Source organism: Streptococcus sp. SV2, from assembly GCF_030440175.1.
In the GTDB taxonomy this organism is placed as follows: domain Bacteria; phylum Bacillota; class Bacilli; order Lactobacillales; family Streptococcaceae; genus Streptococcus; species Streptococcus raffinosi.
Genome location: NZ_JAQFJQ010000016.1, coordinates 1 through 42,045, shown reverse-complemented (window position 1 = coordinate 42,045; position 42,045 = coordinate 1). Strand labels below are relative to the sequence as shown.

37 protein-coding genes, 13 tRNA genes and 1 rRNA gene are annotated in these 42,045 nt (G+C 39.4%); 12 read left to right on the top strand and 39 right to left on the bottom strand.

The genetic code is table 11. The annotated features are described in order from the left end of the window. The 3 genes from PCY14_RS08270 to PCY14_RS08260 form a co-directional block, all read right to left on the bottom strand. Positions 1 to 1,516, bottom strand: a 1,516-nt coding sequence (locus PCY14_RS08270) for an ACP S-malonyltransferase (protein WP_301363398.1), incomplete at its 3' end; no start/stop codon positions are given. Between the two features lie 9 nt (positions 1,517 to 1,525). Next, positions 1,526 to 2,737 carry a pyridoxal phosphate-dependent aminotransferase family protein gene (locus tag PCY14_RS08265; protein ID WP_152902827.1) on the bottom strand — a complete coding sequence of 404 codons (1,212 nt, stop codon included), beginning with the start codon at positions 2,735 to 2,737 and terminating at the stop codon, positions 1,526 to 1,528. Then, positions 2,730 to 5,228 carry a beta-ketoacyl synthase N-terminal-like domain-containing protein gene (locus PCY14_RS08260; protein WP_048790644.1) on the bottom strand — a complete coding sequence of 833 codons (2,499 nt, stop codon included), beginning with the start codon at positions 5,226 to 5,228 and terminating at the stop codon, positions 2,730 to 2,732. Before PCY14_RS08260 ends, PCY14_RS08265 begins: the two co-directional genes overlap by 8 nt. A 359-nt stretch (positions 5,229 to 5,587) precedes the next feature. Here PCY14_RS08260 and PCY14_RS08255 point away from each other — a divergent pair, with 359 nt between their 5' ends. Beyond that, complete coding sequence (locus PCY14_RS08255; RefSeq protein WP_227070930.1) at positions 5,588 to 5,965, top strand: Type 1 glutamine amidotransferase-like domain-containing protein; 378 nt, start codon at positions 5,588 to 5,590, stop codon at positions 5,963 to 5,965. A 131-nt stretch (positions 5,966 to 6,096) separates the two neighbouring features. Here the strand turns inward: PCY14_RS08255 and PCY14_RS08250 are convergent, their stop codons facing one another. Continuing rightward, on the bottom strand, positions 6,097 to 6,672 hold the full coding sequence (locus PCY14_RS08250) for a helix-turn-helix transcriptional regulator (protein WP_155213656.1): 576 nt from the start codon (positions 6,670 to 6,672) through the stop codon (positions 6,097 to 6,099). A gap of 158 nt (positions 6,673 to 6,830) precedes the next feature. Here PCY14_RS08250 and PCY14_RS08245 point away from each other — a divergent pair, with 158 nt between their 5' ends. From PCY14_RS08245 to PCY14_RS08225, 5 genes are all read left to right on the top strand, one after another. Next, the gene (locus PCY14_RS08245; protein WP_143920673.1) at positions 6,831 to 7,274 is read left to right on the top strand and encodes a hypothetical protein; all 444 of its coding nucleotides are present in this window, start codon (positions 6,831 to 6,833) and stop codon (positions 7,272 to 7,274) included. 278 nt (positions 7,275 to 7,552) lie between these two features. Next, positions 7,553 to 7,975 carry a hypothetical protein gene (locus PCY14_RS08240; RefSeq protein WP_002888288.1) on the top strand — a complete coding sequence of 141 codons (423 nt, stop codon included), beginning with the start codon at positions 7,553 to 7,555 and terminating at the stop codon, positions 7,973 to 7,975. A 2-nt stretch (positions 7,976 to 7,977) separates the two neighbouring features. Beyond that, a complete protein-coding gene (locus PCY14_RS08235; RefSeq protein ID WP_048790647.1) occupies positions 7,978 to 9,006 on the top strand; it encodes a replication initiation factor domain-containing protein in 1,029 nt (342 codons plus the stop codon). Positions 9,007 to 9,065: 59 nt separating this feature from the next. Further along, positions 9,066 to 9,326: a helix-turn-helix domain-containing protein gene (locus PCY14_RS08230; protein ID WP_037612701.1), complete on the top strand. Its 261-nt coding sequence runs from the start codon at positions 9,066 to 9,068 to the stop codon at positions 9,324 to 9,326. 70 nt (positions 9,327 to 9,396) lie between these two features. Continuing rightward, positions 9,397 to 10,614: a tyrosine-type recombinase/integrase gene (locus PCY14_RS08225; RefSeq protein ID WP_048790648.1), complete on the top strand. Its 1,218-nt coding sequence runs from the start codon at positions 9,397 to 9,399 to the stop codon at positions 10,612 to 10,614. 110 nt (positions 10,615 to 10,724) lie between these two features. Here the strand turns inward: PCY14_RS08225 and rpsI are convergent, their stop codons facing one another. The 14 genes from rpsI to pnp all read right to left on the bottom strand — a co-directional run bounded on the left by rpsI (position 10,725) and on the right by pnp (position 22,628). Beyond that, positions 10,725 to 11,117, bottom strand: coding sequence for a 30S ribosomal protein S9 (rpsI, locus tag PCY14_RS08220; protein WP_002888293.1), 393 nt, complete (start codon positions 11,115 to 11,117; stop codon positions 10,725 to 10,727). Between the two features lie 27 nt (positions 11,118 to 11,144). Next, entirely contained in the window at positions 11,145 to 11,591 is a 447-nt protein-coding gene (gene rplM / locus PCY14_RS08215; protein ID WP_002886374.1) for a 50S ribosomal protein L13, read from the bottom strand. Between the two features lie 242 nt (positions 11,592 to 11,833). After that, positions 11,834 to 12,034: a helix-turn-helix transcriptional regulator gene (locus tag PCY14_RS08210; RefSeq protein ID WP_008536245.1), complete on the bottom strand. Its 201-nt coding sequence runs from the start codon at positions 12,032 to 12,034 to the stop codon at positions 11,834 to 11,836. Between the two features lie 9 nt (positions 12,035 to 12,043). Next, positions 12,044 to 12,514 (bottom strand): hypothetical protein, encoded by a 471-nt coding sequence (locus PCY14_RS08205; protein WP_042771677.1) that lies wholly within the window; start codon positions 12,512 to 12,514, stop codon positions 12,044 to 12,046. A 152-nt stretch (positions 12,515 to 12,666) separates the two neighbouring features. Next, complete coding sequence (locus PCY14_RS08200) at positions 12,667 to 13,527, bottom strand: DegV family protein (RefSeq protein ID WP_164376603.1); 861 nt, start codon at positions 13,525 to 13,527, stop codon at positions 12,667 to 12,669. 8 nt (positions 13,528 to 13,535) lie between these two features. Then, entirely contained in the window at positions 13,536 to 14,051 is a 516-nt protein-coding gene (locus PCY14_RS08195) for an NYN domain-containing protein (protein ID WP_021151339.1), read from the bottom strand. A 2-nt stretch (positions 14,052 to 14,053) separates the two neighbouring features. Beyond that, positions 14,054 to 14,797, bottom strand: a complete 744-nt coding sequence (rlmB, locus tag PCY14_RS08190) for a 23S rRNA (guanosine(2251)-2'-O)-methyltransferase RlmB (protein ID WP_008536241.1) — start codon at positions 14,795 to 14,797, stop codon at positions 14,054 to 14,056. Between the two features lie 47 nt (positions 14,798 to 14,844). Continuing rightward, on the bottom strand, positions 14,845 to 16,524 hold the full coding sequence (locus PCY14_RS08185) for a hypothetical protein (RefSeq protein ID WP_164376604.1): 1,680 nt from the start codon (positions 16,522 to 16,524) through the stop codon (positions 14,845 to 14,847). A gap of 292 nt (positions 16,525 to 16,816) precedes the next feature. Further along, positions 16,817 to 17,218, bottom strand: coding sequence for a Mini-ribonuclease 3 (locus tag PCY14_RS08180; RefSeq protein ID WP_021144836.1), 402 nt, complete (start codon positions 17,216 to 17,218; stop codon positions 16,817 to 16,819). Beyond that, a complete protein-coding gene (cysS, locus tag PCY14_RS08175; protein WP_301363394.1) occupies positions 17,211 to 18,554 on the bottom strand; it encodes a cysteine--tRNA ligase in 1,344 nt (447 codons plus the stop codon). The genes PCY14_RS08180 and cysS overlap by 8 nt, the downstream gene beginning before the upstream one ends. Positions 18,555 to 18,759: 205 nt before the next feature. Further along, the gene (locus PCY14_RS08170; RefSeq protein WP_171968053.1) at positions 18,760 to 18,918 is read right to left on the bottom strand and encodes a hypothetical protein; all 159 of its coding nucleotides are present in this window, start codon (positions 18,916 to 18,918) and stop codon (positions 18,760 to 18,762) included. 12 nt (positions 18,919 to 18,930) lie between these two features. Then, entirely contained in the window at positions 18,931 to 19,551 is a 621-nt protein-coding gene (gene cysE, locus PCY14_RS08165) for a serine O-acetyltransferase (protein WP_060933702.1), read from the bottom strand. Positions 19,552 to 19,623: 72 nt separating this feature from the next. Next, positions 19,624 to 20,394, bottom strand: coding sequence for an SseB family protein (locus PCY14_RS08160; protein WP_021151335.1), 771 nt, complete (start codon positions 20,392 to 20,394; stop codon positions 19,624 to 19,626). Continuing rightward, positions 20,391 to 22,628, bottom strand: a complete 2,238-nt coding sequence (gene pnp, locus PCY14_RS08155) for a polyribonucleotide nucleotidyltransferase (protein ID WP_021151334.1) — start codon at positions 22,626 to 22,628, stop codon at positions 20,391 to 20,393. Before pnp ends, PCY14_RS08160 begins: the two co-directional genes overlap by 4 nt. Positions 22,629 to 22,836: 208 nt before the next feature. On the opposite strand from pnp, the gene pbp3 (PCY14_RS08150) reads away from it, so the two are divergent. Both pbp3 (PCY14_RS08150) and pbp3 (PCY14_RS08145) read left to right on the top strand, forming a co-directional pair. Beyond that, positions 22,837 to 24,084 carry a D-alanyl-D-alanine carboxypeptidase PBP3 gene (pbp3, locus tag PCY14_RS08150; RefSeq protein WP_021144831.1) on the top strand — a complete coding sequence of 416 codons (1,248 nt, stop codon included), beginning with the start codon at positions 22,837 to 22,839 and terminating at the stop codon, positions 24,082 to 24,084. A gap of 143 nt (positions 24,085 to 24,227) precedes the next feature. After that, positions 24,228 to 25,484, top strand: a complete 1,257-nt coding sequence (pbp3, locus tag PCY14_RS08145) for a D-alanyl-D-alanine carboxypeptidase PBP3 (RefSeq protein ID WP_301363393.1) — start codon at positions 24,228 to 24,230, stop codon at positions 25,482 to 25,484. 127 nt (positions 25,485 to 25,611) lie between these two features. Here pbp3 (PCY14_RS08145) and PCY14_RS08140 read toward each other — a convergent pair whose 3' ends face one another. Both PCY14_RS08140 and PCY14_RS08135 read right to left on the bottom strand, forming a co-directional pair. Beyond that, on the bottom strand, positions 25,612 to 28,062 hold the full coding sequence (locus PCY14_RS08140; RefSeq protein ID WP_293929957.1) for an ATP-dependent Clp protease ATP-binding subunit: 2,451 nt from the start codon (positions 28,060 to 28,062) through the stop codon (positions 25,612 to 25,614). After that, the gene (locus PCY14_RS08135; RefSeq protein ID WP_008536227.1) at positions 28,063 to 28,518 is read right to left on the bottom strand and encodes a CtsR family transcriptional regulator; all 456 of its coding nucleotides are present in this window, start codon (positions 28,516 to 28,518) and stop codon (positions 28,063 to 28,065) included. Positions 28,519 to 28,830: 312 nt separating this feature from the next. Here PCY14_RS08135 and PCY14_RS08130 point away from each other — a divergent pair, with 312 nt between their 5' ends. Further along, a complete protein-coding gene (locus tag PCY14_RS08130) occupies positions 28,831 to 29,301 on the top strand; it encodes a small multi-drug export protein (protein WP_021144826.1) in 471 nt (156 codons plus the stop codon). 98 nt (positions 29,302 to 29,399) lie between these two features. Here PCY14_RS08130 and tsf read toward each other — a convergent pair whose 3' ends face one another. Both tsf and rpsB read right to left on the bottom strand, forming a co-directional pair. Further along, positions 29,400 to 30,440: a translation elongation factor Ts gene (gene tsf, locus PCY14_RS08125; protein WP_008536226.1), complete on the bottom strand. Its 1,041-nt coding sequence runs from the start codon at positions 30,438 to 30,440 to the stop codon at positions 29,400 to 29,402. Between the two features lie 111 nt (positions 30,441 to 30,551). Further along, positions 30,552 to 31,319: a 30S ribosomal protein S2 gene (rpsB, locus tag PCY14_RS08120; protein WP_002886342.1), complete on the bottom strand. Its 768-nt coding sequence runs from the start codon at positions 31,317 to 31,319 to the stop codon at positions 30,552 to 30,554. 273 nt (positions 31,320 to 31,592) lie between these two features. Between rpsB and ahpC the strand changes: the two genes are divergently transcribed. The 3 genes from ahpC (at position 31,593) to PCY14_RS08105 (ending at position 33,948) form a co-directional block, all read left to right on the top strand. Further along, positions 31,593 to 32,153: an alkyl hydroperoxide reductase subunit C gene (ahpC, locus tag PCY14_RS08115; protein ID WP_021144823.1), complete on the top strand. Its 561-nt coding sequence runs from the start codon at positions 31,593 to 31,595 to the stop codon at positions 32,151 to 32,153. A 21-nt stretch (positions 32,154 to 32,174) separates the two neighbouring features. Then, positions 32,175 to 33,707 carry an alkyl hydroperoxide reductase subunit F gene (gene ahpF / locus PCY14_RS08110; RefSeq protein ID WP_021144822.1) on the top strand — a complete coding sequence of 511 codons (1,533 nt, stop codon included), beginning with the start codon at positions 32,175 to 32,177 and terminating at the stop codon, positions 33,705 to 33,707. Positions 33,708 to 33,877: 170 nt separating this feature from the next. After that, positions 33,878 to 33,948, top strand: a tRNA-Cys gene (locus PCY14_RS08105). A 188-nt stretch (positions 33,949 to 34,136) separates the two neighbouring features. Here the strand turns inward: PCY14_RS08105 and PCY14_RS08100 are convergent. From PCY14_RS08100 to rrf, 17 genes are all read right to left on the bottom strand, one after another. Next, positions 34,137 to 34,565 (bottom strand): MarR family winged helix-turn-helix transcriptional regulator, encoded by a 429-nt coding sequence (locus PCY14_RS08100; RefSeq protein WP_164376608.1) that lies wholly within the window; start codon positions 34,563 to 34,565, stop codon positions 34,137 to 34,139. 132 nt (positions 34,566 to 34,697) lie between these two features. Continuing rightward, positions 34,698 to 34,928, bottom strand: a complete 231-nt coding sequence (locus PCY14_RS08095) for a GlsB/YeaQ/YmgE family stress response membrane protein (protein ID WP_008536220.1) — start codon at positions 34,926 to 34,928, stop codon at positions 34,698 to 34,700. Between the two features lie 19 nt (positions 34,929 to 34,947). After that, positions 34,948 to 36,189: an aminopeptidase gene (locus PCY14_RS08090; RefSeq protein ID WP_164376609.1), complete on the bottom strand. Its 1,242-nt coding sequence runs from the start codon at positions 36,187 to 36,189 to the stop codon at positions 34,948 to 34,950. A 168-nt stretch (positions 36,190 to 36,357) separates the two neighbouring features. Then, positions 36,358 to 40,752, bottom strand: coding sequence for a PolC-type DNA polymerase III (locus PCY14_RS08085; RefSeq protein WP_008536216.1), 4,395 nt, complete (start codon positions 40,750 to 40,752; stop codon positions 36,358 to 36,360). Positions 40,753 to 40,802: 50 nt separating this feature from the next. Further along, positions 40,803 to 40,886, bottom strand: a tRNA-Leu gene (locus PCY14_RS08080). A 9-nt stretch (positions 40,887 to 40,895) separates the two neighbouring features. Further along, a tRNA-Gln gene (locus tag PCY14_RS08075) sits at positions 40,896 to 40,967 on the bottom strand. Positions 40,968 to 40,974: 7 nt separating this feature from the next. After that, positions 40,975 to 41,047, bottom strand: a tRNA-His gene (locus PCY14_RS08070). Between the two features lie 11 nt (positions 41,048 to 41,058). Next, a tRNA-Trp gene (locus PCY14_RS08065) sits at positions 41,059 to 41,129 on the bottom strand. 5 nt (positions 41,130 to 41,134) lie between these two features. Beyond that, positions 41,135 to 41,215, bottom strand: a tRNA-Tyr gene (locus PCY14_RS08060). A gap of 13 nt (positions 41,216 to 41,228) precedes the next feature. After that, a tRNA-Phe gene (locus PCY14_RS08055) sits at positions 41,229 to 41,301 on the bottom strand. Between the two features lie 3 nt (positions 41,302 to 41,304). Beyond that, positions 41,305 to 41,378, bottom strand: a tRNA-Met gene (locus PCY14_RS08050). 10 nt (positions 41,379 to 41,388) lie between these two features. Next, positions 41,389 to 41,478: transfer RNA gene (locus PCY14_RS08045), tRNA-Ser, on the bottom strand. A gap of 8 nt (positions 41,479 to 41,486) precedes the next feature. Then, positions 41,487 to 41,558, bottom strand: a tRNA-Glu gene (locus PCY14_RS08040). Between the two features lie 6 nt (positions 41,559 to 41,564). Next, positions 41,565 to 41,638 (bottom strand) — tRNA-Ile (locus tag PCY14_RS08035). Between the two features lie 33 nt (positions 41,639 to 41,671). Further along, positions 41,672 to 41,742, bottom strand: a tRNA-Gly gene (locus PCY14_RS08030). Between the two features lie 4 nt (positions 41,743 to 41,746). Next, positions 41,747 to 41,819 (bottom strand) — tRNA-Val (locus tag PCY14_RS08025). A gap of 104 nt (positions 41,820 to 41,923) precedes the next feature. Beyond that, positions 41,924 to 42,039 (bottom strand): 5S ribosomal RNA (gene rrf, locus PCY14_RS08020). Positions 42,040 to 42,045: the final 6 nt, after the last annotated feature.

Below are 42,045 nucleotides of genomic sequence, written 5' to 3'. Positions count from 1 at the left end.
CTACGATATCACTAAGTTTAAACTCAGTTCTTACCTTAGCCATAATTTCCGATTGCTTAACCGAGTCAATACCCAAATCTGCCTCTAAATCGGCTTCATCCTCAAGTAGCTCTTCTGGATAGCCTGTTTTATCAGTAATAAAACTTTTAACAACTTTACTAATCTCCACCTTACTTAATGGTTCATCTGTTGTCGTATCTGTATTTACTTCTACTAAATCATTATTTGGCTCACCATCATGTGATTTTTGCTCCAGTATAAGTGAATTAAATGTTGAATAAGTAGAGCCAGTACCAGTGCTCTCATTAAATTCTTGAACAATTTTCTCCTGCATCTGTTTTGGTAAAGCAAATTCCAAACCATAATCCTCTATTGAGTTCCCTGATTGAATAATTTTATCTATAAGCTCAATTGGATAGCCTGTGAGTTTATTAATTACTTTTGTAACTTTTTTAGTATTCACTTCTGTCTTAATCATATCTAACCTCAATTTTGATTTTTCCAAGGCGACAATATCATTTTCTTTCTTGGAATTCATATTAATACTACAATGTTCTTTATCAGATAAAATCTCATTAATTAAATTTGTCATAATTTGATTAGCACCACACTCTAAGTACAACTTAACATTATAAGTGTTGTATAGAACTTCAATAATTTCTCTGAAATTAAATGGTGTAATAAGCTGTTCACCTAAAATTTCAACCAGATTAGCAATATCTCTATCCTCATATAGACGTGTTAAAATAGTTGAATAAACTGGAATCTTTGGTAAATTAAACTCAATATCTTTAATAACTTTCTCATATTGATGCTTAATTGGCCGTAATAATTTGGAATGAAACGGGTATGGAACTGGTAAAATTTTTGCAACAATGTCAACTTTTTGACAATATTTTTCCAGTCGCAATATTGATTCTTTAGCTCCTGAAACAACTTTTTGAAATTTTGAATTCACAATTGCTAGCTCTAAGTTATTGTGATTTTCAAGATACGTATTAATTAATACTTCGTCTTTATTATTATTTAATTTAAGTGAAAGCATTAACCCTTGAGAAGAAGTGTCTAAATATTCTAAACTTTTCGCTCTACTATACGAAATTTTTATAGCATCTTTAAAACTAATGACACCTGAAGCTAATAAGGCTGATATTTCTCCAAGGCTATGCCCCAACAAAATGTGAGGTTTTACTTTAAATTCTTGAATTGCAATCCTAAAGAACACTTCATTCGCTATGATAATTGCAGGTTGCATAATTTCGGATACAGTATTAATATCTGATGTCATTAAATGTTCTAGAAACGAATCACCAGTAATACCCTTATAATAATTCTCTGCTTCTGCAAGTGTTTCATCAACAATTTTATTTCTACCCCTCAGATCAGATAGCATATTTACGTATTGTGATCCGTGTCCTGGAAAGATTATCGCAGTTTTACCATCATTAGATTTTTTTATATAAATTCCATTGTTTTCTAAGAGATTCACTTGATTAAATCTTATTCTATTTTTCATACTATTCCTCTAATTTATTAAATTATACTTTTTAAAAATATCTTCAATTTTACCTAGAGCAAAATCAATTTCTTCATTACTCAAAGAAGCAGTTATTGTCGCACGTAATCTACTTTCATTATGCGGTACTGATGGAAAAACAGCAGTTGCAATATATACTCCCTCGGACAATAAATCTTTAGTGATTAACATATTAATTTCATCATCACCAACATATATTGGAACAACTGGAGAAGTACTTCCCATAGTATCTAACCCCATCTTTTTAATTCCTCTTCTAAAGCGTAAAGTGTTTTCCCATAATTTATCTCGTCTCCATGTTTCCTGTTGCATAACCTTTAATGCTTCTAGAGTACCAGCAACTGTGGAAGGGGGCATACTGGCATTAAAAATGTACTGATGAGCCTTATGCTTTATATATAGTGCTGTTTTTTTATCCGTTGCAATACAACCACCAACATTAGCTAGAGACTTACTGAAAGTGGTCATTCTCAAATGTATTTTCTCTCCTACTCCTTTTAATTCAGCAACCCCCTGTCCTTTTTCACCAACAAATCCAAAAGAATGAGCTTCATCAACTAGAATACTAGCATTATATTTTTCTGCTAAATCAGTTATCCTCTCTAATGGTGCCATATCTCCTTCCATGGAATAAACACCTTCTACAATAATAAGTTTCTTCTTGAAATTTTTACTATTTTCTAATATATACTCAAGTTTATCCATATCATTATGTTTAAAAATTCTTAGCTGTGCATTTGATAAACTCATTCCATCCACTATACTCATATGATTATATTGGTCAGTAATTATTACTGTATCCTCATCAGCAATTGCTGAAATAGCAGCTAAATTTGCTAAATATCCAGCACTCAAAATTACAGCCGCCTCAGTTCCAAAAAAATCGGCACAAGCTTTCTCTAGCTTTGTATGCAAATCTGTCGTACCATTGTGTAATCTTGCACCACATGTTCCTGTTCCGTATTGAATTAATGCATTCTGAGCTGCCTCAATAATAGCTGGATGAGTAGCTAAATCCAGATAGTTGTTAGATGTCAGCATTACTACTTTTCTATCATCAATTGTAGAAGTCCCCCTTTGAGCAGATGAAAAATTAGGTTCAAACACATAATTTCCAGACTCTTGCCCTTGAATTATTTGCTTTGTCATTTGTTCAATTTCTTTTTCAAATTCTGTATTTTTAATCATTTTATTACTCATTCAACAACACCTTCTTAGCTAATTTTAGTTTCTTTTTTAAATCTTCAACATCATTATATATGATGGATAAGTCAGATTCTTCAAAAGTTAATCCGACTGGGTTATCGCATGACATTGAATTAACATCAATTGTTTTTAATAATTGATATGTTAAATTCAACTTTAAAAGTTTAGACTCTTCAGTATCAACTTTTTCGTCAAATAATTTTTCACAATTATTTTGAAGACGATTTAGTAATTCAAACGCTTCACTAGCTCCTAAATAATCATAACTCTTAGCTTTAATTGAAAATTTGGTGTTAGCACTTTTTGAAAACGTTCCTAAAACAGTATCATCCTCATTAACATCCTCACTTCGTTTAACAACGTAAAAGCAGGCACCCGATTTTATCTCTGTTTCAAAAGATAGAGACTTGCTGTAATTTCGAAATACTTCAACATATTCATCCATTACGTTACCATTAACAGCACCTACGATTATGATGTCGTTTTCTCCATTCTGCAAGCTAAGAATTCCTTGGTTTAAGGCAACTGAAAACGAGTCCATTCCATGATCATAAACAGCATTAGTACCTTGAATATTATGATAATTCGATACTCTACTTGCTACAATATTGTCCATAAAGCCTGGTAAGCTATCTTCCTCAATAGACTCAAATTTACCTTTAAAATTAGACTCAATCTCATTCAATTCTGAATTAGATATAGTAATATTTTCTTTATCTAATATATCTTTTAGGATTTTAGTATATTCCACACTTCTGATTCTAATATCAGAATGGTAAGCATTTGTAAGCCCCATTGTGGAACCTACATATACTCCCACCCTACTCTTATCACTACCATCCAATTTATTACCAATTGCCTCAGTAGCAGCAATTAATGATATTTGTTGAGCATAGTCAATTTTATTCAGAATCTTAGGTGGGATTTTATACTTAATAAACGGAAATTGGAATGGTTGATCATGTTCCGTTTTATTAAGTATATCTTTTAACGTTTTCTTATTTTCATCAAAAACTCCAATTCCAACAATTGAAAAGTCACTATTTCCATTATTACTATGAAAATCAAAAGCTTGTTTATTATGAAAACTTGGAAGATACTCCTCAACAAGAATATTTCCATTGATACCACCAAATCCAAATGCGTTAATTAATGCACGCCTAGGTCCTGAATTTCTCCGTTCCCATGGTGTATTTTTTACATTAACTTCTAGATAATCTTTTACAATATTTTTTGATTTATCTGATAGCTCTGTAAAATTATAGGTTGGTGGATATTGATTATTTTCCATTCCCTTCAACACTTTAATCAAGTTAGCCATTCCAGCAGCAGAAAATGAATGTCCGATTTGTGACTTCAAAGATCCAATTTTTATTTTATGTTTCAGATTTTCTTCAACACATAATTTAACTATTGACTCTAACTCAACATCATCTCCAACTGGAGTACCTGTGGCATGCATTTCTACATAGTCAATATCATTGATAGTTAAGTTTGCTCTGTTTAAAGACTTCTTCATTGCCAAATATTGGCCAGAAGTACTTGGGGCATAGATAGATTGTCCACTACCATCACTGGAGACTCCGCTACCACTTATAATACCAAGTATTTTGTTATTATCTTTAATTGCTTCAGAAATTCTTTTAATAATTATTGTACCTGCTCCTTCACCCGGTGTAAGCCCATCATTCTCTTTGTCCAAAGGCTTCGATTTAGAATGAGACAATCCACCAATTTTAGAAAAGGCTACATTTCCTGTTACACCCATGTTTCCTAAGGCGCCTGTTACTATAGCAAACTTAGAAACTTTATTATGTAATAATTTAATCGCCTCATCTATCGCTATTAAACTTCCTGAACAAGCACCATCAACTACAAAAGAGAGTTGATTAATTCCAAGAAAATCAGTGATATCTGTAACAAGGCTACTAGGAAACATACCATCTATATTTCTATCTTCTAAATCTAATTCTTCATACAGTCTACTACCAAATTTATCTGTTATTTTTTCTAGACTTCCCCTTTGAACTAAAGAACTTTTCTCGACTTCATTTAAATAATTCTTTCCAAATTTATATAACATGTAATCACTTATATCTAAATCGCCGAGCATATTCCCTATAATTAATGATGAATCTCTTAATTCATTTATATTAAGATTAGCTTCATCGATTGCTTGTAAAATAGTGTACAAAACCATTTTTTTAGTTCTATTCAAAGACAATATTTTTCCATCATCTAAATTGAACTTGGAAATATAATCCATTAATGAACCCGTATTATCAAGATATGCACTATTTTTGCAGTAAGTTTTATCAGGAACATTTTCATCTTCATTATAATAATCATTCACATTCCAAACTTCGTTAGTTACTTCTCTAATCCCTTGAACTCCGTTCTTAATGTTTTTCCAAAAGTTTTGTACATTATCTGAATTTGGTGGATATAGAACTCCGTATCCAATGATAGCAATTGGCTCGTACATAATAACTTCCTCCTTAGATAGATCTATTTAATTTAAGGTTAAAAGCAAAAGTTTAAGTTAATCGGATTAACTTGAGTCCAAAAATAAAAGTTAATCGGATTAACTTTTGCTTTCCTATATTTTATCATTACTTAAGAATTTGTCAACAATTTATTAAAAATTACTAATCTTCATTTAAGCTACCATATTTAACTAATTTGGCTCATTACTAGTCAAAATTCTTCTTGTTGCTAAGAATATTTTTTTCTGACTCTATAATTTCAGTAGTGGGTGGATCTCATTCAGATATTGCGGGGCTTTTTGTATGCCCAATTTATAAAATTAAGTTAGATACAAAAAGCCATCTATGTTAGACTCAGATAAACACCACATTTATCCGAAAGGAACTAAAAAAGAAGGGATTAATCAAAATCGTCAAACAAAGGATAACAGAAGAAATGATTTATATAGAGGAATATGCTGGTGCTATTATTACGTCTAAAAACATTGAGTATAGCTCTTTACTTGACAACCCTAATGTTGCAACTGAACTCAAAGATTATACTGGTCTCGGTCTATGGGACAAATACATTCTCCCTCATAGCAATGAATTTCCATTTGAAGAATGTACCGCTGAAACTATTCGAAATTACTTTGAAAAATTGGACTTACTTCCGATTAACAATTATACTGCTGTTGTTATAGAAATGGGCATTTTTCAGTCATTTAAAATGATAAGCAGTCGTGGAGTTAAGTAAGACGACTCAAATAAATCCTATAAAATCAACATTTCTAGGATTTTTGCTTGCTTAAAATATTTTTGTCTGATTAGACGATGTATTATAAATTCTAATTTAAGATTCTATAAATTATTTCAGAATTAGCCCTTTTATAAATCTGTATTTTCAAATCGAATAACATCAAGCTCTTTTTCTGATTGGTCTTTGTAGAGTGCAATCAGATTATCAGTTTTTTTCTGAATGTCCTTTTCATATTTAAGAGTGATAAGCCCTATTTTATCTTCATCAGACATGGTGTTAGTGTTTTCCAGTTCCAATGCTTGATTAAGCTGTTCTGTGGTGTAGGTCTTCTGCTCCACTTCTTTTTGAAATTCTGCATAGTCCAAAAGACTTTGTAAGAGTAATTCTTCCTCCGCTGTGCGAGCATAATGCCAATCGTTGGCTAAACGTTCTAGATGTTCTGCCCACTTTAAATCCCCTTTCTTTTCACCAAGCTCACTATAAGGAAAGAGTTCGTCAACATCTATTTTTAAGGCTTTCGCAATATCTTCTAGGCGCTCCCAACTTGGTTCGGTAGTGCCTTTTTCATAGTTAATAATTGTTTGTTTGGTCACACCCAGAAGTTTTCCCAATTCTTTTTGGGTCATTCCTGCTTTTAACCGGGCAGATTTAATATCAAGCTCCCCCGCTCGTAAGACATTGGCATAGTTATATAAAGCTGGCATTGGATTTCACACTTTCTATTTAGGTAAAATTTGTTTTTACTTTTTAGTTGACTAGTAAAAATATGTTTTGTATAATGAAAATAATCGATAGGTAAAATAATTATTTACCTCTTGATTATATAATATTTTACCTTGAGAGTAAATGGAAGGAGGCTAAAATGACACACTTTTACGATTATCCCCAAACGGTTAAATTGGTTAATGGTTTGAACTCCGTCTCAACCTTAAAGAAATGGCGCTTAAAGATTGAACGCTTAACAGGACATGCCTTTGAAGAAAGCCGAGTACGAACAGGCAAACGTTCTTACAGTAAGGTTACCCTCTTTACTGATAGTGACATTGAGCAGTTGCAACAGGTCGCCCATTTAAAAGGCAGTCTGGGACTAGAGAAAGCCATTCTCAAAGTCTATCCGCTAACCCGTGCCTCACCTGTTCCTTTGACTAAACAAGTACAGGGACTATCTGTTCAAGTGTCTCAACTGAACAATCAGGTTGAGAGACTAACCAGAGATAATCAAGTTCTAACCTTGCGCCAAACCGCACTGGAAAAGCGCATAGAGGTCTTAGAACACCCTAAGAAGCGAACACTCTTTGGCAAGTGAGCACGGTACAGCACCAACGCCGTGGGCGAGTGGTCAACACGGTAGCCCACAAGGCGGTAGGGGCTCGAAACGGGCGAGACTTGCCACTAAAATAAGTGCCCCACTACTAATAGGGGGTACGAACGTACACGAAAGTAGGGCTAACTCCTTGAGACGTCTGGGGTTAAAGCCAATCAGTTGAAGTTTTCGCTGAAATCCCTTGGGAGAGTAGGGTTCAAAGCTAATTCTGCGTACGTTTAGAAAAGATAACTACTTTAAAAAACACAAAGGAGTATACGATGACAAACTTAACACTAACTGACACAACACTTAAACTTGGCGAATTGAACCTTGATAAAAGTCAATTCATGCTTCCTAAAAAAGTAGTGGTACTTTCTGCTCGTATGAGTTATAAGTATCAAGAAGTAAATGGCGAACAAGTCCGAACAGACGAACCATCCAAACTAGTTTGTAGCGTTCAAGATGCGGATAAAATCAAAGTGTTAAAAGAAATGAACATTGCCATTGAGGAACTCAAAGCGATTACGCTTGAAATTCATGACAACCTCGACAAAATCACAAAACTAGCAGAAAATGACGGGTTGCTTGATAAGACCGTTGAACTCGTCAATCCTCAAGTCCGTCTCATGTGGAACATGACTCGTAGTAACTGGTCTGGCGTAAAACTAGTGGCAAACGACCTTAAAATCTTTGGTAATTAAACATGGACAACAGCGTGAGGATTGACTACTTCGCTGTCACTGTTAAAGATGTTCCACCAGAGGAAGTTTTGGAAGAAATACTGCTCATTCCCCAAGATAAGTTTGCGCTTAATGCTTGGGGAATAAACAAGTATCAACGCCATTATGCTTGTTCAGACATCAAGGTTTACTTTAACCAAGTCTTAGATAACATGGGGGTCTATCTGGAACTTAAAGGAAAAGGTTGTCGTCAATATGAGGAATTTATGGCAGGTAACGTTAATAACTGGGTAGCTCTGGTCACACGCCTGTACCGCTATCAGGTCAACTTTACCCGAATAGATATAGCTAATGACATCTACGATAAAGCATTATCCGTTCAAACCCTCTATGCCTATTGTAAACGGGGCTTGTGTATCACGAGAGCACAATATATGGACTATCACGAGCGTTCAATTCTTGAAACGGGCGAACGAGTTGGTGAGACGGTCACCATAGGCGCACGAGGAAGTCAACAATGGTGTGTTTATAACAAACTCATGGAACAAAAAGGAAAAGGTAAAGTCACTGATGAGACCCATTCTTGGGTCAGAGCAGAGCTACGTTGTTGGCAAGGCAAAGCTAATATCATTGCTCAACAAATATACCTTAAAAAACCTTTGACAGCCATTTACTTTGAAGCTATCAACGGACACTACCGCTTTGTCAGACCTAATGACAAGGACACCAATAAGCGCAGAAGACAGCCGGTCAAATGGTGGCTTGATTACCTCCAGACGGAAACCAAAACTCGCTTGAGTATTGAACGTACCAAGCCAACGCTTAGACAGTCAGAACAATGGACGGAAAAACAGGTCTCAAAGACTTTAGCCAAACTCTATGTGGCTAAATATGAGGCAACCACACTTGAAAGAGCAGACCAATTTCTCCAAGACCTCTTAAAGTTGGGATTATCGAAATTTACTAACAGCGATGAAAAGGAGATTGAACAATATGTCCGTGAACACCAGAGCTCCAACACTTGGGGCATACAAAAAGACGACTTGCCGTAAACAAATCGCCTTAGAAATAATAATCGCTAACATTATATCATGAAAGGACAAAAAAGACTATGCAAGTGATTTTACCAGACGAACAAATTCATCAGCTACAACTGTTAATTAGCCAGCTTATAGAAAACGAAATAAAAAATAAATTGGATAGTAACAACATTGAAAGTCCCTTCTTGAACAAACAACAAACTTGTAAGTATCTAGGAATTGCCAATAATACGCTTGATTCTTGGATAAAAAAGGGGTTACCAGTTATTCGAGTTGGAAAAACTGTCCGATTTGATAGAGCCGAACTTAATCACTGGTTACAAAATCAGTAGCATTCTAACCGTGGCCTGATATAATGAAGCCACGGTATTTTTCTAGCTCAATTCAAAAAAGGAGAATACTATGTCAATTACAAAAACTAAAAACGGAACTTATCGCTTACGTATCTATGTCCCAGAAGAAGTCAAATCCTCATTGGGAATTAATAAAAAAGTGATTGAAAAACGTTTCAAATTAAGGAGTGAGGCTAAAAAATACGAACTTGAATTACAAAACAAGATTGATAAAATTTTAAGCGGAGAATCAACCAAATTGGAAACAAATGGCTCAATCCTCTTTTCCGATTTTTATCACAATGTTTGGTGGGAATCCTATAAAGCAGGTCAAACAACATCTACCACAAAACCACCTTCACAAGCTACTATTGACGGTACCGAAATTGTCTTTAGAAAACATATCCTACCCTTGCTTGGTAATTATTCCATTGATTTTCTCAATCAAAATAAACAGGTTATCTTGAACCTTTTGACACAAAAGGCAGAAGAATATGCAAACTTCAAAGTCATTAGAAGTTACGTTAATTCTATTTTTGATTGGGCTGAGGAATTGGAATATATCGAAACTAATCGTCTCTCTAAAACAATTAGCCGTATTAAGGCAACTAAAAAAATTAAACTACAAGAGAGTAAAAATGATGAAGATTTATATCTGTCACAATCAGAACTTCAAGCATGGTTCACCGCTTTTGAAGAAGATTTAGAAAACGACAAGCTCCTATTCAAAGATTATGTGTTATTCTATACAACTTTTTTCTTAGGAGATAGGAAATCCGAAAGTTACGCTTTGCAATGGAAACACATTAACCTAAAGAAACAAGAAATTCAGTTAGTGAAAGCCTTGGACAAGTATAAAAATCCAAAATCAACTAAGGGAAATAAAAGGACAACTTTCCATATTCCTATTGAACTAACTGATTTACTCTGTGCTTGGAAAAAACAACAAAAATTGGAATTGGCAAAATTCAATATTATCCAATCTGATGAACAGTATGTTTTTACTTATATTGATACAAAAGGAAATGTTAATAGTCCCTTACACGCTGATTATCTTAATAATAAGATGAAGTCAGTCGAACGCCGTCATAAGGAACTAACACACGCTACACCTCATAAATTACGTCATACGGGTGCAACTCTTGCCAAACAATTTGGCACATCACTAGAGGACATTTCAGAAGCTCTAACGCATAGCGATACTCTCACAACTAAGACCTATGTCAACACTTCAAATGTCATACCAATGGCTGTTGGTGAAATTGCCTACCGTAACCTTAAAAAGTAATGGTGTGAATTTGGTGTGAAAAGTGGTGTGAATTTTGCCAAAAAAACATCAAAAAACACCCCATGGTGTGAACCATGAAGTGTTGATAAATGCTGTATTGTAGCCGTTTCTTAACGTTTTGAGAACTGGCTAGCTTTACGAGCTTTCTTAAGACCTGGTTTCTTACGTTCAACCATACGTGCATCACGAGTAAGAAGTCCAGCGCGTTTCAATGAATCGCGGAAGTCTGGGTCTACTTGAAGAAGTGCACGAGCGATACCGTGACGGATCGCACCTGATTGACCAGCGTATCCACCACCTACAACGTTAACGTGTACGTCGTATGAACCTTCAGTTGAAGTAACTGCGAAAGGTTGGTTGATAACGAGACGAAGGTCTGCGTGTGGGATGTATTCTTCTACATCTTTTTTGTTAACAGTGATTTTACCAGTACCTGGAACCAAACGTACGCGTGCAACAGCGTTTTTACGGCGTCCTGTACCTGCATATTGTGCTTGTGCCATTATATTAGTGCTCCTTTCCTCTTAGAATTAGATAAGTCCTGAGATATCAAGTACTTCTGGTTGTTGTGCAGCGTGAGTGTGCTCACCGCCAACGAAGACTTTCAATTTCATACCTTGTGCGCGTCCAAGAGTGTTGTGTGGAAGCATACCTTTAACTGATTTTTCAATCAAACGAACAGCGTTTTTAGAACGAAGTTCACCTGCTGAGATTTGTTTCAATCCACCTGGATACATTGAGTGAGTGTAGTAGATCTTATCAGTTGCTTTTTTACCAGTCAATTTAACTTTTTCAGCATTGATAACAATTACGAAATCACCTGTATCAGTGTGTGGTGTGAAAGTTGGTTTGTTTTTTCCGCGAAGTACGCTAGCAACTACTGCAGAAAGACGTCCAAGTGGCACATCAGTTGCGTCAACGACATACCATTTACGTTCAACTTGGCCTGGTTTAGCCATAAATGTTGTTTTGTTCATGATTTCTCCTATATATAGTTCGATTTTTGTTTACGAGTGATGGGTGTTCCTTCCCATCGAAAAGTATTTGGAAGGTTCCGGGGCCTTTCAAATGGGGTAAACAATACCGTTTAACATAATATCAAAAAAACACGTCCAAGGCAAGTCATTTGGAGGTGTTTTTCTTTTATTTTTTTAGCCTCTGTTTTATAAGGTAGGTAATAGAATTAGCCCTCAACACCCCCTCCTCTAAGGGATGCAAACTAGTCCTCAGATTCCCAAAAAAGCTGGTCCAGAGTTTTGTCTAATGTTTTACAGATAGCAATGCACAGATTTATAGTCGGGTTGTAGTCTCCCTTTTCAATAGCAGAGATGGTCTGACGAGAGACCCCTATAGCATCTGCTAAGCCTTGTTGAGTGAGGTCTTTTGCCACACGCGCTGACTTTAATTTTAAATTTTTCATTTAAAAAACCTACTCTTCGTCTTCTAGCTCTTCCAAACGGTTTTTCTTGATTCTTTTAATAATAACCCAGCAGTCACAAATAAGGATCAAACCCAATGTCAAAAATGCTACACTACTCATAAGATTCTTCCCTATCTTAAATGACTGAAATAGACTTAAGAGGCCCATTAGCAATATAAAAATTCCCAAAAAACACATTACCCAGGAAATTATAAGCATCTTCTTCTCAAGTTTTTTGTCTAGTAACCATGGATGCCCATTACGTGATACGCTGTGGACTAAAACCACGCACATAGAACCAAAGAAAGTGATGATTAATAGTGACTGCACTAATTCGACGGAGTGTGTCTTACTAGCAACCATAATCGTTACAAATAGACCAAGCATGGCCACCCAATAACCTCCAGCAGCAGATTCTCCACTGATTAACCGAGCACGTTCATCCATCGTGCTAGCTACTTTTTTCTTTGACTTTTTCATTTTGTTTCCTCCATTTTCTAGATTCATTATATCATTATTTTACACAATGTCAAATATATCATTCATTTTGTATAAGTTATATTTTTATTTGCTATTAACATATCATTTTAGAAAACAAAAAATCAGATAGGAAATCCTATCTGACACTTTTTCTATCTAGCTTCTTTACCAATCGTGAAGACGGCCAAGGTATCTGGTCCGACGTGGGTAGAGATGACTGGACCAAGTGGCATAATAAGAACTTGCTCAATGCCATCAACTGCTAACAAATCTTCTTTGAGCTTTTCTGCCGCTTCGATGTCGTTAGCATAAGCAACAATTGCTGTGCTATGACCAATATCTTGAGTAGCATGCAGAAACATTTCCTTAATAGCTTTTTTACGTCCTCGAATCTTGGCCAAAGGAACCAACTTGCCTGAGGCATCTAACCAAAGGAGAGGCTTGATATTAATCAAACTACCAATAATGGCTGAACTCTTAGAAAGACGCCCCCCACGCATCAAATGGTAGAGATCATCAACCAAGAAGTAAGTGCGTAATCGTGGCAAAATAGCTTCAATCATGGCTTTGGTTTCAGATAAACTCTTACCCTTGTCACGGGCCTCTGCCGCCAAGATAGAGAGATAACCTTCCCCACCTGCTGCCGCTAAAGTATCTACAATCTCAATGACAGCTTCTGGGTATTCATCCAAAATCATGTCACGCGCCATAACAGCACTTTGATAAGTACCTGAAAGCACTGATGAAAAGGCAATATAAAGAAGGGCATCACCATTTTTGGCGTGACGACGAAAAACCTCTTCAAATTGACCAACATTCACTTGGCTAGTAGTCGGCTGACTGCCTTCCTGCATACGTTCCAAGAGACGGTCACTCGTTAAACGGTTAGGTCCTACGGTCTCATAGGTAGTATCATCCAGAGTAATGGTCAAACCAACGAGTTCTACCTCATTTTCCTGAGCCCATTTTTCATCTAAATCTGCTGTTGAATCTGTCAAAATTTTGAATGTCATATGTCCCTCTATTCTATTTCATTTAAAAGATCCTGTAATTGACCTAATTGTGTATCATCCCATGGACCTAACTTGGGTGTTTTTAAGTCAATATGTGCCGACATCTTGTCTAAGTCCGATTTAACGGTATTGACACGTTCTTCCAACTCTCGTGCTGAAACACGTAAAGCCCCCTGAGAAAATATAGCCCACTGTTCATTTAGGTCACTGGTTGCTACCTCAACTAGATGTTGAACGGTATTCATCTCAGCTGCTGCTCGCTCAATGTAGCTATCTGCTGTCTCGTCTTCCTCAGTAAAAATAACACTGATACGATATTGGTCATAGCGCTGACGGGCTCCTGGAACGAACTGAGCATCAAATACACAGATGACATCAATATGTTCAAAGTTGGCATAATGATTAAGTTTACGAAGCAGTGTTTCACGAGCTTCATCAAGCTGATTAGTCTTAAAGAGTTGACGGGTTTCTTGCCAAAAGGCAATCATGTTATAACCATCAACCAAAAGTATTCTTTTTTTCATCGTTACAATCGGTTTCGATAAACTTCATACATGAGTACTGCAGCTGCCACGCTAGCATTAAGGCTCTGTACATGGCCACTCATAGGGATAGTAATCATTTCATCTACTTGTTTTTTGATGTTAGCAGAGATACCTTTTCCTTCATTACCGATAATCAGAGCAAGTCTCCCAGCGGTGTTCCATTTATGAGATGGTGTACCATCCATGTCTGTTCCAAATATCCAGAAGCCTGCTTCTTTAAGCTTATCAAGAGTTTGACTAAGATTAGTCACTCGAGCAATGGGAATATGCTCCACTGCTCCTGTTGAGGTTTTGGCAACGACAGGTGTTACCCCCACAGCACGGTGCTTAGGAATAATAACACCTGTTACCTGAGTAGCATCAGCCGTACGCAAGATGGACCCAAAGTTATGAGGATCGTTGAGTCCATCTAAAATAAGAATGAGAGGATTTTCCTCTTGCTCAACCTTGTCCATAATATCTGAGAGCTCAGAATAAGCAAACTCCGACACACGAAGAACAAAACCTTGATGGACAGCTCCACCTGTCATATCAGACAAGGTTTTCTTAGGTGTCCAAGAAATAGAGACCTTCTTTTCAGCTGCCAAAGCCTTGATAGCATCAACATTTTTCCCTCGAAGATCATCTTGAATATAGAGTTTATTACCAGTATTAGCCTCGAGACTTTCTGTTACAGCGTGCACGCCATAAACAATGTCTAGACTTGATTCTTTAGTTGTTTTCATAAGCCCATTCTATCATAAAAAAGGCCCTCTTACGAGGGCAAAGCATATTAAATAAACGTAATTGCTGCTAGGTAAAGCACGAGAAGAACAAGAACAACAGTTGCAGCAGCCAAAGCTTGCTTACCAATTGTATCTGGATCTGAGATTGATTCTGCAATCTTTCTCGCAGCTTGAGTAATGGTTTTACCTGCTGCTTGGAAGATATCAATTGAACCTGTGCTTGTTGAACTATTTCCAGAAATCGCTGAAGACCAACCACTCAAAACCTCAGCAATTTGATCTGCCAATTGCTGTGTCAAGGCTCTAGTTGTCTCAGCCAACTCATTAACTGCTGTAGCCTGAATGTGATTAGCTGCTTCAGTATAGTTGTTTACACTAGTATTATAGGTTACCGGTATAGTCATTGTTGTCGTGGTCGATGGGTACTGGGTCCTTTGATAACCACCAGGAGTCACCGGCAGATCTCCATCATTGAAGACGCTAAATGTTTGTGTCAGATAATGGATATTATTATCTGTATCGATCAACTCAAAGGTCATCTTATGGATACCAGTCGTTTGCTCTGCCAAGTGGTAGGCACTCAAACCAGCATTTACTTCATCCAAAGTTCCTTCAACAAAGTAGCTATGGTGAATTTGTTTCCCATCAAGAACAAGATTAAGACCCTTAATCTTCTTACCGTCCATCTTGTTAACATCGAAGTTGACGTTAAAGATTTCACCACGTGCCAAATAGAGAATATCTGTATTTCCTGTAACAGCTGGGTGATCTTCAAGAAGAGAACCGGTACTATCACGTTTAGGAACTACAGTGTAAACTTCGGAGGTGATTGGAGTCGCTAGAATCTCTGAGATAAGCCCATCCGTAAAGGTTACTTCTGACGAATAAGTCAAACTCTCGCTCTGCAACATTGAAACCACTACAGAAGTTTCAAAAACTTCAGAAGTTGATGTTGAATCTTTCCATCCAACTGTGAGGACAGTCAGACTCTCCTCTGTATTTTTATTTGACTGACTTGCTTCTGCGTTCGTTGACGCAAGAGAGCTGGCAGTGCTTGCAGCTTCTGAAGCAAGTTCGGAAGTTGCAACGGCTTGGCTAAAATTAGTAGCACTTACAGATGTCGTATGAGAATTTAGGGAAGAAAATTCCGATTTTTCAACAGCATGTGTATTCCCAGCAAGTTCAGATGTATAAAGTGTGCTTTCACTTTTATACATGGATGTCACCGCTTGAGATTCAGCTGTCGCTGTAGCCTCACGAGACTTATCATAAGTAAGCACAATGTTTGGCTTGGTTTGCTCAGAATCAGATGCCGGCTTTGCATCACCTCGCTCAGATGTCGCTGTTGAACTACCTGCACTAAAAGCTTGTACTTGAGCCCCTTCTGAATGAGGTGTAGCCTTAGAAACTCTTGTCTCTACGATATCAACTTGAGAGTGCACTTCAAGAAGTCCCTCATCCGTTTCACTCGAAGAAACGACCATTAGTGATGTTGATGTCACTACTGAAGTTACTTGACTCGCTGGCTCTGCCTTTGCTTCCACTGCTGAAAAATCAACTTGCGGAGCAAGAGGAGCTGGAGCCGGAGTCTCACTCTTAACATAATCTATATTAGCTTTGTCAGGACTTGCCTGAACTTCATCTGCTTTACCTGTTTGTAGCGTAAAACTAGATAAAATCAAAGCAGCAAACGTTGTATATAAAACTTTTTTCTTAGCTATTTCCATTCACCTCCTCATTTTTTATATGGCTTTATTTATTAATATTATAGACTTTTTTTTTACTTTCTGTCAAATTAGTTTTATTAAAAAACGTTATAATATCAGGGTTTTACACGTGTCAGACCCTCCTTAATTTTCTCATTTTTGACCTTCTAAATATCAGTTTTATCTTATTTTTTATTGGCAAACCGCTTAATTTCTTTGATTCTCAAATCATTTTGATTTTGAGGATTTTATTATTTGCTACGACTAATAGGAGTTGTAAGATAAGCAAAAAATCCTGCAATGGCAGAATTTTTTAGATTTCTCTTTCAACTTGATCAATACACCAAGTAATTAATTCTTCTAAGCGAGTCAGGTCTTCAGTCATATGAAGATAGCCCATGACGGCTTCGAAGCCTGTTGACATTTTATAAGTAATAACATCCGTATTTTTAGCCTTGGTGTGACTATGGGCATTACGACCTCGTTTGTAGATGTCCAGTTCTTTTTCAGTCAAGACTTCTTGATCTAGCATTTTTTCAATGAGACTAGCCTGAGCTTTGGCCGAAACATAGCGTGTAGCTAGACGGTGCAGTTGATTTGGCTTGGTCTGACCTTGAAAAATCAGGTGACGACGAATGTACAAGGAATAAACAGCATCTCCCTCAAAGGCAAGTGCAATACCATTGATAAGATTGACATCAAGGTGTTTAGTCACGTGTCCACCTCACACCATCCTTGGTATCAAGAAGTTTGATACCTTGAGCAGCCAACTCATCGCGAATACGGTCCGCTGTCGCAAAATCCTTGTTAGCACGCGCCGCTTGACGTTCTTCAATGAGTTTTTCGATATCTTCATCAAGGACTTCCTCTTTGAAAACAATTCCAAAGACTTGAAGTACTTTTTCAAAAGCATCTTTAACCGTTTGATCATAATGGCCTGAATTAATCCATTTAGCCATGTCAAACAGGACAGTTACACCGTTTGCTGTGTTAAAGTCATCATCCATAGCTTCCTGGAAAGCGTCCAGATAAGTTTGTAACTCAGCTTGGTCCACCTGACCTGTTAATGGAAGACTGTGGGTGTTTTTCAAATACTTAAGATTGACTTCAGCATCATGGATAGCTTTTTCGGTGAAGTTAATTGGCTTACGGTACTGTTGTGTCGCTAAGAAGAAGCGAAGCACTTGACCATCAACTGTCTTAAGCATGTCATGAACCGTTACAAAGTTACCCAAAGATTTTGACATTTTCTCATTGTCCACATTGACAAAACCGTTGTGCATCCAGTAATTAGCAAAGGTCTTGCCAGTCTTGGCTTCTGATTGGGCAATTTCATTGGTATGGTGTGGAAATTCCAGATCTGCACCACCACCGTGGATATCAATAGTATCCCCAAGAATTTCAGTCGCCATCACTGAACATTCGATGTGCCAACCAGGGCGACCAGGTCCCCAAGGGCTATCCCAAGAAATTTCGCCTTCTTTGGCTGCTTTCCAAAGGGCGAAATCCAAAGGATTCTCCTTACGTTCTGTTTCAGCATCCGTACGTCCGCTTGCACCAATTTCAAGATCTTCCAAAGTCTTGTTAGCTAATTTAGCATAGTTGTTTGACTTAGCTACTCGGAAGTAAACATCACCTTCAGAGACATAGGCAAAACCTTTGTCAACCAAGGTTGACACAAATGCAATGATTTCATCCATGTAGTTAATAACACGAGGATTTTGTGTCGCTGGTTTAATGCCAAGCTGTGCAGTATCTTCCATAAAAGCCGCGATAAACTTGTCCGACAATTCTTTAGTTGAAATGCCAGCTTCATTGGCTGCCTTGATAATCTTATCATCTACATCCGTAAAGTTAGAAATATAGTTGACTGTGTAGCCACAATACTCAAAATAACGACGAATAGTATCAAAAGCTACTGCTGAACGGGCATTTCCGATATGAATATAATTGTAAACCGTTGGTCCGCAGACATACATATTGACAACATTTTCTGTCAAAGGTACAAAATCACGGAGCGAACGTGTCATCGTATCATAAATTTTAATCACTAGAGATTCCTTTCAATTAACTGGAAACTATTTTTTATTCTTGATATGGTTTAGGTATAAACACAAGAGTATCACAAGAATGATAATCCATATAGCCGCAACCAGCTGACCTTGAGCCAAGAGAGATATAGCTGAAAGGAAACTCCCAACTATATAGAAGACCAAAAAAGGATTGTTTTTGAATAAATTTTTCATAACTCAAGTATTACTTGTGACGTTGCTTAAAAACAAGACCACCCCATAAAAGAGCAATGCAAAACCACAAGGCTGCCATGCTATAGTCTGCTCTATGTAAAGCAATGTAAACAAGGGCAAGAGGGCCCACGACCGTCAATCGAGTCACCTTTGAACTAAAAAGTTTCATCGTTTCCTTTCCTTATAGCCGTGATGAGTGGAAGCTAGCTGCTTTTAGAAGGTCATCTAGTTTTTCGCTATAGTATTCACGACCTTCTTCAATATCGTGGATAACTTCTTCGTCCTTTTGACCATGAACACGCACAACCTTAGCAGGAACACCAACGACTGTAACATCTTCTGGGACATCCGCAACAACCACAGCTGCCGCACCGACCTTAGAATTCTTTCCAATCTCGATAGGGCCTATGACCTGAGCATGGGCTGAAACCAAGGCACCCTCACGAACGGTTGGGTGACGTTTTCCGACATCTTTACCAGTACCACCTAAAGTGACACCGTGGTAAAGCATAGCACCCTTCTCCACAACAGCTGTCTCACCAATGACAAGGCCTGAGCCATGGTCAATGAAAACACCTTCAGCAATCTGAGCCCCTGGGTGAATCTCGATTTGAGTCCAGAAGCGCCAAAATTGACTATGCATACGAGCTAAAAGTCGGCAATGGTGGCGCCAGAGAAAATGTGAGATACGATGAGCTGCCAAAGCCTTTAGACCAGGATAGGTTAAAAGAACCTCCAAACTTGTCCGAGCCGCTGGGTCATTTTTCTTTACAATATCAATACTTTCTTTCCACCACCCCATATAGGTCACTCCTTATATCATTATTGTTTACTGTGGCCTTATTATCTTTTCAGAGATTTGATAATACTAGGACTACTTACTATCATCCTCAAAATAAGACCAATCCACTAACTCAGGCTGCTCATCAAAAGGATTGATGACAATACCTTGAACCTTATCCAACTCATTTTCACCTGTTGAAGGCTTATAAATTTCTGACAACGGCCACTGTAGAATAGTTCCCTTGGCCTTACGGAAAGGAAGTCCAAAAGTCTCGTTTCCGTACCATTTGGCAAAGCTCGTCAAGTTCGTAAATACAGGCACATAGCTCTGTCCCTCTGCATTAGACATGGTTGCAAAGAAACGATCTTCTTGTCCATCCGTCTCACGCTTATGAACAAAGGCCGGAACAAGATAAATCTTGTCTTTAGGGGTTGCCTTTTGATTTTCCTCACTCAAAAGATTATTAAGAGTCTGAGTAAAGTAGTTGATAAATTGAATCAATTCACTGCTTGCAAAAAGAGTGGTGTTCGAAAAATCACCATCGGATTTAAGATTGAAAGCAAGGCCAAAAAGTCCTGCCTCAACGAGCTGCGATAGAATATCTAAACTTGAACGTTTTACCCATGCTTGTTCTCGAGCACTCTCTTGAGTATCTTTAAAGGCTTGCAAATCCTGCTCGCTTGTAAAGACAGGAACAACCTTCTTCCCTTCTACTTCAACCGCATAGAGGTCTTGGGCCGCCAATACTGGAGTACGTTGCAGGTGATTAACCAAAGCCAGACTAGTCAAAAAATGGTCTGGTTCTGTTAAAAATTCTCTCAAGGTTTCATCAAAGACTTGCAATTCTTGATTTTCTGTCATTCTTCTGTTTGTTCTTTCGTTTCTGATTGATCAAATTTTTTCGGTGCTTCCCCACTTTCCTTATGGTGGCGTGGTTTATGATGAGAACGACGGCGATGACGAGACTCTCCTCCATTTTCTCCGTCCTCAATTTTTTCAGGTTTTGGAAGCAGGGTCTTAATTGAAGCATCAACACGGCCTTTTTCATCGATTTTGATGATTTTAACAGTTACCATATCCCCAACCTTAACCACATCTTCGACATGCTCTGTACGTTTCCAAGATAATTCTGAAATGTGGACTAAAGCATCGGTTTTATTGAATAGGTGAACAAAGGCACCAAACTTTTCAATACGCACAACTGGTACTGTGTAAACCTCACCAACCTTAGCTTCACGCACAAGGTCGGAGATGATTGTTTTGGCACGGTCAATAGCATCCTGATCACTAGAGAAAATCTGAACAAGTCCTTCTTCATCAATATCAATTGTGACACCTGTCTCAGCGATAATCTTATCAATGGTTTCACCACCCTTACCGATGACAACCTTAATCTTGTCAACAGGAATCTGAATACTGTCAATCTTAGGAGCCGTTGGTGCCAATTCTGGACGTGGCTCAGCAATCGTTGACTCAATAACATCAAGAATCTCAAAACGAGCCACCTTGGCTTGAGCTAAAGCTTCCTCAAGAATAGCAGGTGTAATCCCCGAAATCTTAATATCCATCTGAAGAGCTGTAATTCCTTGACGTGTACCAGCTACCTTAAAGTCCATATCACCAAAATGATCTTCCAAACCTTGAATGTCGGTTAGGACAGTGTAGTTTGTTCCATCTGAAATAAGACCCATGGCAATCCCTGCAACAGGCGCCTTAATCGGCACCCCACCTGCCATAAGAGCCAAAGTGCCTGCACAAATAGAAGCCTGTGAAGAAGAACCATTTGACTCCAAGACTTCGGCTACCAAACGGATAGCATAAGGAAACTCTTCAACGCTTGGGAGAACTTGAGCAAGGGCACGCTCACCCAAAGCTCCATGACCAATTTCACGACGGCCTGGCGCACCGTAACGCCCTGTTTCACCTACTGAATACTGAGGAAAATTGTAGTGGTGAAGGAAACGTTTCTTGTATTCTGGGTCCAAACCATCAACAAGTTGTGTATCACTCATAGGAGCCAAGGTCAAGACTGATAAAGCCTGGGTTTGCCCACGTGTAAAGAGACCTGATCCATGAACCTTTGGCAGAAAGTCAATCTCTGCGTCCAAAGGACGAATTTCGTCCACACGACGACCATCGGGACGGACCTTGTCTTCGGTAATGAGACGACGCACTTCAGCATGTTCCATCTGTTCAAGAATTTCTGCCACATCACGTAAGATAGTATCTTTATCGTCATCTTCTGCAAAGCGTTCTTGATAAGAAGCGAGAACCTCTTCTTTAACAGCCTGGGTTACTGCTTCACGCGCTAATTTTTCTTCCACCTGAACAGCCTTAGCTAACTGATCATAATAAGCTGTTTCAATTTCAGCCTTCAAATCAGCATCAACTTGGAGCAGTTCAACCTCAGCCTTCTCCTTACCAACAGCCGCAACAATGTAATTTTGGAAATCAACCAACTCTTGAATAGCTTCATGCCCTTTCAAGAGTGCCTGCAACATAATATCCTCTGATAATTCTTGAGCTCCTGATTCCACCATATTAATGGCTTCCTTGGTCCCTGCCACTGTCAAGTCTAAATGCGAAACTTCTTTATCTGCTGCACTTGGGTTGATGATAAAATCTTCCGCTGCATAAGCTACTTGAACCCCAGCAATCGGACCATTAAAAGGAATATCAGAAATAGAAAGTGCTAAAGAACTCCCAAACATAGCTGCCATTGGCGCACTAGCATTTTCATCATAAGAGAGAACAGTGTTAATGACTTGCACTTCGTTACGAAAGCCCTCCGCAAACATGGGACGAATAGGACGGTCAATAAGACGAGCAGTCAAAGTGGCATCAGTTGAAGGGCGTCCCTCACGCTTGTTAAAACCACCTGGGAACTTTCCAGCCGCATACATTTTCTCTTCATAGTTAACTTGTAAAGGAAAGAAATCTGCCGTTGCCATCTTTTTAGACATGACAGCTGTTGATAATACGGTTGTATCTCCATAACGCACGACAACAGCGCCGTTAGCCTGCTTGGCTACCTGCCCCACTTCCACAACAAGCGGGCGTCCTGCAAAGGTCATCTCAAAAGTTTGTTTAGCCATGTTTGATCCCTCTTTTTATCCATAACCAGCCCTACAACAACGAACTGGTCAACTTTATGTCATTCATTTGATATAACTTCCATTTTACCATATTATAGTCGAAAATGGCAGAGCTTCGGCATAAGTTGTCTCCCAAGCTTTTCTCGGTTCCAGATATTTAGGTGGTTTTGTGATATAATAAACACTCATAAGAGACAGAGGAATGAGTATGAAAAAATTACAACACATCATTATGGTTGCCTTAATCCTAATAGGCTTAGTAACACCTGCCCTAGCACAAGAGCAGACTGATGACTTCAATGTTGCTGCTAAACATGCGATTGCTATCGAATCAACTACAGGGAAAGTCCTCTATGAAAAGGACGCTACCACTCCCGATGGTGTTGCTTCAATGACGAAAATCCTAACAGCCTACATGGTCTATAAAGCTATTGATCAAGGTAAAATTACTTGGGATACTGAAGTAGATATCTCAGATTATCCATTCAACTTAACAGTTGATTCAGAAGTTTCAAACGTCCCACTAGACTTTCGAAAATATACTGTCAAACAACTCTTAGATGCCACCCTCATCAGTAGTGCTAACAGCGCAGCAATTGCTCTAGCTGAAAAGATCTCAGGAACAGAGAGTGCTTTTGTAGATACTATGAAGGCCCAATTAAAGAAATGGGGAATTACTGATGCAAAACTGTACAATGCCTCAGGGCTCAATAATAAGTATCTAGGAGATAACCGTTATCCTGGCTCTAAACCAGATGACGAAAATACCATGAGTGCTCTGGATGTTGCGATTATCGCAGACCACCTCATCAAGGACTATCCCCAAGTACTTGACATCACCAAGCAAGGCGCAGTTGATTTTGAAGGTGACAACAAATTAACCACTCATAACTATATGTTGGAAGGTCAAGACAACTACCGTGAAGGGGTTGATGGACTTAAGACCGGAACAACCGAACTCGCAGGAGCATCCTTTGTTGCTCACTCTAATGAAAATGGCATGAGCTTGATTACAGTGGTTATGAACGCTGACAATGGTGGGGAGGATGAAGCCGCCCGTTTCACAGCTACCAATGACCTCTTAGATTATGTCGTCCAACACTGGAAGATAAATAAACTCAACACTAAGGGACAAATCGTCAAGAAAAATGATATCAAGGTAGCCGATGGAGTCAGTAAGACCGTCTCTGCTAAACTTGAATCAGACCTTACTGTTGTCCAAAAGATAAATAGCCAAAATGACACTGTTAACATCAAAGCAAAAACGGTAACAGCACCTATCAAAAAAGGAGATACCATTGGAACAGCAACCTATGATGATAAAGACCTCGTAGGAACAGGATATATCTCTGATCCACCTCAAGTTGCTGTAACGGCCAACCAGTCCATTAAGAAAAGCTTCTTCTTAAAAGTTTGGTGGAATCATATTGTTAATTTCTTTACCGGAAACAAGTAGACACTGAACTCCCTTTTGATATCAAAAGGGAGTTTTTTTGCCTTATGAATTAATGATGAAATCGTAAAACCTTCTTCTCAACACCTTAAGTTCCTATCAAAATGTGGTATAATGAATATCCAAAATACACGAAGGAACAAGCCATGAAGAAACTAATTACGCTTATTATGACCTTCTTACTCTGTCTGGGAAGTGTAGCTCCTGCTTTTGCAGCAGAGAAGAAAAAAGGATTTGACGCCGCAGCCAAGCATGCTATCGCTGTAGAAGCAACTACCGGTAAGATTTTATACGAAAAAGATGCCACTACTTCTACAGGGATTGGTTCTATCACCAAACTCCTAACAGCCTATATGGTTTATCAGGCGGTAGACAAGGGAGAGCTTAAATGGAACACAAAGGTTAATATTTCCGACTATCCCTTTGAATTGACTGTTAGTGCTGGAGTTTCCAACATCCCATTAGATGCCAGAAAATACACCGTCAAACAACTACTTGACGCAACTCTTATTTCCAGTGCCAATAGTGCATCCATTGCCCTAGCTGAGGAAATCGGAGGAACAGAAAGTAAATTTGTCGACAAAATGAAAGCCCAACTTAAAAAATGGGGAATCACTGATGCTAAAATTGTCAACGCCTCTGGTCTCAATAATTCCTATTTGGGTGATAATATCTATCCAGGTTCTAAATCTGACGAAGAAAACACCATGAGTGCCAAGGACGTTGCTATCATTGCACAACATGTGATTAAAGAATATCCTGAAATTCTCGACATCACTAAAAAAACAGAAGCCAAATTTGATGGTGTTAATAAACTCAAAACCTTTAACTATATGCTTAAGGGGCAACCTAGTTACCGCAAGGGTGTTGATGGCCTCAAAACAGGTACCACTGATTTGGCCGGAGCTGCCTTCGTAGCCCATTCAAATGAAAGTGGTATGAGTATTATCACAGTCATCATAAATGCTGAACATACCGATACGGATGACTACGCCCGTTTTACCGCAACCAATGACCTGCTTAACTATGTGGTCTATCATTGGGAAAGTAAGACCGTTGCCAAGAAAGGTCAAGACATAGATAAGAGTCAAGCAAATGTCCTTGATGGTAAGTCTAAACAGGTCTCTGCTGTAGCCAAGTCTGACTTTAATATCATCCAAAAAATAGATGACGACAACACTAAACATATTAAAGTCTCCACCAACCAGATTCAAGCCCCTGTCAAATCAGGAGACAAGGTGGGAACAGCTACCTTTGAAGATAATACCCTTGTAGGAGAGGGCTACCTACCGGATCAGGGCATGCCTAGCATGGAACTTGTTGCTGGTAAAGAAGTTAAGAAAAGCTTCTTCCTCAAGGTCTGGTGGAATCACTTTGTCACCTTTGTCAACGAGAAACTTTGACCGTTACAGTCGAGCTTGGCTCGGCTTTTTCTTTTACACCCGCTTTACTGAAGCCTTTACACTCGCTTGACTCCTATTGACACAAAAAGACAGATTACAAGCGCAATCTGTCTTTGTTGTTTAGCCTTTACACTACTGTAAAGGTCAATTTATCTTTAGAGCAGCCAATCTTAAGGGTCTGTCCACTCACTACTTGGCCACCTAGTAAGAGCTCAGACAACTTATCCTCCACTTGAGTTTGAATCGCACGACGCAACGGACGAGCACCCATCTCAACATCATAGCCATCTTGAGCTAAATACTTGAGGGCAGCTGGTTGGAATTTCAATTCAATCCCTTTTTCAGCCAAAGCTGATACCAACGGTTTTACCATAATCTTGACAATTTCACGAAGCTGTTCTTCCTCTAGACTATGGAAGACAACCTTCTCATCGATACGGTTGAGAAATTCTGGACGGTAGGCCTTCTTAAGTTCTTCCATGATACGTGCCTGCATGGCTTGATGGTTATGAGAAATGTCTCGAGCACCAAAACCAACAGTTTTGTCATCACGAAGAGCCGTCGCTCCCAAGTTTGAAGTCATGATGATAATGGTATTTGAAAAATCAACTTTACGTCCACGGCTATCTGTCAGAACACCATCATCCAAAACCTGTAAGAGAATATTGAAAATATCAGGGTGAGCTTTTTCGACCTCGTCAAAGAGTAGGACTGAGTAAGGCTTATTGCGAACTTTCTCTGTTAATTCACCCCCCTCATCATATCCAACATACCCGGGAGGGGCACCATTAAGACGACTAGCCGCAAATTTTTCCATGTATTCTGACATGTCAAAGCGAAGCAAAGCTGACTCATCATCAAAGAGGACTTCTGCCAAAGTCTTAGCCAATTCCGTCTTACCAACACCAGTAGGTCCAAGGAACATGAAGGAACCAATCGGACGTTTTCCAGTACGAATACCTGACTGGTTACGACGAATAGCACGACTAATCGCTGAAACTGCTTCGTCTTGACCAATAACACGTTTGTGAAGCTCAGCTTCAAGATTCAGGTAACGTTTGCTATCTGCCTGAGTCATCTTCTCAACAGGAATACCTGATAGGCGACTAAGGGTTTGCATAATCTGGTCCGTATCCACCAAAGCTGGTTTTGGTAATTTTGCCTTTTGACTAGCCTTATATTGTTTAATAGCAGCTTTCATATCACCAGCTAAAAGTGCTTCATCCAAAGGCGTTATCTCACGTTTGGCTTCTTTTTTGATACGACCTTGAACAGTTGCACTCGCTTCATCTAGAAGGTCAATAGCCGAATCAGGTAAGTTTTTACTCGTCAAATAACGGTGTGCTGCCTTGACAGCTGTCTCGACGGCTTCATCAGTGATAGTCACACGATGGTAGACTTCATATGACGAACGCAAGCCCTTCAAAATATCAATAGCTTCAGATACGCTTGGCTCCTCAATCGTAATCTTAGCAAAACGACGGGAAAGAGCTGCATCTTTCTCAATATGCTTTTGGTACTCAGCTTGTGTGGTTGCTCCAACCATGTGAAGTGTTCCACGTGCTAGAGCAGGTTTCAAAATATTTGCCGCATCCAAGGTACTATCAATACCAGAACCAGAGCCAATAATCGTATGCAATTCGTCAATAAAGAGAATGATTTTTCCATCAGCTTCAATCTCATCAATGATTTGATTCATACGCTCTTCGAAATCACCACGAAAACGAGTCCCTGCAACCACACTCATCATATCAAGTTCTAAGATACGCATATCAGCTAATTCGAAAGGTACGTCACCCGAAGCAATACGCTGTGCCAAACCAAGGGCAAGGGCCGTCTTACCAACACCTGCTTCACCTACAAGAACAGGATTATTCTTCGTTTTACGACTCAAGACCTGAATCATGCGTGAAATTTCTTCGTCACGCCCAATGACTGGATCAAGGGCTCCCGATTCTGCTACTGCAGTCAGATCTTTTGTATAATCTGACAGTTCCCCAGTAGAAGATTGAGGAGGCTGCATCATATTAGCAAAATTTCCAGATGCTTTTGCTTTTTTAGGCTTACGCTGGTCATGAATCGCCTTCAAATCTTGCTTACTAAGACCTGCATAACGCTCCAAAGAACGTCGCAAATCAATAATACGAGGCTTGTCACTGTCATCCTTATATTGAAAACCAGCAACTTCAAGGAGACGGCAAACCATCAAATCCTTATGGAGCAAAAAAGCCATCAAAACATGTTCAGAACCCACCTCAACGGCACCAGTCACCTTAGCAATTCCCTCTGCCTCTTGCAGCATAGCCTCTAAAGCATGTGACTGTGCACGTAAATCAATAATATCTGATTTGGACAACTCTGTTGGACTCTTCTCCAAAGCCAAGACAGCAGCCGTCTCAATTTCTTCCGCACGAATACGGTCTTCAAAATCAGTAAATGTTAGGTAGGCTACAGTTCCTGGAACTTCAAGCATAGCTAGAAGCACATGCCAAGTCTCCAGAAAAGGACTACCAAAGCGCTCTGCTTCAAGCTGAGCACGATGGAAAATGGCTTGCATTTTTCTTGAATATGTCGTCATCTAATTTCCTTTTCTATCCAATCTAAGTAAAAGCGAGCGTAAGATACGCGAACGAATTGTAGCAGCATCCTCACCGAGAATATCATCACTAGCAGTTGCTAAAATCAAATTCCCCTCACGTTCTGTGATAATTTTTTCATCAAATAGCAACTGAATCAAATCCGTAAAAACCTGTTCGCTGAGCTGATCTGCTAAGTTTTGAAGTAGAGCATTGATTCTGTGATGTTTATCAGAAAATCTGACCTTGACGATACGAATATAACCGCCACCACCACGCTTACTCTCAACAATATAACCACGACTCTCTGTAAAACGTGTCTTAATAACATAGTTAATCTGACTCGGTACAACTTGAAAAGTATCTGCTAAATTCGAACGTTGAATCTCAGCAATCCCAGACTGGCCCAGCAATTCTTTAATATATTCTTCTATACTGTCTGATGTATTTCTTGCCATCTTAATTCCTCCAGTCTAATTTGACTATAACTGACTATTATTATACCAAAAATGTCAGCACATGGGAAACTATAGTCTCAAAAAGCTTTTTAAAGTTGTCATTAGAGGTCATATAAGATACAATAAATAAGACAAAATGAAAAGGCAACCTAGGTATTCTGCTGAAACAACTTGAACAATCGAAGAGCTAATCCTCATCAGAACAAGAGCCTTTCACTTTATACTATGGTAATATTCCTCTTACCACTATCGAGAAATACTCACTTCACCTGGGACTTCTCACTAATTTTATTTTCCTATGAAAGGTTATTCATGAAATACATCATTGCATTTTTAATCTCTATGATTCCCCTTGTTGAGCTCCGTGGAGCCGTACCTGTCGCTATTGCCTCAGGTATTCCTTGGTGGCAAGCCCTCATTCTTTGTGTTATCGGGAATATGCTTCCAGTTCCAATTATTTTCTTCTTCGCCCGCAGTGTTCTCGAGTGGGGTGCTGACAAACCTCTTATTGGTGGCTTCTTTACCTGGTGTCTTAAAAAAGGCCACAGTGGGGGGCAAAAGCTTGAAAAAGCCGCTGGAGACAAAGGTATCTTCTGGGCCCTCTTACTCTTTGTGGGTATCCCACTTCCAGGAACAGGAGCTTGGACAGGTACACTGGCAGCATCCATCCTAGATTGGGACTTTAAACGCAGCGTTTTAGCTGTTATGCTTGGAGTTATCCTTGCAGGTATTATCATGGGGACGCTTTCTCTTCTCCTTGGTGTCAATACCTTCGCTCATTAATATTTTTTACGTCTAGGGAATACTCAGACGTTTTCTATTTACGACAAAAAAGAAGCTACGATTACGTAACTTCTTTTCTTTTTATCTAGCAACTAGAATTAGTTGTTAAGAGCTGCTGCCATTGTAGCTGCAACTTCTGATTCAAAGTCGTTAGATGCTTTTTCGATACCTTCACCAACTTCAAAGCGAACAAATTCTACTACTGAAGCATTTACTGATTCAAGGTAAGCTTCAACCGTTTTGCTGTCGTCCATGATGTAAACTTGAGCAAGAAGAGTGTAAGCTTGGTCAACTTTAGTGTTGTCAAGCAAGAAGCGGTCCATTTTACCTGGGATGATTTTATCCCAGATTTTTTCTGGTTTACCTTCAGCAGCCAACTCAGCTTTGATATCTTCTTCAGCTTGAGCAAGAACAGCATCAGTCAATTGAGCTTTAGAACCAAATTTAAGGTGTGGAAGAGCTGGTTTGTTAACCATTGCACGGCTTTCATTATCTTGATCGATTGTGTGGTTAAGTTGTGCCAATTCATCTTTAACAAATTGTTCATCCAATTCAGTGTATGAAAGAACAGTTGGTTTCATTGCAGCGATATGCATTGAGATTTGTTTAGCAAGAGCTTCATCTCCACCTTCAAGAACTGTAACAACACCGATACGTCCACCGTTGTGTTGGTAAGCTCCGAAGTGTTGTGCATCTGTTTTTTCAAGCAAAGCAAAACGACGGAATGAAATTTTTTCACCGATAGTAGCTGTTGCAGATACATATGCAGCTTCAAGAGTTTCACCTGAAGGCATAGTCAAAGCAAGTGCTTCTTCGTTGTTTGCTGGTTTACCCTCAGCGATTACTTTAGCTGTTTCGTTTACCAATTCAACGAATTGAGCATTTTTCGCAACGAAGTCAGTTTCAGCGTTAACTTCAACGACTGCTGCAACATTACCGTGAACATAAACACCAGTCAATCCTTCAGCGGCAACACGGTCAGCTTTCTTAGCTGCTTTAGCCATACCTTTTTCACGAAGCAATTCAATCGCTTTTTCGATATCACCATCAACTTCAACCAATGCTTTTTTAGCGTCCATGACACCAGCACCAGATTTTTCACGCAATTCTTTAACAAGTTTAGCTGTAATTTCTGCCATTTTGTGTTTTCTCCAAATTTATTTTATCAAACTAAGGGGCAGGGCTGAGCCCCGCCCCTTAGGTGTTTGTCTTATTTTTAGTGGGCATCGAGCCCTAACTAACCTTAAAGATTAGTTGTTGTCACCTTCGACAACTTCAACGATTTCTTCGATTGAATCAGCTGCAGCTGCTTCTTGGAAATCTGCAGAAGCATCTTCACCTTGGTTACCTTCGATAATAGCATCAGCCATTTTAGAAGTGATCAATTTAACGGCACGGATAGCGTCATCGTTAGCTGGGATGATTACATCAATCTCATCTGGATCAGCGTTTGTATCAACCATCGCTACAACTGGAATACCAAGTTTTTTAGCTTCTTTAACAGCGATTTGTTCTTTGTGTGGGTCAACGATGTAGATTACATCTGGAATACGAGGCATATCTTCGATACCACCCAAGAATTTTTCAAGACGTGCACGTTGTTTGTTAAGAAGTGCAACTTCTTTCTTAGGAAGAACTTCGAAAGTTCCATCAGCTTCCATTTGTTTGATTTCTTTCAAACGAGCGATACGTTTTTGGATAGTATCCCAGTTTGTAAGAGTACCACCCAACCAACGGTGGTTGATGTAGTATTGACCAGCACGAGTAGCTTCTTCAGCGACTGCTTCAGCTGCTTGTTTTTTAGTACCAACGAACAAGATTACTGCATCGTTAGCTGCTGCTTCACGAACAAATTCGTAAGCTGTATCAGCCATTTTTACAGTTTGTTGCAAGTCGATAACGTGGATTCCGTTACGTTCTGTAAAGATGTATTTAGCCATCTTAGGATTCCAGCGACGAGTTTGGTGACCGAAGTGAACACCAGCCTCAAGAAGTTGTTTCATTGAAATTACTGCCATGAGTATTTCTCCTTAAAAATTGTTTTTTTCCTCTTCTAAGCTTTAGACTTGCAGTCCCACCCTGCGGCAACAAGACCACAATCGGCTTAGAATGAGTATTTGTTACTTTACGCAACTATAGTAGTTTATCAAAAAAAGTGACATTTGACAAGCTATAAAATCAAGCTATCCATTAGCAGAGCACTCCCTCCTTATAAAAGGTAATCGTTTCCTTTGAGATTCGAAAATATTTCGTTTATAATTAGGCTATCAAAAATAGAGGAGGACATTATTTTGTCATTAGTCGGAAAAGAAATTATTGAATTCTCAGCACAAGCTTATCACAATGGAGAATTCATCACTGTTACAGATGAAGATGTTAAAGGAAAATGGGCTGTTTTCTGCTTCTATCCTGCAGATTTTTCATTTGTTTGCCCAACTGAACTCGGCGACCTTCAAGAGCAATATGAAACACTTAAATCTCTTGATGTAGAGGTTTACTCTGTCTCTACAGATACTCACTTTGTTCACAAAGCTTGGCATGATGACTCAGATGTTGTTGGAACTATCACTTATCCTATGATTGGAGATCCTTCACATCTCATCTCTCAAGGTTTTGATGTTCTTGGTCAAGATGGTCTTGCACAACGTGGAACATTCATCATTGATCCAGATGGCGTTATCCAAATGATGGAAGTTAACGCTGATGGTATCGGACGCGACGCAAGCACTCTTATTGATAAAGTTCGTGCTGCTCAATACATTCGCCAACATCCAGGTGAAGTTTGTCCAGCCAAATGGAAAGAAGGAGCTGAAACATTGACTCCTAGCTTGGATCTTGTAGGTAAAATTTAACAACCAGGGGGTATCGTATCCATGGTCTTAGATAAAGAAATCAAGGCTCAATTAGCACAATATTTAAATTTACTAGAATCTGATATTGTATTACAAACCGATTTGGGAGATGACGATAATTCTCGAAAAGTAAAAGAATTTCTAGACGAGATTGTCGCTATGTCTGACCGCATTAGTCTTGAATCAACACATTTAAAACGTCAACCTAGTTTTGGTATTGCACAGAAAGGGCAAAAAAGTCGTGTTATTTTCTCTGGCCTACCGATGGGGCACGAATTTACGTCTTTCATTTTAGCTCTTTTGCAAGTTTCTGGTCGTCCACCAAAAGTTGATGAGGATATTATTGAACGCATCAAAAAGATTGACAAAACTATCAATCTTGAAACTTATGTTTCACTAACATGCCATAATTGTCCAGACGTCGTTCAAGCCTTTAATATAATGGCTGTTTTGAACCCAAATATCACCCACACTATGATTGAAGGTGGTATGTATCAAGATGAAGTCAAAGCCAAAGGTATCATGTCTGTTCCTACAGTTTACAAAGACCAAGAAGAATTTACATCTGGTCGTGCAACCATTGAACAGCTTGTAGAAAAATTGGATGGTCCACTTGATGCTGATGCTTTTGCCGATAAAGGAGTCTATGATGTCTTGGTCATTGGTGGGGGCCCTGCTGGAAACAGTGCTGCGATTTATGCTGCCCGCAAAGGACTAAAAACTGGTCTTTTAGCAGAAACCTTTGGTGGACAAGTTATTGAGACAGTCGGTATTGAAAACATGATTGGTACGCTATATACAGAAGGTCCTAAGTTAATGGCCCAAGTTGAAGAGCATACGAAATCTTACAATGTTGATATCATCAAAAGTCAATTAGCTACTGGTATTGAGAAGAAAGAACTCATTGAAGTCACACTAGCTAATGGTGCTGTTCTACAGGCTAAAACTGCTATTCTAGCCTTAGGAGCCAAATGGCGTAATATCAATGTTCCTGGTGAAGATGAATTCCGTAACAAAGGGGTTACTTACTGTCCACACTGCGATGGTCCTCTATTTGAAGGAAAAGATGTTGCTGTTATCGGTGGTGGTAACTCAGGTTTGGAAGCCGCTTTGGATTTAGCGGGTATTACTAAACACGTTACGGTCTTAGAGTTCTTACCTGAACTAAAGGCAGACCAAGTTTTACAAGAACGTGCTGCTAAAACTGATAATCTAACCATTCTTAAAAATGTTGCAACCAAAGAAATCGTTGGTCAAGATCATGTGACTGGTTTGAATTATGTTGAGCGTGATACAAATGAAGAAAAACATCTTGATCTTGAAGGTGTCTTTGTTCAAATTGGTCTTGTACCAAGTACTGCTTGGCTCAAAGATAGTGGCATTGAACTCAATGAACGCCAAGAAATTGTCGTTGATAAATTTGGTTCAACAAACATCCCTGGTATTTTTGCCGCAGGTGACTGTACTGACAGCGCCTACAAACAAATCATTATTTCCATGGGATCTGGCGCTACAGCAGCTATTGGTGCATTTGATTACTTGATTAGACAATAATCAAAACTTACGTGTTAGTAATCTGTCTGCAACAGTTATAATTACTATAAAGAGGTTGACTAAATTTCAGCCTCTTTTTTTGAATATACGTAGCTTTAATAGTCCAATCGCCTATTTGATGAAAGAGACTTGACGAATCATTCTTTTTTCGATAGAATGGTATTTGTTATGGCGGTATAGCCAAGTGGTAAGGCACGGCTCTGCAAAAGCTTGATCGTCGGTTCAAATCCGTCTACCGCCTTCATAATTTGAGGACACCTAAGGGTGTCTTTTTTTGCTATAATCGCATAAAAAATCCCCGAAGCCAGAAGCTTCAGGAATCCATAAATCATAAACTAATGAGCATACCTAATAGTAGCTATCTTAAAGATACACTCTCAAACTTTAATCAAACTAAGATTGTAATATTTAAAACACAAATAAATGTGTTCAGACATTCTTAAATTTTTTCAGGAGCTCCACCAGCTGTGTTTGTTCTTCAGAAGTCAAAACGGAAAAAGTCTCCTCAATTGCTCGTTGATGCGGTGGAATTGCTGCTTGAATGATTCGACGGCCCTCATCTGTCAAATCAACCTCGAAAGCTCGCTTATCCGTTGGACAAGCTTGTCGACTCAACCAGCCCTTTTTCTCCATATTTTTTATGACAACAGTCATATTACCAGGAGTGGCAAGCATGCAATCAATTAATTCACCAATCTTCATACGTCCCTTGGCATTTAACACATCCATAACTCCAAATTGGGTTGGTGTTAAACCAAATTCTTTAAAAGTCTCAGAGACCTTGGCATCAATGGTACGAAAAGCCTTACGCATAACAACCATACTCTTGACAGCCATGTTTTTATCTAAGTCGCTCATTTATAGTCCTTTCCAAATAGATGCTGTATTTATTACTCTACCACAGTTTATCTAAAAGTGGTATATGAAAAAGAAGAAATAAGAAAAAGAGTTCTTAGATATCTAACCAACACCTCAGAACTCTTTCATTTACTAACTATTACGATTCCAAAAAAGAGCCAATAAAATTACCGCACCTAATACTGAAGGAACAATAGCGGTGCCTGCTAGCATCGGTCCCCAATTTCCAAAAAGAAGTTGCCCAACAAAAGCGCCAAGCCATCCTAAAAATGTCTTACCAATACAGCCCATTCGCTCACCTCGGTTTGAAATAGCAGAGGCAATAAGACCAATTAGAAAACCAACTATCATACTTCCAATCATAAGAATTCCTCCTTCTTACTTAAATTACCCAATCGCCATTTCGGAAGATTGGTACACGACTACCATCTTGACGGATACCATCAATATCCATTTGATTTGAACCAATCATAAAATCTACGTGTACATCTGAACGGTTAAGACCAGCTTCCTTAAGCTCCTCTTCTGTCATGTCTGCTCCTCCCTCAACACTGGTAGCATAGGCTGCTCCAATAGCTAGGTGGTTGGAGGCATTTTCATCAAAAAGGGTATTAAAGAAGGTAATACCAGACTGCGAAATAGGACTTGGATCTGGTACCAAGGCACATTCACCTAGAGCACGCGCCCCATTATTGTTGAAGACAAGATTTTTCATCACTTCATCACCTTGGTCTGCTGTAACGTCTACAATCTCACCACCTTTAAAGGTTACCTTGATTCCCTCAATAATATTGCCATTGTAACTTAGAGGCTTTGTACTTGAGACATACCCATCTGCACGACGAAAATCTGGTGCCGTAAAGACTTCTTCGGTTGGCATATTAGGTAGGAAGCCTTCACCCTGTGCATTAATTGCCCTTGCAGATTCCCAAACGTGATTTTTGGGTAATCCCAGAGTCAAATCTGTTCCAGGTGCTTGGTAATGCAAGGCTGAGAATTGTACCTCATTGAGTAGGCGTGCTTTAGCATCCAAACGATCAGCATGTTCCTTCCAGGCACGTACAGGAGCCTCTTCATAAACACGACAGGTCTTGAAAATTTGGTCCCAAAGTAAATCTACAGCTTCCTCATCACTCGAAGCATCAGGAAAGACCTTCTTAGCCCATTCTTTACCAGCTGCAGCAGCTACAGTCCAACTAACTTTATTAGACTGAGTTGCCACCTGCATAGGTTTAAAGGCCACCCCAGTAGCCTTAGCATGAGCAGATAGACGTTCAGGAGCTACACCATTAAGGGCACCTGGATCTGATGAACGGACCCCTAAGCGACTTGCCTTCTTGTCTAGCAAATATTCCATCTCAGCTTTTTTATAGGCAGGAACCTCTTCAATTCGGTCCATACCAGCATGCAAAAATCGTTCTCGATTAATGATATCATCCGACCATTGAACAATTACCTCGGCTGCTCCTAGAGCATAGGCCTCTTTAACTAAAAGATGAGCTAGCTCTGCTTGCTCTACATCTATACTCAAGGCCACCGTATGACCAGGTTGTACATTAATCCCATTGGCAACCAATAATTTAGCATATTTTTCAAGATTTTCTTTAAAATGTGGTAAAACCATAATCAACTCCCTAAAACTATAATTTTTTAACAGTATACCATAAGACCAAGAAAAAAGTTTCCTCACAGCTTTAACCTTGCCTTACCCACTACAGTTGGCAAGAAAAATAAAAAAGAGAACAGAGACTAACTCCATCCTCTCAAGTTTATGCACGACTTCTTTTAGCTCCTAAAAGAAATCATCAAAAAGACTTAACTGATTATCTTCTGGCATATTGCCTAGGATTCCCATTTCATCTAGCTTTTCAACCAAAGTGGATGAAAGACCTCCTCGTTTACGCAATTCTGTTTTAGAAAGGAATTCTCCTTCCTCACGTGCAGCAACTACCTGTTTGGCAACGTTCTCGCCCAAACCTTCAAGTGCAATAAACGGTGGAATCAAGGTATCTCCCTCAATCAGAAATTCAGTTGCCTGACTTTTGTAAAGATCTAACTGACCAAAGGTAAAGCCACGTTCTAACATTTCATTGACAATTTCAAGGGTCGTAAACAAATCAATTTCCACATTAGTCGCTTCATTTCGTTGACGCTTTTCTTTGATATCTTCCATTCTCGCTTTAACAGCATCAAGCCCTGCCGACATAGTCTTAAGTTCAAAAGCTTTGGCACGGATAGAAAAGTAGGCACAATAGTAATAAATAGGATGGTGTACTTTGAAATAAGCGACACGCAGGGCCATCATAACGTAGGCTGCCGCATGGGCTTTCGGGAACATGTACTTGATTTTTCCACAAGATTCAATATACCAGTCTGGAACATTATTTTCACGCATGGCTTGAATATAGCCATTACGCTCTTCTTCAGAAATCTTCAACCACATTCCCTTACGCACACGTTCCATGATGGTGAAGGCCATCTTAGGATCTAATCCCGCATGCATTAGGTATACCATGATATCGTCACGACAACCGATAACGGTTTTCAGAGTGGCAATACCTTCCTTGATCAAATCTTGTGCATTACCCAACCAAACGTCTGTACCATGAGACAAACCAGATAACTGTAAGAGTTCCGCAAAGGTCGTCGGATGCGTCTCATCGACCATACCACGAACAAAGTTAGTCCCAAACTCAGGGATTCCCAACATTCCCGTTGGTGTCCCAATCTGTTCAGGTGTTACACCTAAAATATCGGTACCTGAAAAAAGCTTCATTACATCTGGATCATCTGCTCGAATATCTTTGGGATCAATTCCCGATAAATCCTGCAACTTACGAATCATCGTCGGATCATCATGTCCCAGAATATCAAGCTTCAACACGTTCTCATCAATATCGTGGAAGTTAAAGTGAGTCGTTTGCCAAGCAGCAGTCACATCATCGGCTGGATATTGGACGGGGGTAAAATCATAGACATCCATATAATTTGGAATAACAACGATACCACCTGGGTGTTGACCTGTACTTCGCTTAACCCCAGCAGCTCCCATGGCCAAACGATCGACCTCGGCATCACGGTAAAACTTATTGTAATCACGCTCATAACCCTTGACAAAACCATAAGCCGTCCTATCTGCAACAGTACCTACTGTTCCAGCACGAAAGGCATATTGCTCACCAAAAATATCTCGAACATCTAAGTGGGCTGACGGCTGATCATCTCCTGAGAAGTTCAAATCAATATCAGGAACCTTGTCCCCATCAAAACCTAGGAAGGTTTCGAAAGGAATATCTTGACCATCTTTCTTATACTCGGATCCACATTCTGAACACTTCTTATCAGGCAAATCAAAACCAGAACCATAAGAACCATCTGTGATGAACTCAGAATGTTGACATTTAGGACATAAATAATGAGGAGGCATAGGATTTACCTCAGTAATTCCTATCATTGTCGCAACAAAACTAGAGCCAACAGACCCTCGAGAGCCAACCAAGTAACCACGTTCATTTGAACGGTTAACCAACATCTGTGAAGCCAGATAGATTACGGCAAAGCCATTACCAAGAATTGAAGACAATTCTTTCTCAATCCGTAGGTCAATAATATCAGGTAGAGGATTACCGTATAGCTCAAATGCTTTAGCATAAGTCATCTCAGCAACTTGCTCCTCCGCACGATCAATAAAAGGCGTGTACAAGTCTTTTTTGACAACCTCGACCTCTTCAATTTGGTCAGCCATAGCCTGCGTATTCGTTACTACAACCTCATAGGCCAACTCTTTCCCCAAAAAGGCAAAGTCATCTAGCATCTCGTTGGTTGTTCTAAAATGTGCTTCGGGTAAAGGAGCCGGTTTAGCATTTTCTCCCTTACCAATCGGCCTATTAATCATGGCTCCTTGTCCCAAAGCACGAACAATGATTTCACGATAAATGGCATCCTCAGGATTGATATAATGTACATTTCCGGTAGCAAGTACAGGCTTGTCAAGACGATTAGCAACCTCTATCAAATCCCGAATCAGCTGTTCTACAGTTGCCTCATCCTTAATTAAATCCTTTGCAATCAATGGCGCATAAATTGCCGGTGGCATAACTTCAATAAAGTCATAATATTTAGCAACTTCAACTGCCTTTTCAATACCATGAGACAAGAGCGTATCAAAAACCTCACCGTCCGCGCAAGCAGAACCTACAATGATTCCTTCACGATACTCATCTAAAACCGTACGAGGAATACGGGCTACTCCCTCAAAATATGATACATTTGATAGGCTGACCAATTTAAAGATATTCTTCAAACCAGTTTGATTCTGAACATAGAGCGTCGCATGTTTGACACGAGACTTTTTATACGAATCCTCAGAAACCAACTCCGTGTTCAACTGTTCCAGATTAGTCAAACCATGCTTATCAAATACATCTTTAATGAAAATAAACAACAAACGACCCGTAGCTTCCGCATCATAATTGGCCATATGGTGGTGATCCAAAGCTACACCAAAACGTTTGGTTAAAGGTCCCAAACCATGACGCTTATACTCAGGATAAAGATTTCTAGCAAATTCCAAAGTATCAATAACCGGTTGTGAAATTGTTGGTAATTGATTTCTTTCATAATTGGCATTCATAAACCCAACGTCAAAGGTCGCATTGTGGGCTACTAGCACCGTTCCCTGACAAAAAACTTGAAACTCCTGTAATACTTGTAACAAAGGTTTGGCACCTTTAACATGATTGTCAGTAATACCAGTCAATTCAGTAGTAAACGCAGACAAGGGGTAACCTGGATCAATAAATTCATCAAATTGCTCAATAATATTACCTTTATGCATTTTTGATGCCGCAATCTGAATCAAATCATTATGAACAGCAGACAAGCCCGTCGTTTCAACGTCAAAAACAACATATGTTGCTTCTTTTAATTCCAATTCCTCAGAATTATAAACAATAGGAACCTTATCCTCAACAAGATTAGCTTCAAGACCAAAAATAGCTTTAATCCCTGCTTTTTTAGCCCTATGGTAACCATGAGGAAAACTCTGAACATTGGCATGGTCAGTTATAGCAACTGCTGGATGCCCCCAAGAGGCCGCTGTATCAATAAGCTCCTCAACGGTAGGCATCGCATCCATAGTTGACATATTGGTATGAGCATGGAATTCAACACGCTTTTGTCCCTCAGGCATCAAATCCTTACGAGGTGTATGAGAAATCTCCTTAATATCTTGTACATTCATCGTCAAACTATGTGTATAAGGATTATTCTCAATACGTCCTCGAACCCTTACCCAGTTTCCCTTTTTAATCATATCGAACTTAGCGAGCTCTTCACTATCCTTCGCCCAACGTTGCATCGCAAAACTTGAAGTATAATCAGTTACTTTAAAATTAATGATAATACGTCCTGTCTTCGTTTCACGTTGTTCAACATCAAAGATATATCCCTCAAAGACAATTCTGTTTTCTTCAGAATTAACATCAATCATCGGGGTTATCTCAGCCTTATCAAAGCTTGCCTGACGTTGGCTTTGTTTCTCGGTATATCTTGGACTCTGCTCAAGTCGAGAAGTTGATACTGGTTCACTTTCAACAATAGATTGAAGAACTTGTTTGGCTTGAGATTCAGCTTGCTCTTGCAAGGAAACTTTATTTGTTTCATAAGCCGTTTCGAAAGAAGAAGATACATCTTTATCTTCAATAACGGAAACTTTAACATCAGACAATCCAACATTTGAAAGAACATTAGAAACTAAAAAAATAAATCTATCCTGAACATTCTCTCTAAAAATATGAGATGGAGCTTTAACGAGAATTTCTTTATTAAAAAATTCAACACTGAGATTGGAGAATAAAGAATAAAGGGAAAAATGTGAAACTTTTAAAGACTCTAAAGCATAAGAAAAATAGAAAGATAGTAAGTCATTATCACAAGACGATGACTCCAAAATAAACTCATAAGAAACTTCTGCACCAAGGGTATTAAAAGTAGACTGAAGTAACGAATTAAAAAGGTTAAAGCCCTCACTTGACAAAACATTTTGAAAAGTAAAAACAAAAAACCAACGACGTTTTGATTTTGATAATTTTACAGAGTGAATAGAACCATCTTTAATTTCATTATAAGTTTTATGATCCTTAGGAAAACGAATTTGTTTTAAAAGAAGCTGAAATTTATCAGACATAAAAAATGACTCCTATATACAAAAAAACACTCCTCATGGAGTGTAACTTATACCGGCGGCCGGGGTCGAACCGGCACGTCCTTGCGGACACTGGATTTTGAGTCCAGCGCGTCTGCCAATTCCGCCACGCCGGCAAAGTATAACTGGGGTAGCTGGATTCGAACCAACGCATGAGGGAGTCAAAGTCCCTTGCCTTACCGCTTGGCTATACCCCAAAGTATAGGCGAATGAGGGGAATCGAACCCCCGAATGTCAGAGCCACAATCTGATGTGTTAACCACTTCACCACATTCGCCATTATATTAACACGGGCAGTAGGAATTGAACCCACACTGAAGGTTTTGGAGACCTTAGTTCTACCTTTAAACTATGCCCGTTACTATGGAAGGGGAGGGATTCGAACCCCCGAACCCGAAGGAGCGGATTTACAGTCCGCCGCGTTTAGCCTCTTCGCTACCCTTCCAAATATAAATAAATGGCGCGAGACGGAATCGAACCGCCGACACATGGAGCTTCAATCCATTGCTCTACCAACTGAGCTACCGAGCCAAATTGCGGGAGCAGGATTTGAACCTACGACCTTCGGGTTATGAGCCCGACGAGCTACCTAGCTGCTCCATCCCGCGATAAAAATTAAGGAGGATGTGGGATTCGAACCCACGCACGCTTTTACACGCCTGACGGTTTTCAAGACCGTTCCCTTCAGCCGGACTTGGGTAATCCTCCAAATAATATAGTCCGTACGGGATTCGAACCCGTGTTACCGCCGTGAAAAGGCGGTGTCTTAACCCCTTGACCAACGGACCATATAATGGGCACGAGTGGAATCGAACCACCGACCTCACGCTTATCAGGCGTGCGCTCTAACCATCTGAGCTACGCGCCCAAGCTAAATGCTTGGTTATTTGTTTCCAAATAAAGCGGGTGACGAGAATCGAACTCGCGACAACAGCTTGGAAGGCTGTAGTTTTACCACTAAACTACACCCGCTAAATGGGAGTTAACGGGATCGAACCGCTGACCCTCTGCTTGTAAGGCAGATGCTCTCCCAGCTGAGCTAAACTCCCTCTTGGTCGTTTAACTCAGCCAACGGTCAGAAACTTCGTTTCTCTTATCCGCCGATTGAAATCTCGATTGCCTCTCAATTCCAACTAAGCTAAACTCCCTAAATGCTAAGCGACTACCATATCTAACAGGGGGCAACCCCCAACTACTTCAGGCGTTCTAGGGCTTAACTGCTGTGTTCGGCATGGGAACAGGTGTATCTCCTAGGCTATCGTCACTTAACTCTGA

Bases quoted from the DNA above. Each gene is read 5' to 3' on its own strand.
- PCY14_RS08235 (WP_048790647.1), top strand. From the start codon at position 7,978: ATGGACAACAGCGTGAGGATTGACTACTTCGCTGTCACTGTTAAAGAT.
- PCY14_RS08130 (WP_021144826.1), top strand. From the start codon at position 28,831: ATGAAATACATCATTGCATTTTTAATCTCTATGATTCCCCTTGTTGAG.
- PCY14_RS08090 (WP_164376609.1), bottom strand. From the start codon at position 36,189: ATGGTTTTACCACATTTTAAAGAAAATCTTGAAAAATATGCTAAATTA.
- PCY14_RS08260 (WP_048790644.1), bottom strand. From the start codon at position 5,228: ATGTACGAGCCAATTGCTATCATTGGATACGGAGTTCTATATCCACCA.
- pnp (WP_021151334.1), bottom strand. From the start codon at position 22,628: ATGGCTAAACAAACTTTTGAGATGACCTTTGCAGGACGCCCGCTTGTT.
- ahpF (WP_021144822.1), top strand. From the start codon at position 32,175: ATGGTCTTAGATAAAGAAATCAAGGCTCAATTAGCACAATATTTAAAT.
- PCY14_RS08225 (WP_048790648.1), top strand. From the start codon at position 9,397: ATGTCAATTACAAAAACTAAAAACGGAACTTATCGCTTACGTATCTAT.
- PCY14_RS08185 (WP_164376604.1), bottom strand. From the start codon at position 16,524: ATGGAAATAGCTAAGAAAAAAGTTTTATATACAACGTTTGCTGCTTTG.
- PCY14_RS08095 (WP_008536220.1), bottom strand. From the start codon at position 34,928: ATGATTGGAAGTATGATAGTTGGTTTTCTAATTGGTCTTATTGCCTCT.
- PCY14_RS08140 (WP_293929957.1), bottom strand. From the start codon at position 28,062: ATGACGACATATTCAAGAAAAATGCAAGCCATTTTCCATCGTGCTCAG.
- rpsB (WP_002886342.1), bottom strand. From the start codon at position 31,319: ATGGCAGTAATTTCAATGAAACAACTTCTTGAGGCTGGTGTTCACTTC.
- PCY14_RS08085 (WP_008536216.1), bottom strand. From the start codon at position 40,752: ATGTCTGATAAATTTCAGCTTCTTTTAAAACAAATTCGTTTTCCTAAG.
- tsf (WP_008536226.1), bottom strand. From the start codon at position 30,440: ATGGCAGAAATTACAGCTAAACTTGTTAAAGAATTGCGTGAAAAATCT.
- PCY14_RS08200 (WP_164376603.1), bottom strand. From the start codon at position 13,527: ATGACATTCAAAATTTTGACAGATTCAACAGCAGATTTAGATGAAAAA.
- rlmB (WP_008536241.1), bottom strand. From the start codon at position 14,797: ATGAAAACAACTAAAGAATCAAGTCTAGACATTGTTTATGGCGTGCAC.
- pbp3 (WP_301363393.1), top strand. From the start codon at position 24,228: ATGAAGAAACTAATTACGCTTATTATGACCTTCTTACTCTGTCTGGGA.
- PCY14_RS08170 (WP_171968053.1), bottom strand. From the start codon at position 18,918: ATGAAACTTTTTAGTTCAAAGGTGACTCGATTGACGGTCGTGGGCCCT.
- PCY14_RS08195 (WP_021151339.1), bottom strand. From the start codon at position 14,051: ATGAAAAAAAGAATACTTTTGGTTGATGGTTATAACATGATTGCCTTT.
- rplM (WP_002886374.1), bottom strand. From the start codon at position 11,591: ATGAACAAAACAACATTTATGGCTAAACCAGGCCAAGTTGAACGTAAA.
- PCY14_RS08230 (WP_037612701.1), top strand. From the start codon at position 9,066: ATGCAAGTGATTTTACCAGACGAACAAATTCATCAGCTACAACTGTTA.
- PCY14_RS08100 (WP_164376608.1), bottom strand. From the start codon at position 34,565: ATGAGCGACTTAGATAAAAACATGGCTGTCAAGAGTATGGTTGTTATG.
- PCY14_RS08135 (WP_008536227.1), bottom strand. From the start codon at position 28,518: ATGGCAAGAAATACATCAGACAGTATAGAAGAATATATTAAAGAATTG.
- PCY14_RS08210 (WP_008536245.1), bottom strand. From the start codon at position 12,034: ATGAAAAATTTAAAATTAAAGTCAGCGCGTGTGGCAAAAGACCTCACT.
- PCY14_RS08245 (WP_143920673.1), top strand. From the start codon at position 6,831: ATGACACACTTTTACGATTATCCCCAAACGGTTAAATTGGTTAATGGT.
- cysE (WP_060933702.1), bottom strand. From the start codon at position 19,551: ATGGGGTGGTGGAAAGAAAGTATTGATATTGTAAAGAAAAATGACCCA.
- PCY14_RS08160 (WP_021151335.1), bottom strand. From the start codon at position 20,394: ATGACAGAAAATCAAGAATTGCAAGTCTTTGATGAAACCTTGAGAGAA.
- PCY14_RS08265 (WP_152902827.1), bottom strand. From the start codon at position 2,737: ATGAGTAATAAAATGATTAAAAATACAGAATTTGAAAAAGAAATTGAA.
- PCY14_RS08240 (WP_002888288.1), top strand. From the start codon at position 7,553: ATGACAAACTTAACACTAACTGACACAACACTTAAACTTGGCGAATTG.
- rpsI (WP_002888293.1), bottom strand. From the start codon at position 11,117: ATGGCACAAGCACAATATGCAGGTACAGGACGCCGTAAAAACGCTGTT.
- pbp3 (WP_021144831.1), top strand. From the start codon at position 22,837: ATGAAAAAATTACAACACATCATTATGGTTGCCTTAATCCTAATAGGC.
- PCY14_RS08205 (WP_042771677.1), bottom strand. From the start codon at position 12,514: ATGAAAAAGTCAAAGAAAAAAGTAGCTAGCACGATGGATGAACGTGCT.
- PCY14_RS08250 (WP_155213656.1), bottom strand. From the start codon at position 6,672: ATGCCAGCTTTATATAACTATGCCAATGTCTTACGAGCGGGGGAGCTT.